Annotated in this window: 57 protein-coding genes, 1 tRNA gene, 3 pseudogenes and 1 riboswitch (2 of these 62 only partly in view); of the genes and pseudogenes, 48 read left to right on the top strand and 13 right to left on the bottom strand. The window is 37.5% G+C overall.

Annotated features, from left to right (window positions below; genetic code table 11):
- Positions 1–34: the 3' portion of a dihydrofolate reductase gene (locus PYW34_RS07695; RefSeq protein WP_002288392.1), read on the top strand. 494 nt of this gene lie to the left of the window's left edge; the window shows 34 of its 528 coding nt (coding positions 495–528); its start codon lies beyond the left edge, outside the window; the stop codon is at positions 32–34.
- A 62-nt stretch (positions 35–96) separates the two neighbouring features.
- On the opposite strand, the gene trhA is transcribed toward PYW34_RS07695, so the two are convergent.
- Complete coding sequence (trhA, locus tag PYW34_RS07690) at positions 97–750, bottom strand: PAQR family membrane homeostasis protein TrhA (protein ID WP_002288393.1); 654 nt, start codon at positions 748–750, stop codon at positions 97–99.
- Positions 751–881: 131 nt separating this feature from the next.
- Between trhA and PYW34_RS07685 the strand changes: the two genes are divergently transcribed.
- The 6 genes from PYW34_RS07685 (at position 882) to lepB (ending at position 4,959) form a co-directional block, all read left to right on the top strand.
- Entirely contained in the window at positions 882–1,724 is an 843-nt protein-coding gene (locus tag PYW34_RS07685; RefSeq protein WP_002288394.1) for a DegV family protein, read from the top strand.
- Between the two features lie 157 nt (positions 1,725–1,881).
- A complete protein-coding gene (locus PYW34_RS07680) occupies positions 1,882–2,778 on the top strand; it encodes an SGNH/GDSL hydrolase family protein (RefSeq protein WP_002288395.1) in 897 nt (298 codons plus the stop codon).
- 2 nt (positions 2,779–2,780) lie between these two features.
- Positions 2,781–3,494, top strand: a complete 714-nt coding sequence (locus PYW34_RS07675; protein WP_002288396.1) for a YpmS family protein — start codon at positions 2,781–2,783, stop codon at positions 3,492–3,494.
- Positions 3,495–3,513: 19 nt separating this feature from the next.
- Positions 3,514–4,032, top strand: a complete 519-nt coding sequence (gene msrA / locus PYW34_RS07670) for a peptide-methionine (S)-S-oxide reductase MsrA (protein WP_002288397.1) — start codon at positions 3,514–3,516, stop codon at positions 4,030–4,032.
- A complete protein-coding gene (locus tag PYW34_RS07665) occupies positions 4,029–4,256 on the top strand; it encodes a YozE family protein (RefSeq protein WP_002288398.1) in 228 nt (75 codons plus the stop codon). The genes msrA and PYW34_RS07665 overlap by 4 nt, the downstream gene beginning before the upstream one ends.
- A 151-nt stretch (positions 4,257–4,407) precedes the next feature.
- Entirely contained in the window at positions 4,408–4,959 is a 552-nt protein-coding gene (gene lepB, locus PYW34_RS07660) for a signal peptidase I (protein ID WP_002294418.1), read from the top strand.
- Between the two features lie 82 nt (positions 4,960–5,041).
- Here the strand turns inward: lepB and PYW34_RS07655 are convergent.
- Positions 5,042–5,272 (bottom strand): annotated as a pseudogene (locus PYW34_RS07655) (folate family ECF transporter S component); the annotation flags it as partial.
- 98 nt (positions 5,273–5,370) lie between these two features.
- Here PYW34_RS07655 and PYW34_RS07650 point away from each other — a divergent pair.
- The gene (locus PYW34_RS07650; protein WP_000222572.1) at positions 5,371–6,324 is read left to right on the top strand and encodes an IS30 family transposase; all 954 of its coding nucleotides are present in this window, start codon (positions 5,371–5,373) and stop codon (positions 6,322–6,324) included.
- Positions 6,325–6,339: 15 nt separating this feature from the next.
- On the opposite strand, the pseudogene PYW34_RS07645 reads toward PYW34_RS07650, so the two are convergent.
- Positions 6,340–6,651 (bottom strand): annotated as a pseudogene (locus PYW34_RS07645) (ECF transporter S component); the annotation flags it as partial.
- A 236-nt stretch (positions 6,652–6,887) separates the two neighbouring features.
- On the bottom strand, positions 6,888–7,286 hold the full coding sequence (locus PYW34_RS07640; protein ID WP_002298119.1) for a VOC family protein: 399 nt from the start codon (positions 7,284–7,286) through the stop codon (positions 6,888–6,890).
- 259 nt (positions 7,287–7,545) lie between these two features.
- Between PYW34_RS07640 and ylqF the strand changes: the two genes are divergently transcribed.
- The 10 genes from ylqF to PYW34_RS07590 all read left to right on the top strand — a co-directional run bounded on the left by ylqF (position 7,546) and on the right by PYW34_RS07590 (position 18,492).
- Positions 7,546–8,406 carry a ribosome biogenesis GTPase YlqF gene (gene ylqF, locus PYW34_RS07635; RefSeq protein ID WP_002296988.1) on the top strand — a complete coding sequence of 287 codons (861 nt, stop codon included), beginning with the start codon at positions 7,546–7,548 and terminating at the stop codon, positions 8,404–8,406.
- Positions 8,399–9,166, top strand: coding sequence for a ribonuclease HII (locus tag PYW34_RS07630; protein WP_002296990.1), 768 nt, complete (start codon positions 8,399–8,401; stop codon positions 9,164–9,166). The genes ylqF and PYW34_RS07630 overlap by 8 nt, the downstream gene beginning before the upstream one ends.
- A gap of 55 nt (positions 9,167–9,221) precedes the next feature.
- On the top strand, positions 9,222–10,079 hold the full coding sequence (gene dprA, locus PYW34_RS07625; protein ID WP_002333253.1) for a DNA-processing protein DprA: 858 nt from the start codon (positions 9,222–9,224) through the stop codon (positions 10,077–10,079).
- 121 nt (positions 10,080–10,200) lie between these two features.
- Positions 10,201–12,279: a type I DNA topoisomerase gene (gene topA / locus PYW34_RS07620; protein WP_002288411.1), complete on the top strand. Its 2,079-nt coding sequence runs from the start codon at positions 10,201–10,203 to the stop codon at positions 12,277–12,279.
- The gene (gene trmFO / locus PYW34_RS07615; protein WP_002320953.1) at positions 12,248–13,624 is read left to right on the top strand and encodes an FADH(2)-oxidizing methylenetetrahydrofolate--tRNA-(uracil(54)-C(5))-methyltransferase TrmFO; all 1,377 of its coding nucleotides are present in this window, start codon (positions 12,248–12,250) and stop codon (positions 13,622–13,624) included. The genes topA and trmFO overlap by 32 nt, the downstream gene beginning before the upstream one ends.
- A gap of 197 nt (positions 13,625–13,821) precedes the next feature.
- Entirely contained in the window at positions 13,822–14,727 is a 906-nt protein-coding gene (gene xerC / locus PYW34_RS07610; protein WP_002288415.1) for a tyrosine recombinase XerC, read from the top strand.
- Positions 14,728–14,763: 36 nt separating this feature from the next.
- On the top strand, positions 14,764–15,312 hold the full coding sequence (gene hslV / locus PYW34_RS07605; protein WP_002288419.1) for an HslVU peptidase proteolytic subunit: 549 nt from the start codon (positions 14,764–14,766) through the stop codon (positions 15,310–15,312).
- A 13-nt stretch (positions 15,313–15,325) separates the two neighbouring features.
- Complete coding sequence (hslU, locus tag PYW34_RS07600) at positions 15,326–16,726, top strand: ATP-dependent protease ATPase subunit HslU (RefSeq protein ID WP_002288421.1); 1,401 nt, start codon at positions 15,326–15,328, stop codon at positions 16,724–16,726.
- A gap of 17 nt (positions 16,727–16,743) precedes the next feature.
- Entirely contained in the window at positions 16,744–17,535 is a 792-nt protein-coding gene (gene codY / locus PYW34_RS07595) for a GTP-sensing pleiotropic transcriptional regulator CodY (protein ID WP_002290223.1), read from the top strand.
- An 81-nt stretch (positions 17,536–17,616) separates the two neighbouring features.
- A complete protein-coding gene (locus PYW34_RS07590; protein ID WP_002296994.1) occupies positions 17,617–18,492 on the top strand; it encodes an aldose 1-epimerase family protein in 876 nt (291 codons plus the stop codon).
- 131 nt (positions 18,493–18,623) lie between these two features.
- On the opposite strand, the gene plsY is transcribed toward PYW34_RS07590, so the two are convergent.
- The gene (gene plsY / locus PYW34_RS07585; protein WP_002296995.1) at positions 18,624–19,262 is read right to left on the bottom strand and encodes a glycerol-3-phosphate 1-O-acyltransferase PlsY; all 639 of its coding nucleotides are present in this window, start codon (positions 19,260–19,262) and stop codon (positions 18,624–18,626) included.
- A gap of 126 nt (positions 19,263–19,388) precedes the next feature.
- Here plsY and PYW34_RS07580 point away from each other — a divergent pair, with 126 nt between their 5' ends.
- The 8 genes from PYW34_RS07580 to PYW34_RS07545 all read left to right on the top strand — a co-directional run bounded on the left by PYW34_RS07580 (position 19,389) and on the right by PYW34_RS07545 (position 30,354).
- Positions 19,389–19,823 carry a CoA-binding protein gene (locus tag PYW34_RS07580; RefSeq protein WP_002330223.1) on the top strand — a complete coding sequence of 145 codons (435 nt, stop codon included), beginning with the start codon at positions 19,389–19,391 and terminating at the stop codon, positions 19,821–19,823.
- Between the two features lie 165 nt (positions 19,824–19,988).
- Positions 19,989–22,034, top strand: coding sequence for a DNA topoisomerase IV subunit B (gene parE / locus PYW34_RS07575; protein ID WP_002306915.1), 2,046 nt, complete (start codon positions 19,989–19,991; stop codon positions 22,032–22,034).
- 11 nt (positions 22,035–22,045) lie between these two features.
- Positions 22,046–24,496, top strand: coding sequence for a DNA topoisomerase IV subunit A (parC, locus tag PYW34_RS07570; RefSeq protein WP_002296998.1), 2,451 nt, complete (start codon positions 22,046–22,048; stop codon positions 24,494–24,496).
- A gap of 276 nt (positions 24,497–24,772) precedes the next feature.
- Positions 24,773–27,004 carry a formate C-acetyltransferase gene (gene pflB / locus PYW34_RS07565; RefSeq protein WP_002289265.1) on the top strand — a complete coding sequence of 744 codons (2,232 nt, stop codon included), beginning with the start codon at positions 24,773–24,775 and terminating at the stop codon, positions 27,002–27,004.
- Between the two features lie 243 nt (positions 27,005–27,247).
- Positions 27,248–28,009, top strand: a complete 762-nt coding sequence (gene pflA / locus PYW34_RS07560; RefSeq protein WP_002289264.1) for a pyruvate formate-lyase-activating protein — start codon at positions 27,248–27,250, stop codon at positions 28,007–28,009.
- An 84-nt stretch (positions 28,010–28,093) separates the two neighbouring features.
- Positions 28,094–29,020, top strand: coding sequence for a manganese-dependent inorganic pyrophosphatase (locus tag PYW34_RS07555; RefSeq protein WP_002289263.1), 927 nt, complete (start codon positions 28,094–28,096; stop codon positions 29,018–29,020).
- 181 nt (positions 29,021–29,201) lie between these two features.
- Positions 29,202–30,095, top strand: coding sequence for a DUF1803 domain-containing protein (locus tag PYW34_RS07550; protein ID WP_002289262.1), 894 nt, complete (start codon positions 29,202–29,204; stop codon positions 30,093–30,095).
- Positions 30,096–30,228: 133 nt separating this feature from the next.
- Positions 30,229–30,354, top strand: coding sequence for a GNAT family protein (locus PYW34_RS07545; protein ID WP_002296999.1), 126 nt, complete (start codon positions 30,229–30,231; stop codon positions 30,352–30,354).
- Between the two features lie 133 nt (positions 30,355–30,487).
- On the opposite strand, the gene PYW34_RS07540 is transcribed toward PYW34_RS07545, so the two are convergent.
- Both PYW34_RS07540 and PYW34_RS07535 read right to left on the bottom strand, forming a co-directional pair.
- Entirely contained in the window at positions 30,488–31,120 is a 633-nt protein-coding gene (locus tag PYW34_RS07540) for a hypothetical protein (protein ID WP_002333254.1), read from the bottom strand.
- Between the two features lie 147 nt (positions 31,121–31,267).
- Positions 31,268–31,810: a DUF2179 domain-containing protein gene (locus tag PYW34_RS07535; protein WP_002289260.1), complete on the bottom strand. Its 543-nt coding sequence runs from the start codon at positions 31,808–31,810 to the stop codon at positions 31,268–31,270.
- A 134-nt stretch (positions 31,811–31,944) separates the two neighbouring features.
- On the opposite strand from PYW34_RS07535, the gene PYW34_RS07530 reads away from it, so the two are divergent.
- The 4 genes from PYW34_RS07530 to PYW34_RS07515 all read left to right on the top strand — a co-directional run bounded on the left by PYW34_RS07530 (position 31,945) and on the right by PYW34_RS07515 (position 35,048).
- Positions 31,945–32,334: a hypothetical protein gene (locus PYW34_RS07530; protein ID WP_002297001.1), complete on the top strand. Its 390-nt coding sequence runs from the start codon at positions 31,945–31,947 to the stop codon at positions 32,332–32,334.
- A gap of 3 nt (positions 32,335–32,337) precedes the next feature.
- Positions 32,338–33,102, top strand: a complete 765-nt coding sequence (locus PYW34_RS07525; protein ID WP_002289259.1) for an alpha/beta fold hydrolase — start codon at positions 32,338–32,340, stop codon at positions 33,100–33,102.
- Positions 33,103–33,230: 128 nt separating this feature from the next.
- Positions 33,231–34,178: a LacI family DNA-binding transcriptional regulator gene (locus tag PYW34_RS07520; RefSeq protein ID WP_002289258.1), complete on the top strand. Its 948-nt coding sequence runs from the start codon at positions 33,231–33,233 to the stop codon at positions 34,176–34,178.
- Between the two features lie 129 nt (positions 34,179–34,307).
- Positions 34,308–35,048, top strand: coding sequence for a hypothetical protein (locus PYW34_RS07515; protein WP_002289257.1), 741 nt, complete (start codon positions 34,308–34,310; stop codon positions 35,046–35,048).
- Positions 35,049–35,338: 290 nt separating this feature from the next.
- Here the strand turns inward: PYW34_RS07515 and PYW34_RS07510 are convergent, their stop codons facing one another.
- On the bottom strand, positions 35,339–36,007 hold the full coding sequence (locus PYW34_RS07510; protein ID WP_002297002.1) for a YitT family protein: 669 nt from the start codon (positions 36,005–36,007) through the stop codon (positions 35,339–35,341).
- 133 nt (positions 36,008–36,140) lie between these two features.
- On the opposite strand from PYW34_RS07510, the gene PYW34_RS07505 reads away from it, so the two are divergent.
- The 8 genes from PYW34_RS07505 (at position 36,141) to PYW34_RS07470 (ending at position 44,105) form a co-directional block, all read left to right on the top strand.
- Positions 36,141–36,428 carry a hypothetical protein gene (locus PYW34_RS07505; protein WP_002289767.1) on the top strand — a complete coding sequence of 96 codons (288 nt, stop codon included), beginning with the start codon at positions 36,141–36,143 and terminating at the stop codon, positions 36,426–36,428.
- A 415-nt stretch (positions 36,429–36,843) separates the two neighbouring features.
- Entirely contained in the window at positions 36,844–38,382 is a 1,539-nt protein-coding gene (locus PYW34_RS07500) for an ABC transporter permease/substrate-binding protein (RefSeq protein WP_002289765.1), read from the top strand.
- Positions 38,379–39,344: an ABC transporter ATP-binding protein gene (locus PYW34_RS07495; protein ID WP_002289763.1), complete on the top strand. Its 966-nt coding sequence runs from the start codon at positions 38,379–38,381 to the stop codon at positions 39,342–39,344. The genes PYW34_RS07500 and PYW34_RS07495 overlap by 4 nt, the downstream gene beginning before the upstream one ends.
- The gene (locus PYW34_RS07490; RefSeq protein ID WP_002330220.1) at positions 39,331–40,653 is read left to right on the top strand and encodes a dihydrolipoyl dehydrogenase family protein; all 1,323 of its coding nucleotides are present in this window, start codon (positions 39,331–39,333) and stop codon (positions 40,651–40,653) included. The genes PYW34_RS07495 and PYW34_RS07490 overlap by 14 nt, the downstream gene beginning before the upstream one ends.
- A gap of 62 nt (positions 40,654–40,715) precedes the next feature.
- A riboswitch (TPP riboswitch) is annotated at positions 40,716–40,820 on the top strand.
- A 73-nt stretch (positions 40,821–40,893) separates the two neighbouring features.
- Positions 40,894–41,637 carry an ABC transporter permease gene (locus PYW34_RS07485; RefSeq protein ID WP_002297003.1) on the top strand — a complete coding sequence of 248 codons (744 nt, stop codon included), beginning with the start codon at positions 40,894–40,896 and terminating at the stop codon, positions 41,635–41,637.
- A 14-nt stretch (positions 41,638–41,651) separates the two neighbouring features.
- Entirely contained in the window at positions 41,652–42,644 is a 993-nt protein-coding gene (locus PYW34_RS07480) for an ABC transporter substrate-binding protein (protein ID WP_002330219.1), read from the top strand.
- Positions 42,645–42,655: 11 nt separating this feature from the next.
- Entirely contained in the window at positions 42,656–43,393 is a 738-nt protein-coding gene (locus PYW34_RS07475) for an ABC transporter ATP-binding protein (protein ID WP_002297010.1), read from the top strand.
- Entirely contained in the window at positions 43,383–44,105 is a 723-nt protein-coding gene (locus tag PYW34_RS07470) for a TatD family hydrolase (protein ID WP_002297012.1), read from the top strand. The genes PYW34_RS07475 and PYW34_RS07470 overlap by 11 nt, the downstream gene beginning before the upstream one ends.
- Before the next feature lie 83 nt (positions 44,106–44,188).
- On the opposite strand, the gene PYW34_RS07465 is transcribed toward PYW34_RS07470, so the two are convergent.
- Complete coding sequence (locus PYW34_RS07465; RefSeq protein ID WP_002326685.1) at positions 44,189–44,812, bottom strand: LysM peptidoglycan-binding domain-containing protein; 624 nt, start codon at positions 44,810–44,812, stop codon at positions 44,189–44,191.
- A 394-nt stretch (positions 44,813–45,206) separates the two neighbouring features.
- On the opposite strand from PYW34_RS07465, the gene PYW34_RS07460 reads away from it, so the two are divergent.
- Positions 45,207–45,899 (top strand): hypothetical protein, encoded by a 693-nt coding sequence (locus tag PYW34_RS07460; RefSeq protein WP_002296429.1) that lies wholly within the window; start codon positions 45,207–45,209, stop codon positions 45,897–45,899.
- Between the two features lie 207 nt (positions 45,900–46,106).
- On the top strand, positions 46,107–46,397 hold the full coding sequence (locus tag PYW34_RS07455; protein ID WP_002295437.1) for a hypothetical protein: 291 nt from the start codon (positions 46,107–46,109) through the stop codon (positions 46,395–46,397).
- 271 nt (positions 46,398–46,668) lie between these two features.
- Here the strand turns inward: PYW34_RS07455 and PYW34_RS07450 are convergent.
- Positions 46,669–47,018: pseudogene (locus PYW34_RS07450) on the bottom strand (VOC family protein).
- Positions 47,019–47,110: 92 nt separating this feature from the next.
- Between PYW34_RS07450 and PYW34_RS07445 the strand changes: the two are divergent.
- Positions 47,111–48,481: a DUF6056 family protein gene (locus PYW34_RS07445; protein WP_002295438.1), complete on the top strand. Its 1,371-nt coding sequence runs from the start codon at positions 47,111–47,113 to the stop codon at positions 48,479–48,481.
- Positions 48,482–48,720: 239 nt separating this feature from the next.
- Here PYW34_RS07445 and PYW34_RS07440 read toward each other — a convergent pair.
- Positions 48,721–48,804: transfer RNA gene (locus tag PYW34_RS07440), tRNA-Leu, on the bottom strand.
- Positions 48,805–48,858: 54 nt separating this feature from the next.
- On the opposite strand from PYW34_RS07440, the gene PYW34_RS07435 reads away from it, so the two are divergent.
- The 6 genes from PYW34_RS07435 to PYW34_RS07410 all read left to right on the top strand — a co-directional run bounded on the left by PYW34_RS07435 (position 48,859) and on the right by PYW34_RS07410 (position 54,966).
- Positions 48,859–49,038, top strand: coding sequence for a hypothetical protein (locus PYW34_RS07435; RefSeq protein ID WP_002303756.1), 180 nt, complete (start codon positions 48,859–48,861; stop codon positions 49,036–49,038).
- 148 nt (positions 49,039–49,186) lie between these two features.
- Positions 49,187–50,404 (top strand): pyridoxal phosphate-dependent aminotransferase, encoded by a 1,218-nt coding sequence (locus PYW34_RS07430; protein WP_002303757.1) that lies wholly within the window; start codon positions 49,187–49,189, stop codon positions 50,402–50,404.
- A 183-nt stretch (positions 50,405–50,587) separates the two neighbouring features.
- A complete protein-coding gene (locus tag PYW34_RS07425; protein ID WP_002295442.1) occupies positions 50,588–51,424 on the top strand; it encodes a helix-turn-helix domain-containing protein in 837 nt (278 codons plus the stop codon).
- Between the two features lie 75 nt (positions 51,425–51,499).
- On the top strand, positions 51,500–52,648 hold the full coding sequence (nagA, locus tag PYW34_RS07420; RefSeq protein ID WP_002289803.1) for an N-acetylglucosamine-6-phosphate deacetylase: 1,149 nt from the start codon (positions 51,500–51,502) through the stop codon (positions 52,646–52,648).
- A 278-nt stretch (positions 52,649–52,926) separates the two neighbouring features.
- On the top strand, positions 52,927–53,928 hold the full coding sequence (locus PYW34_RS07415) for an AEC family transporter (protein ID WP_079291926.1): 1,002 nt from the start codon (positions 52,927–52,929) through the stop codon (positions 53,926–53,928).
- Between the two features lie 18 nt (positions 53,929–53,946).
- Positions 53,947–54,966: a 2-hydroxyacid dehydrogenase gene (locus tag PYW34_RS07410; protein WP_002289800.1), complete on the top strand. Its 1,020-nt coding sequence runs from the start codon at positions 53,947–53,949 to the stop codon at positions 54,964–54,966.
- Between the two features lie 101 nt (positions 54,967–55,067).
- On the opposite strand, the gene PYW34_RS07405 is transcribed toward PYW34_RS07410, so the two are convergent.
- Together PYW34_RS07405 and PYW34_RS07400 are read right to left on the bottom strand one after the other, a co-directional pair.
- Entirely contained in the window at positions 55,068–55,784 is a 717-nt protein-coding gene (locus tag PYW34_RS07405; RefSeq protein ID WP_002321172.1) for a response regulator, read from the bottom strand.
- Positions 55,753–57,333 carry an ATP-binding protein gene (locus PYW34_RS07400; RefSeq protein WP_002333255.1) on the bottom strand — a complete coding sequence of 527 codons (1,581 nt, stop codon included), beginning with the start codon at positions 57,331–57,333 and terminating at the stop codon, positions 55,753–55,755. The genes PYW34_RS07405 and PYW34_RS07400 overlap by 32 nt, the downstream gene beginning before the upstream one ends.
- A gap of 174 nt (positions 57,334–57,507) precedes the next feature.
- Here PYW34_RS07400 and PYW34_RS07395 point away from each other — a divergent pair, with 174 nt between their 5' ends.
- Positions 57,508–57,671, top strand: partial view of an NfeD family protein gene (locus PYW34_RS07395; protein WP_002295447.1) — the 5' end (the start) only. Its footprint extends 361 nt past the window's final position; only the first 164 of its 525 coding nucleotides appear in the window; its start codon is at positions 57,508–57,510; its stop codon lies beyond the right edge, outside the window.

Raw genomic sequence — 57,671 nt, 5'->3', positions numbered from 1 at the left:
TGTAAAAAGCGGGACAGGCGAATTGACGATATAAAAAAGCTATGGATAGACTAGCTGTTATTTAGAGCTGTCCCATCCATAGCTTTATTTTTTTTATTAAGTAAAGAATAAAACAGAGAAGTACATAAAACCTGCACCTAACATAACAAACAAATGCCAAACAACATGCATATAGCGGATAGAATTCAAGCTATAAAAGAATGCGCCTATCGTGTAAGAAAGCCCGCCTGCTACCATCAAAATAACACCAGTCATTCCAAGAGAGTGATAAAGAGGAACAGCAGCCACGACACAGAGCCACCCCATAAAAATATAGATGATCGTAGATACTTTTGATACTCTCTCCCGTTTATGCAACGTCAACGCTTTATATATAATGCCAAGAATCGCAAACAACCAGATTAATACAAATAAAGTCCAACCTAGCCATCCTCGGATACTCAGCAAACAAAAAGGAGTATAACTTCCTGCAATCAAAAGAAAAATCGAACTATGATCGAATACTTGGAACACCTTTTTTGCTTTTGTAAAAATCAATGAATGAAACAAAGTAGACGTTAAAAATAAAAGAATCATCATCGATCCATAGATAGCATAAGAGACAATATGGAGGGAGGAATGCAAGTGGGCACCTTTTACTAAAAGAACCACTAGTCCCGCGATACTCAATCCAGTCCCAATTCCATGGGTGACTGCATTAAACACTTCATTTAATATTTCATACGTTCGATTAAATTTCGTTTTTTCCATGAAAACGGCTCCTTTACTAGGTGTAATTAATGAAAAATCATTATTTGTCTGTTATACTAAAAATAGAAATTGTCTTACATGTAGTTTAACATGAATAAGGCATCTTGTTAAAGAAAGAGAGAGAGAAAATAATGACAAATGTAAAAATCGTAACAGATTCTTCATGTACGATGGAAAAAAATGTACGCGATGCTTTAGGCATTCGTGTCATGCCGCTATCCATCATGATCGACGGAACAGTATATCCCGATGATGACCAACTAGACGGCGAAAGATTTATGGAAATGATGGCGAAAGCAAAAAATCTGCCCAAAACAAGCCAACCACCAATTGGAGAATTCATCTCGATGTATGATGAGCTAGGAGAAGACGGCAGTGAAGTGATTTCGATCCATATGACAAAAGGCTTGAGTGGAACAGTAGAAGCAGCAAGACAAGCCAGTAATCTAACAAAAACGAAAGTAACGGTTATCGACAGTGATACCACTGACCAAGGATTATCTTTTCAGGTAATTCGAGCAGCTGAATTAGCAAAAGAAGGTAAAACAGTAGAGAAAATCCTTGAAGAAGTCAAAAAAGTACAAGACAATACAAAATTATACATCGGAATATCCACACTAGATAACTTGGTAAAAGGTGGAAGAATCAGCCGAACAACTGGTTTGCTGTCTAGTGTTTTGAACATACGCGTGGTGATGAATTTCGCCCATTCTGAATTAATCCCTGTAACTAAGGGGCGAGGAAAGAAAACGTTCGATAAATGGTTTAATAATTTGAAAAATGAACTGAAAGAATTGCCAAATGTGCGACAAATCGGTATTTCACATGCGGATGCAAAAGAATTGGCGCAAGAATTCAAAGAGGGTTTGCAAGAATTATTCCCGGACATGCATATCCCTGTACTGCATACGAATCCGGTTATCGCTACGCATACTGGTAAAGACGCGTTTGCAATCATGTATTATGTAGATTAGTCGAAAAGAGGATAAGCCCTCAGCCTGAAAGGCTTGCAGCTTATTCTCTTTTTCTTTATAAAATTAGGAAAATAATTGTTTTCTTTTTTCATAAAGACTACCTTTTTGATAAAATTTTTGATAACATTAGAACCAATCGAATACAAGAGGTGAAAAAATGAAATTAACGAAACGACATTTGATCCTCGTTTTGTTCCCATTATTAATTGCGATCATCATCTATGCAGGTTTAGCTGCTTCTATACCGAAAGCTGGCCCACTAATGAAACCAGTAACTACTGTGAGAGAAGATCCAAATAAAAAAGAAAAACTTCACTACATAGCTATCGGAGATTCGCTGACTGAAGGAGTAGGAGATCAAACCAAGCAAGGAGGATTCGTTCCCCTTGTCGCAAATGATCTAAAAGACCGTTATAATTTGACCGCGGTTGAAACAGAAAACTATGGTGTAAATGGTGAACGAAGTGACCAGATCTTAAAGCGAGTAAAAACAAAAGAAGAAATTCGAAACAATATCAAAACAGCTGATTTTATCACACTGACTGTTGGCGGTAATGATTTGATGAAAGTTATCCAAAATAATTTATTCGGGTTAACGGTCAATTCCTTTAAAAAGCCACTGAAAAACTATCAGGAAAATGTCACAGAACTATTGGAAGAATTTCGATCCCTCAATAAAACCGCACCTATTTACATTTTAGGCATCTACAATCCATTTTATTTGAACTTTCCTGAGATCACTGACATGCAGACAATTGTTAACAATTGGAACAAAGGAACAGAAACGGTGACAAAAAAAATGCCGAACTGCTACTTTATCCCAATCAATGATTTGCTTTATCAAGGATTGAATCAGGAAGTAGGTGTCACAGAAGAAGGAACAGATCAAACAACTAGCACGACAGAAAATCTAAATGGCATCAAAAATAATGTGCTCTATGAAGAAGATCATTTCCATCCAAATAATTTAGGTTATCAATTGATGGCAAATGCAGTGAGAGATCAGCTGATCGAGACACAAAACCAATGGTTAGAGAAGGAGGATGATCAATAAACATGAAAACAAGATCTGACGTATCTTCAAACAAAACAAAGAAAACAAATTACTGGAAATTCGCCTTCCTTATCCTTCTTGGGGTAGTACTTGGTTCGACCGTATTTTTAGGCAGCCGTATTTTTGCTAATCGGGAACCAGAACTCCCAGAAATACCAGCTCTTACGGAAAGACAAGGAGATCCTGTCTTAACGATCAATTCAAATAAAGAAAAAGTCAATCAAATCATCAGCTTTTTCCTTAGTGAGTATCAAAAAGATAGTGATATTGAATATAAATTTTATTTGGAAAATGAAGCACTACTCAATGGTACTTTCGAAGTACTAGGTTTTCCTATCGATTTCTATTTATATTTTGATCCGTATGTGATGGAAAACGGAAATGTCCAACTAAAAGCTAGAAGTCTTTCTATCGGAACATTGAGTTTGCCAATCAAAGATGTGATGAATATGATCAAGAGAAACTATAAATTACCAGATTGGATCGAAGTCAATACAGATGATCTGACTATCATGCTTAGGTTGGATCAATTCCGAATGCAAAACGGGATGTATATTAAAGCAGATAAAATCGACTTAGTAAATGATGACATTCGGTTTAGTCTATATTTGCCAAAAGATACCTCTGATGCTTCAAACAACTCAAATACCAACAAAACTAGCACCAGCAGTACTGAAAGCAAGACAAAAGAAAATAAAAAATCATCGGATGAGTAGTATTAGAGGGGGAATCATAATGGAACGAGCAATATTTGCAGGAGGCTGCTTCTGGTGTATGATCCAGCCTTTCGACACGCTTCCTGGTATCCATACAGTGATGTCAGGATATACTGGAGGGCATGTACCAGATCCGACTTATGAACAAGTAAAAAGCCAAACGACTGGACATACAGAAGCAGTGGAGATTATCTATGATCCAACATTGATTTCATATGAACAATTAGTAGAACTTTACTGGCAGCAAACTGATCCAACTGACGCTTTCGGACAATTCGAGGATCGCGGTGACAATTATCGCCCGGTGATCTTTTATTTGACAGAAGAACAGCGGATCATTGCTGAAAAAAGTAAGAAACAGTTAGCTGAAAGTGGACGTTTCGAACAGCCAATCGTTACAAAAATCGAACCAGCCCAACCATTTTATCTAGCAGAAGAAGACCATCAAGAGTATTATAAAAAGCATCCTGAAAATTTTAAAAGAAACCATGCACGCCGGGCTGCCTTTATCGAAGAAAATTGGAGGAACGAAGGGTGAATCGAAGCTTTTTTCATTATTTAATGACACTGCGAGGCGGTGGCACACATGATGCTTTATCTGTTTTCGCTACAGAAGCCGGTAAAGACATCCAATTTCCTAAGCACAGCTCTAGCTACGAAGAAATTTCTAATTATCTGGAACTGAATGTCGACTATTTGCCGTCCATGGATATCTTTGACGAAGCATGGGAAAAATATTTAGAAAATAATCATGACATATAAGAGATAGTTTTGTACTTTATGATCAAAAAAGTTTTTTGTCCAATAGCCTAATTGAAAGAATTATTTTTATTTCAGCTATCTAGTCGCATTTTTTTGATATTTTTCTTATAATAAAGAAAGAATGAAAAAAAGAGGGATGGATTGATAGAGATTGACAAAAAAACAACGCTATATTAATCGCTTCTGGCTTGTATTCAAATACTTACTTGTTTCTGTATTCCTTGCGTTCATGTTGCGGGGATTTTTATTCATCCCGGTACCAGTGGAAGGCAATTCAATGGAAAACGTGTTGAAGCAAGGTGATATGGTTGTGATGGAAAAATTTTCGGAGATCAGACGATTTGATATTGTTGTTTTTCAATTAGCAGATGGCACGATTTATATCAAACGAGTAATCGGTCTTCCAGGAGAAAATGTCAGCTACCAAAATGATCAATTGAAGATCAATGGGAAAGTAGTTAAGGAACCTTATCTAACTAAAAACCTGAAATCAGATCATGCAAATGCATCCTATACGACGGACTTTACACTACAAGAGCTAACGGGACAATCCAAGCTTCCGGAAGATAATTATTTTGTACTTGGAGATAATCGAAGAGTTTCAAAAGATAGTCGTTCGTTTGGCACGATCAATAAAACTGATATTCTAGGTAAAGCAAGATTTGTCTATTATCCACTTGATGAAATAAAATGGATCCAGTGAGAAACAATAAAGCGTGCAGTCTGTTGAGACTGCACGCTTTATTGTTTAATCCAAAATCAGTTTACTACCTTAGTACGTAAAATCAAACAGCTCGTTTAAACACTTTTCTAGCCTCTAAAGTTTTGATAAATGAATAAACAACCATTATTTGAATAGGGATTTGGATCATATTCCTGATGAATCTACCTAGAAAAATTACTTTGAAATCTGCACCAAACAAAACAGACATCAGCCAAGAATTGATAAAAAGGCTGACTGGGATCATAATCAATAATTGGGCAGCGATGACGGAAGGCAGGTTTATCTTTTTATGATCGCCGTTTGTATAATTAAGCGAGACAAATAAAAAAGCCATTTATGTTACACTCAAATTGTAATACCCGCTAAAGCATACAAGGAGAGTGAACATAAATGACTTATACCCATCTTACACCAAACGAGCTTGTAATGATAGAAGCATATTTTCATCAAGAAACTCCGGTTGCTATCGTTGCGAAGCAGCTTAAACGTGGACGCCAAACAATTTACAATGTCTATAACTTTCTCAAATGTGGTGGAACAGCACTTGAATACTTTGAACAATACAAAGAAAATAAGCGACGTTGTGGGAGAACCGAAATCATTTTTCCTGCTGAGGAAAAAGAATACATTGAAAAAAGATCAACTGAAGGTTGGACCCCAGACGTCATTATTGGCCGTGCAGAGCGAACCTTCTCTTGTTCAGTAAGTACCCTCTATCGCCGGTTTAAGACGGGAGAATTCAATGTTTTACATTTACCGATGCAAGGAAAACGAAAACCAAATGGTTATAAGGAAAAACGTGGAAAACAGGCATTCAAAAGAAATATTTCTGAACGTAAAAAAGATTATGTCGTTTTCGAAGAAGAATTTGGACATTTAGAGGGTGATACGATTGTCGGCATCCACCATAAAAGTGCCGTCATCACACTCGTTGAGCGACTTTCAAAAGCCATTATCGCCTTGAAACCAGAAGGCCGTAAGGCAGTTGATATTGAAAATTCGATTAATGAATGGCTTCAATCCGTACCCAAAAATCTTTTCAAATCAATTACCTTTGATTGTGGAAAAGAATTCTCTAATTGGAAAAGTATTAGTAATACGAATGATATTGATATTTATTTCGCAGACCCAGGAACGCCTTCCCAACGGGGATTAAATGAACATTCAAACGGACTCCTCCGAAAAGATGGACTACCAAAAGAAATGGAATTCAACCAAGTCAATCAAGGATTCATCTCATCCGTTGCGTCCAAAAGAAACCATATCCCTAGAAAATCACTAAATTACCAAACACCATTAGAAGTTTTTTTGAGTTACGTAAATGGAAAGTTTTGTCTCGCTTAATTTGACAAATAATAGATATAAAAATAAGCCATTAATAAATCCACCAAGGAAAGCCGTGATAAGAAAAGCAGCTTGAAACGTTCCTGAACCAAATATCGTGAAATTTAAAGTGTTCGACAACATTTCAAGCAAACCAGCCCAGATCGGTCCATATAGATAACCCATAAGCGCCATACTTAAAAATCCGAATGTGATTTGAAAATAAGCAGGACCAATCGCTATCTTGTATAAGATGACATCAAGGGCTAATAAAAGAGCAGAGGTTGACAACAATCTTGCATTCATTTCGGGCAATCTAAAAACGTCTTTTGCAATCAAAGTGTTCAAAATATTCTCTCCTTTGTCAGTTAATAATAAAAGGATACCATAAAATCACCAATGTGTCATGACACATTGGTGATTTACATACACTGGCATCTAACAATTAAAAAAAGGGTGAGAAGACTGCTTTTATAAACTGTAAAAAAGAGATTGTACGAATAAAAAAAATAGAGGCGGAGAATACTTATCGTATCATCCGCCTTTGTTTTTTTGTTATAAAAAACGTCAGATTAGTTATCTGCTTACATCTTCATCCATACGGGTTCTAATGTATTTCCGTCTAGATCTTGGACTTCTAATGAAAACATTTCTTCTTCAGGCATTCCCATATCTACTTCGTGGAAAGTACCACCATTTTCTTTTGCAATTTGAGCAAATTTTTTTACTTCATCCGCGTTTTCAACACTAAACGAAATCAAAGCACCACTTGTTTTTTTATTATCAGCTATTTCTTTATCTTTTATAAATTTTTTATAAAAATCATGAGAGAGAAGCATTACCCAAAAAGTGTCATCCCATACCATTGAACCAGCTTCTTCAGTAGAAAATTCTTCATTTTTTTTAAAACCCAGCTTTTCATAAAAAGCAACGGAACGATTGACATCAGCAACAGGAAAATTAACAAAAACCATACTATTCATTTGTTTCGTCTCCTTTCTGTTTTGTTCGTCTATCATCTCTTATTTAGGAAACGCTGTCAAAAATTTAGATTCATATATAGAAACCAAAATAAAAATTTGCATCATCAAAAAAGTGAAGATGTGATAGAATGAGGACTGGTTCACTTTCACTTAACTAATAGATGGAATTTCTTTATAATAAAAAAGTGAATTTATATTGAAAAAGAAAAAAACAAGTAAAGCCGGGGAATATTCCGGTATGAAAGGAATGGAGAGAACAATGACCATCCAATGGTTTCCGGGACATATGGCAAAAGCCCGACGAGAAGTTTCTGAAAAAATGAAATATGTGGACATCGTATTTGAATTGGTAGACGCACGATTACCTTTATCTTCTCGTAATCCAATGCTAGATCAGATCATTCAGCAAAAACCTCGCCTTGTTTTATTGAATAAAGCGGATCTGGCAGATCCACAACAGACAAAGCTGTGGCAAGAATATTTTCGTAAACAAGGCCATCTTGCATTAGCTATCACGGCACAAGAAAGTAAAGGAATTAAAGGTCTAGTACCTGCGGCTAAAGAAGCATTGAAAGAAAAACGGGCAAGAGATGCTGCTCGGGGGATCAAGCCTCGCGCTATTCGGGCAATGGTCTTAGGTATTCCAAATGTTGGGAAATCTACGTTGATGAATCGACTAGTAGGCAAGAAAATTGCACAGACAGGAAATAAGCCTGGCGTAACAAAAGGTCAGCAGTGGCTTCGTTTAGGTAATGAGTTGGAATTGTTAGACACACCAGGGATTTTATGGCCCAAATTTGAAGATGAAGAAATCGGCAAAAAACTAGCGCTGACAGGCGCGATCAAAGACCAGCTTGTCCATTTAGATGATTTAGCGATTTACGGATTAGACTTTTTTGCCCGATATTATTCAGGAAGAATCAGCGATCGTTATGGTTTATCAATCGAGCAAGAAGAAAAATTGGCACCGGAATTACTGATGGATATTACAGCAAAACGTGGGTATAAAGAAGACTATGATCGTGGCAGCGAATTAGTCGTGCATGATATTCGTCAAGGAAAACTTGGACGATACACACTGGATCGTTGCGAAGAAATGGAGCAAAAAAGTGATGACTGAATCCATCCAAAGTATCAAAGAACGATTGAAAAGCATACAGAGAATAGATGATCCTACACTAGAATCATTAAGAAATGATCCACGCAAAGGCGTGCAGCAAGCACTGGCTTCTTTTGAACGACGATTGAAAAAGGAAGCATTAATTAAGGAAAAATATGAAGAAATGTTTTGCTTTGAAAAGCAAGGGTACGCACAAGGTCACCAATGGATTGCCGGCATTGATGAAGTAGGAAGAGGACCATTAGCTGGACCTGTCGTGGCAGCTGCAGTTATCTTGCCGAAAAATGAGATCATATTAGGGCTGAATGACTCCAAACAATTATCAGAGAAAAAGCGAGAACTTCTTTATCAACAAGTTCAAGAAAAAGCCCTGGCAATCGGGATCGGGATCGTTGATCAACAGACAATCGATGATGTGAATATTTATGAAGCAAGTAAATTAGCGATGATCCAAGCAGTAGAAAAATTGTCCATTGTACCAAGCTATTTGTTGATCGATGCGATGACCTTGGATTTGCCTATTCAGCAGGAAAAAATAATCAAAGGGGATGCACGATCTGTGTCGATTGCTGCTGCAAGTATCATTGCTAAAGTATATCGAGACCAATTGATGAAAGAATATGACGTGCTTTATCCTGGATATGGTTTCTCGCATAATGCAGGTTATGGAACAAAGGAACACTTAGAAGGACTTGAACGACAAGGAATTACGCCAATCCATCGTAAAAGTTTTGCACCTGTAAAAAAATATTTACAATAAAAAACAGCCGCTTTTACGTATCTTATTAGAAAGAGAGACGAAAGGCGGTTTTATGATGTATCAAATAGAAGAAAATTTATTGAAACTTGCTTATACAAAAGGAATCAGTAGTCAAGGAAAATGGGCACTTGCTAACTGGATGATGCAGTATCCTTATAAAGAAATCGGATTTGAAGACATCATTAAGATAGGTAAAATAACCAAACATCGGGAGCTGTTTCGCAAAAGTTGGCAGGAAATTCACGCTAACTGGGGCAAAATCCAATCGAAACAGTCGTTTATCACTTGCTTTGATCCCAAATATCCCCCTCAGCTGCTTCACTTGACCTATCCGCCAATTGTACTGTTTTATAATGGTGATCTATCTTTACTTTCTTGTAACATGTTAAGCGTTGTTGGTGGAAGACACACTTCTGCTTTAGCCAAAAAAACAGTTTATTATTTACTAAAACCAGTGATAGAAGCTGGATATGTGATCGTCAGTGGCTGCGCGAAAGGGATAGATACATACGGTCACCAAGCAGCAATCTCTCATGGTGGACGGACAATCGCAGTCATTGGAACAGGGATAGAGCAAGTCTATCCTGCTGAAAATCGTGACTTGCAAGAGGTGATTGCAAATGATCATCTTCTTTTGAGTGAATATCCTCCTCAATCCGGCCCGAAAAAGCATTGTTTTCCAATGAGAAATCGGATTATCGCAGCTTTGTCTAAAGTAACATGTGTCTTTGAAGCCAAGAAAAAAAGCGGCTCTCTGATAACAGCACAGCAAGCATTGGATCTTGGAAGAACAGTTTTTTCTGTTCCAGGAAATATTTTAACAGAACATTCTACCGGATGTCATCATTTGATCCAAGACGGTGCAGTTTGCACGGTTTCGGGTGAAGATATCTTGGCAGAATTTAAAGAATAACACCATACTTTTCATTTGCTTTTCTTGACAAACGTTTTCTGAATGGATATGATTAGCTACGATTTGTATGAATCCTCTTTTAATAGTAGGAACACGACAATGGAAAGGAGTCCATTCAGTAATGGCGTATAAATATTTAGTGATTGTAGAATCACCTGCAAAAGCCAAGACAATTGAGAAATATCTTGGACGAAACTATAAAGTAATGGCCAGTGTTGGCCATATAAGAGATTTACCGAAAAGTAAAATGGGTATCGATTTTGAAAACAATTATGAACCCCATTATATTTCTATACGCGGAAAAGGCGATGTCATCAAAAGCCTGAAAGCCGCAGCAAAAAAAGCTCAAAAAGTTTACTTGGCAAGTGACCCGGATAGAGAAGGAGAAGCGATTGCTTGGCATTTAGCGTACCTACTTGGGTTGGATCTGAAAGAAAAAAATCGGGTGGTCTTCAATGAAATCACAAAAGACGCAGTCAAAGCAGCTTTTAAGGAACCAAGAACGATCGATGTAGATTTAGTAGATGCACAGCAAGCTCGTCGTACCTTAGACAGAATCGTTGGTTATTCGATCAGTCCTATTCTCTGGCGTAAGGTCAAGAAAGGGTTAAGTGCAGGACGTGTCCAATCTGTCGCTTTAAAAATTATTATTGACCGTGAAAAAGAGATCCGAGAATTTGTTCCAGAAGAATATTGGAGCATCGACGGTAATTTTAAAAAAGCTCGCAAGAAATTCAAAGCAAATTTCTGGGGAATCGACGGTAAGAAAAAGAAATTACCAGATGCACAAAGTGTAAAAGAAGTCACTGCTAGAATTGATGGAACAGACTTCGAAGTTAAAAAAGTAGAAAAGAAAGAGCGCAAAAGAAACCCTGCGAATCCTTTCACTACAAGTAGCCTGCAACAAGAAGCTGCCCGTAAGTTAAACTTTCGAACAAGAAAAACCATGATGGTAGCACAGCAATTATATGAAGGAATCACTTTGGGTAAACAAGGAACAGTCGGCTTGATTACATACATGCGTACTGATTCTACCCGGATTGCCGATACAGCAAAAGCAGAGGCCGCAGCATTTATTGAAGATACGTATGGAAAAGAATTTTCTAGACATGATCACCGAAAGATCAAAAATGCTCAAGGCGCACAAGATGCCCATGAAGCTGTGCGTCCAACGAGTGTGCTTCGTACACCAGATGAACTCAAACAATATTTAGATAAAGATCAATTGAAACTTTATACATTGATCTGGTCACGTTTTGTGGCTAGTCAGATGACACCAGCTATTTTAGATACAATGAAAGTGACATTAGAACAAAATGGTGTCATCTTCATTGCGAACGGTTCAAAAATCAAATTCAAAGGATTCATGCAAGTGTATGTGGAAGGTAGAGATGACGGCAAAGAAGAGAAAGAAAATATTCTTCCAGAACTTGAAGAAGGCGATGTAGTCCAATCTGTTGATATTGAACCAAAACAACATTTTACTCAACCACCAGCACGTTTTAGTGAGGCTACGTTGATTCGTGCACTAGAAGAAAACGGGGTAGGGCGACCTTCCACTTATGCACCAACACTTGATACGATCCAAAGACGCTACTATGTAAAATTGACACAAAAAAGATTTGAGCCGACTGAACTAGGAGAAATTGTCAATTCATTAATCTGTGAATTCTTCCCTCAAATCGTCGATATCCATTTCACAGCAGAAATGGAAGGAGATTTGGATAAAATTGAAGAAGGCACGGAAGCGTGGGTCAAAGTGGTTGATCGTTTCTATAAACCGTTTGAAAAAGAACTGACGAATGCGGAAGAAAAAATCGAAAAAATTCAAATCAAAGATGAACCAGCAGGATTCGATTGTGATGTCTGTGGACATCCGATGGTGATAAAATTAGGGAAATATGGGAAGTTTTATGCTTGCAGTAATTTTCCTGATTGTCGGAATACGAAACCAATCGTAAAAGAAATCGGTGTGACTTGCCCAGTATGTCATGAAGGACAAGTCATTGAACGAAAATCTAAGAAAAACAGACTATTCTATGGTTGTTCCCGTTTCCCAGAATGTGAATTCACTTCTTGGGATAAACCAGTGGGCAGAAATTGTCCAAAATGTGACGGATATCTGGTCGAGAAGAAAGTCAAAGGCGGTAAACAAGTAGTCTGTGTAAATGGAGATTACGAAGAAGACATCCAAAAATAATAGAAAAGAGGTTCTTTCATTGAAAATGGTAAATGTTGTTGGAGCAGGGCTTGCCGGAAGTGAAGCTGCTTGGCAGATCGCACAAGCAGGAGTCCCTGTCCGTTTATATGAAATGCGTCCAGTCAAATCGACTGAGGCGCATCACACAAGTAATTTTGCTGAACTAGTATGTTCCAATTCATTAAGAGGAAACAGTTTGGCTAATGCAGTAGGGTTATTGAAAGAAGAAATGCGCCGATTGAATTCGGTAGTAATCACTTCGGCAGATGAAACAGCAGTGCCAGCTGGTGGTGCCTTAGCTGTTGACCGCGATTCTTTTTCTGAAACAATTACCCGAAAAGTCAAAGAGCATCCATTAGTAACAGTGATAAACGAAGAAATTACTGAAATACCGGAAGGAATCACCGTAGTAGCAACAGGACCTTTGACTTCTCATCCATTAGCAGAAAGCATCAAAGCATTCAATGGTTCAGATGGTTTTTATTTCTATGATGCAGCTGCACCAATCGTAGACAAAGCTACGATCGATATGGATAAAGTATATTTGAAGTCCCGCTATGACAAAGGAGAAGCAGCTTACTTGAACTGTCCGATGACAGAAGAGGAATTCAAAGCTTTCCATGAGGCACTAATCAATGCCGAAGTGGCAGAACTTAAATCTTTTGAGAAAGAAAAATATTTTGAAGGATGTATGCCAATTGAAGTAATGGCACAGCGAGGATTCAAAACGATGCTTTTCGGACCTATGAAACCAGTTGGATTGGAAGATCCTAAAACTGGCAAACGTCCTTATGCTGTTATCCAGCTGCGTCAAGACAATGCTGCAGCTTCTTTATACAACATCGTGGGCTTTCAGACTCACTTGAAATGGGGCGAGCAAAAACGTGTTTTCCGGATGATTCCTGGGTTAGAAAATGCTGAATTCGTTCGCTATGGTGTGATGCACCGAAACAGCTTTATGAATTCGCCAGAATTGCTGAAACCGACTTACCAATCAACGAAACGCGAAGATCTGTTCTTTGCAGGTCAGATGACTGGTGTAGAAGGCTATGTTGAAAGTGCAGCGAGCGGACTACTTGCTGGAATCAACGCCGCACGCTTAGCAAAAGAAATGGAACCAGTCGAGTTTCCACAAGAAACAGCTATTGGAAGTATGGCTTACTACATTACTCATGCGGAAGGAAAACATTTCCAACCGATGAATGCCAACTATGGTCTGTTTCCTGAACTGCCAGAGCGCATTCGAGACAAAAAAGCAAGATATGAAGCAATTGCACAACGAGCTTTAAAAGCTAATGAGGCAATAAAAACAGAATTAGAAAAAACTGCAATCCCAAATGAGTAAGGAAACTCCATGAAGAGGGTGAGACGGATAGTCTCGCTCTTTTTCTTGCGTTTTTCTTAAGAATTTCTCAAACAAAATGTGAGGAATTGCGCCAATTGTGAACAAACTTAGAAATATTGGTTAAATTCTGACAATTTATTTGTCTTTTTATAAACGCTGTGCTAAATTATTCTCTGGGACAAAAGGAAGGTGAGAAAATGACAGAAGCCACGTGGGAACAAAAATTTTTGCGTTATTTGATTGTCGAAAGAGGATATTCAGAAAAAACGAAAGAAGCATATGAAGAAGACATTCTCCATTTCAAACATTTTTTGGAGGAATCTGGAGACGCTGATCTGCTGAAGGCGGAATATTTTACGGTTCGTGTCTATTTGAGTGCATTAGCTGATCATCGTCCTAGCTATAGCAGAAATTCTATCAGTCGCAAGATAGCCAGCCTACGTTCGTTTTATCAGTATCTTCTCAAAGAAGAAGTGATAAAAGAAAATCCATTTTCTTACGTTCATCTCAAAAAGAAAAATTTGAGACTGCCACGTTTTTTTTATGAAAATGAAATGCAAGCACTTTTTGACAGCGTAGCAGGAGATAGTCCTTTGGATTTGAGGAACCGCGCTTTACTGGAAGTCCTTTACGGGTCAGGCATCCGTTTAAGTGAGTGTAGCAGTTTGTCGGTATCAGACATTGATTTTGATTCAGAGGTCATGTTGATCCATGGTAAAGGGAACAAAGAGAGATATGCTCCTCTAGGTTCTTTTGCTCAAGATGCTCTGCAAGAATATTTCAGGGAAGGCCGCCAGGTATTGATGACAAAATATCACGAAGAGCATGATATCGTTTTTGTGAATCATCATGGAAAACCAATCACGCCTACTGGAATTGAATATGTCTTGAATCAAATGATCAAAAAAAGCAGTTTGGATAGTGATATCCATCCTCACATGCTGCGCCATACATTTGCTACTCATTTATTAAATAATGGGGCAGATTTGCGGACAGTCCAAGAATTGCTAGGACATGCCAATTTATCGACTACCCAGATCTATGCCCATGTAACAAAAGAAAGTTTACAAAAAAACTATCGTTCTTTCCATCCAAGAGCGTAAAAATAAGGAAAAGAACAAATTTAGGAGGAAACAAACATGGTCGAATCACCATTTCATTCAACCACTATCTGTGCCGTCGAAAAAGACGGGAAATTTGCTATGGCTGGAGATGGCCAAGTAACAATGGGTGAATCTGTTGTCATGAAAGGCACTGCAAAGAAAGTACGACGTATCTACAATGGAGAAGTTGTTGTAGGTTTCGCCGGAAGTGTTGCAGATGCGTTTACTTTAGAAGAAAAATTTGAAGGCAAACTAAACGAATATAACGGGAATCTACAACGCGCAGCTGTCGAATTAGCTCAAGAATGGCGGACACAGCAATCTATGCAAAAACTTGAAGCGATGCTGATCGTAATGAATGATAAAGAAATGCTTCTTGTTTCAGGTACAGGAGAAGTTATCACACCAGATGATGGTATCTTAGCTATCGGATCAGGAGGGAATTTTGCGTTGGCTGCAGCCCGAGCAATGAAAAACTATGCTCAAAACGACATGAGTGCGAAAGAAATTGCAGAAAATGCGTTAAATATTGCCGCAGATATCTGTATCTTTACTAATCATAATATTATCGTAGAAGAACTGTAAGAGGTGAGTAGATATGTATGAATTAAAACAAACACCAAGACAAATCGTAAGTGAATTAGATGAATATATCGTAGGACAGCACGCAGCAAAAAAATCTGTTGCCGTTGCTTTGCGTAACCGCTATCGCCGTTTGCAGTTAGATGAAAAAATGCAACAAGATATTACACCAAAAAATATGCTGATGATCGGACCTACAGGGGTCGGTAAAACAGAAATCGCACGACGTTTGGCAAAAATCGTCAATGCACCATTTGTCAAAGTCGAAGCAACAAAATTTACTGAAGTCGGTTATGTCGGAAGAGATGTAGAATCAATGGTTCGGGATTTAGTAGAAAATGCGATCCAAATCGTAGAAAAAGAGCAGTACAGCCGTGTATACACAAGTGCTAAAAAAAATGCAGAAAAACGTTTGGTAAAAATCTTGGTACCTGGTATCAAAAAAGAACAGAAACAATCCACTAATCAATTTGAACAAATGATGAATCTTTTTAATGCTAGCCAGCAAAATACCGCTGAACCGCAAGAAGAAGTGACAGAAGATATTCGAATCAATCGCCGTACAGTCTTGGAACAACTACAAAAGGGTTTACTGGATAGTCGTGAAGTAACCATTGAAGTTGAAGACCAAAAGAAACCTGCACCAATGATGAACAATGGATTGGAGCAAATGGGGATCGACCTAAATGAAACTCTAGGTGCTTTGACACCGAAGAAAAAAGTGGAACGGACGGTAACAGTCAAAGAAGCTTTAGAGTTATTGATCAAGGAAGAATCAGCAAAATTAGTCAAGGATGCTGATATCCATAGTGAGGCAATCAAATTAGCGGAAGAAAGTGGAATTATTTTTATCGATGAAATCGATAAGATCACTTCTAAATCACAGCAATCTGGAGAAGTATCCAGAGAAGGCGTCCAAAGAGACATATTGCCAATTGTCGAAGGTTCACAAGTAAACACAAAATACGGGATCATCCAAACAGATCACGTCCTATTCATTGCTTCAGGAGCTTTCCATTTGTCTAAACCAAGTGATCTAATTCCAGAACTTCAAGGACGCTTCCCGATACGGGTAGAATTAGATGATTTGACAGCTGAAGATTTTGTGAAGATTCTGACCGAACCAAATAATGCTTTAGTAAAACAATACGTCGCGTTGATCGGTACAGAAAATGTGTCAGTTACGTTTACAAAAGAAGCAATTGAACGGATCGCTCAAATCGCTTTCGATGTCAACCGTGACACAGATAATATCGGCGCACGCAGACTGCATACCATTTTGGAAAAACTACTAGAAGATCTATTATTTGAAGCACCAGATATGCAAATGGGAGAAATAACGATCACAGAAGCATATGTGGATGACAAACTTGGCTCAATTGCGGCAAATGAAGATTTAAGTCGCTATATTTTATAAAAAATCGGAGGACGACAATGACAGACTTGCTAACGAAAACCCGCAAGATAAACACACTTTTGCAGCAAAAGAATACTTTTGACATGCAAGCAGATTTGCCTTACGATAAAATGGCTGTCACACTAGGTGGTATTCTTGACAGCAACACCTATATCATAGGAAGTGACGGAGTATTACTAGGTTATAATGAACGTCACGATGTGAACAATGAACGAATCAAAACAATGTTTGTTGAGAAACAATTTCCTGAATCTTATACTGATACAGTGGCACAGTTGATGAAAACTGAAGCTAATATCCCAATTACTAGTGATATTACTGCATTTCCGGTAGAGTCAAGAGAGAAATATCCATTTGGTCTGACGACTGTCGTTCCGATCTTTGGAGCTGGCGAACGTTTGGGTACGATTATCTTATCTCGTATGGAACAATCGTTTGCAGATGACGATCTAGTCTTAGCAGAATATGGAGCTACGGTTGTCGGTATGCAGATCCTTTATCAGAAGTCTCGAAGCATCGAAGCAGATGTACGGAGTGCAACGGCTGTCCAAATGGCAATCAACACATTATCTTATAGCGAATTGAAGGCTGTACAAGCTATCTTTGAAGCATTGGATGGAGATGAAGGTCGTCTGACTGCTTCTAATATTGCCGATAGTATCGGCATCACTCGTTCTGTGATCGTCAATGCTTTACGAAAATTGGAATCAGCTGGAATCATTGAATCTCGTTCGTTAGGCATGAAGGGAACTTATTTAAAAGTATTGAATTCCCGTTTTAAAGACGAGTTAGCAAAACACAGTTATTAGAAGTAAGGGGACTGGGGCAGATAGAAATGTTTGTTCCAGCCTTCCCATTTTAAAAAGTAAGTCGAAGTTGGAGGAATGGCAATGACTGTTATTATTCAAAATGACCAGCTGATCGCCGAAATCGCTGAACACGGTGCGGAATTGATCAGTCTGAAATCAAAAGAACATGGTTTAGAGTATATCTGGCAAGGTGATCCAGCGTATTGGGGCAGACATGCACCGGTTTTATTCCCTTTTGTTGGACGTTTAAAAGATGATCAGTATGTTTATCAAGGGAAAACATATCAAATGGGGCAACACGGATTTGCTCGGGATATGGATTTTGAAGTCATTGAACATGGACAAGAAATGGCTAGTTTCATCTTAAGGAGTACGCCGGAGACATTAGAAAAGTATCCATTTGATTTTGAATTAGTGATCAGCTATGAATTAGGAGGAGACGGCATCACGGTTCATTATCAAGTGGCAAATACCGGTGAAAAAGAAATGTTCTTTTCTATCGGTGGACATCCTGCTTTCAATGTACCTCTTGAAGAAGGATTGTCATTTGAAGATTTCTATCTGGCATTTTCTCCATTGAAATCAAGATTACGCCTACCATTGAAAGGCCCATTCATCGATATGGATCAAAAGACGTTAGGTCAGACAAATACGAATCTGGCTTTGAATCGTGAACTTTTTGAGCAAGATGCCTTGGTTTTTGAAACAAGGGGTCTAAATGCGTACGCCATTCGAAGTGAAAAATCTTCCCATAGCGTAACTTTAAGCTATAAAGATATGCCTTATGTAGGGATCTGGTCTCCTTATCCAAAAGAAGCGCCTTTCGTTTGTATCGAACCGTGGTGCGGAATCGCTGACACGGTGAACAGTAGTGGAAACTTGATGGAAAAAGTAGGGATCAATCAACTAGGTGCCCATGAAATCTTCAAGACAAAATATTCCATCACAGTGAAGTAAGAGGTTGTGACCGAGAAGTTAGCAGGGAACACCGTTTACCAAGGTGTGTAAAAAAGCTATCCTGTAAGTAATAAGGGAGTGTGACATCGATTTGTCACACTCCCGTTTTATCTCTTTGGAATGAAAAAGTATCAGGATTTTTTCTTGCTGCTATTCAAACCAAACGGGATTCGACTTTCAGTATGGTTTCTGATACGCTTGATATTGTCTTTATGCCGATAAAAGATAAAGGAAGAAACTAAAAAGGCAATGATCGTCAGTAACCAATTGGGCTTAGCCAAAATCACAGGAGCTACATAAGGAAGGACGATCGTAGATAAAGTGATCAATACTGCACTGATCATACTGCTCAAACTCACCATACTTGTACAAAATAAACTAACGATAAAGATGATACAAGAATAAACAAAAAATACAGGATTAAATCCTAAAAGCATTCCTGCACTTGTCGCAACAGCTTTTCCTCCTTTGAACCCAGCAAAAATCGGAAATGTATGGCCAAGAATGGCGCATACCCCAAACCAAAGAGGGTTAATCCCAGAAAGGTGGAAGATCATCGGCAAACAAGTAGCCAATGTACCTTTTAAAATATCCATAAGCAGGACAACAATCCCGGCTGTTTTGCCTAATACACGAAATGTATTGGTCGTTCCAGTATTACCGCTCCCGTGTTGTCGGATATCTTTTTTGAAAAACAATTTGCCAATCCAGACACCGGAAGGAATAGAACCTAAAAGATATGCTAAAATAAGTAATAAGATCAATTTCATTTTTTACCCTCTTTCAAGTTGAAAACTATCCTTTATTTTAGCATGAATAGGTAACAGGAACAATTGAAAAAATGAAAGATACAAGTATAATAGATGGAATAAAAAGAAAAGCAAGGGGTGGCAGAAATGTCTGTAAAAAATCCAACACAAGAAACGATTTTCAACTATTTGGAAGAAGCAAAAAATATTGCCGTCGTAGGCTTGAGCAATAAACCAGAACGAACAAGTTACATGGTTGCACAGGTATTGCAAGACAATGGATATAAAATCATACCAGTAAATCCATTATTGGCTGGTGAAGAAATTCTAGGCGAGAAAGTCTATGCGAATTTGACAGAAATCGATGATCCAATCGATATCGTAGATGTATTTAGACGGAGTGAATTTTTACCTGAAATAGCAGATGATTTTTTGAAAACTGATGCTAAAGTGTTCTGGGCACAATTAGGGATTGAAAACAAAGAAGCAGCTGAGATGCTAAGAAAAGCAGGACGTACAGATATCGTAATGGATCGTTGTATTAAGATTGAACTTGGTAAGTTGAAAGAAAACCAAAAATAAAAATGACCACAAAGAAGAGATGATCGATAGAGGGGAATGTCGAAAAAGCGGTTAGGAGATAATTAAAATTGATTTCTCGTCTACCCTCTTTTTTTTCACGACCTTTTCTAGTATGATAATCGTGGTGCGGTTTTGCCGCAAAGTATTATTGAAGGAGCGTTTGCCTTGGCAAAAAAAGTAAACAACGAATACAATGACTCGTCCATCCAAGTATTGGAAGGATTAGAGGCAGTTAGAAAAAGACCAGGGATGTACATTGGATCCACTGACAGCCGAGGCTTGCATCATTTAGTCTATGAAATCGTCGATAATGCAGTTGACGAAGCATTATCAGGTTATGGCAGTGAGATTGATGTGACCATCCATGAAGACAATAGTATAACTGTTGCAGATAGCGGACGTGGGATGCCTGTAGGAATGCATGCTTCCGGAATACCAACAGTTGAAGTGATTTTTACTGTGCTGCATGCTGGCGGAAAGTTTGGTCAAGGAGGGTACAAAACTTCTGGTGGACTGCACGGTGTAGGAGCCAGTGTGGTAAATGCCTTATCGAAATGGCTAACTGTAACGATCGTTAGAGATGGCGTAGAGTATCAGCAGAAATTTAAAAACGGCGGTAAACCTGACGGTACGTTGAAAAAGATAGGAAAAACAAAAAAAGCAAACGGGACGACTGTCCATTTTTTACCAGATGATACAATATTCAGTACAACGAAATTTTCATATGAAATTTTAGCCGAACGGTTAAGAGAATCTGCCTTTCTTCTAAAAGGCGTTAAAATCTCTCTTTCTGATCTTCGTGGAGAAGAACCAGTCAAGGAAATTTTTCATTACGAAGAAGGAATCAAAGAATTTGTTGATTATCTGAATGAAGAAAAAGATACATTGACACCAGTTGTTTATTTTTCAGGAGAAAAAGAAGGTATCGAAGTAGAGGTCGCTTATCAATACAATGACGGTTATTCAGAAAATGTTTTATCTTTTGTCAATAACGTTCGGACAAAAGATGGGGGAACCCATGAAGCTGGTATGAAAGCGGCGATGACGAAATCTTATAATGAATATGCGAGAAAAGTTGGTTTGCTGAAAGAACGGGACAAGAATCTGGAAGGTAGTGATTTCAGAGAAGGGTTAGCTGCTGTACTTTCTATCCGTGTACCTGAAAATCTTCTGCAATTTGAAGGGCAAACAAAAGAAAAACTTGGTACGCCAGTTGCTCGTACCGTAGTAGATAACGTCATCAGTGAACAAATGGGCTTTTATTTGCAGGAAAATAGCGAAATGAGCCAGATGTTGGTCCGTAAAGCAATCAAAGCCAGAGAAGCGAGAGAAGCAGCACGTAAAGCCAGAGAAGAAAGCCGAAATGGGAAGAAGCGTAAAAAAGGCGAATCTCTTCTTTCAGGAAAATTGACACCCGCACAATCCCGAAACCCTAAGAAAAATGAATTGTATTTAGTCGAAGGGGATTCTGCTGGCGGATCTGCTAAACAAGGAAGAGACAGAAAGTTCCAAGCAATTCTACCTTTACGAGGAAAAGTCATCAATACCGAAAAAGCTAAAATGCAAGATATCTTGAAAAATGAAGAAATCAATACGATGATCTATACGATTGGTGCAGGAGTCGGTCCTGAGTTTTCTATCGAAGACTGTAATTACGACAAAGTAATCATCATGACCGATGCGGATACAGACGGCGCCCATATTCAAGTATTACTGCTTACTTTCTTTTATCGTTATATGAAACCGCTGATTGAAGCTGGGAAAGTATATATCGCGTTACCGCCTTTATATAAAGTATCCAAAGGACAAGGAAAGAAGCAAGTCATTGAATATGCGTGGACAGATGACGAATTGGCAGCAATGATTAAAAAAGTCGGCAAAGGATATATGCTGCAGCGATATAAAGGACTTGGAGAGATGAATGCGGAACAATTGTGGGAAACAACGATGGATCCGACTTCCCGTACGTTGATCCGCGTCCGTATCGATGATGCTGCGCAAGCTGAACGTCGAGTAACCACACTGATGGGTGACAAAGTAGAACCTCGAAGAAAATGGATCGAAAATCACGTGCAATTTACGCTCGAAGAAGATGGCAGTATCTTAGATAAAAAAGAGGATACTGAAATCTCTCCTTCAGTTTCTAATGATTTATTAGATGAAGAACGAGCAGATAAAAATGAAAACAATCAGTTATTTGAAGTAGAATAGGAGGTCACCTGATGGAAAATCGACAAGAAGTACAAGAATTAACTTTAGAAGAAGTGATGGGTGACCGCTTCGGACGTTATTCCAAATATATTATCCAAGAACGTGCACTGCCTGATATCCGTGATGGATTGAAGCCAGTGCAACGCCGGATATTATTTGCCATGAACAAAGATGGCAATACGTATGACAAAGGATTCCGTAAATCAGCAAAATCTGTCGGAAATATCATGGGGAATTATCATCCTCATGGTGACAGCAGTATTTATGAAGCGATGGTCCGCATGAGCCAAGACTGGAAGTTGCGGGAAGTACTGATCGAAATGCACGGGAATAACGGGAGTATGGACGGTGATCCACCTGCTGCGATGCGTTATACTGAAGCCAGATTATCCAAGTTAAGTGGAGAGATGCTAGCAGATATCGAAAAAGAAACAGTCGATCTCGTGTGGAATTTTGATGATACAGAAAAAGAACCAACAGTCCTTCCAGCTCGATACCCAAACCTTCTCGTCAATGGATCGACAGGTATATCTGCTGGATATGCAACAGAAATCCCGACTCATAACTTAGCTGAAGTGATCGATGGCACAATCTATATGATCGATCATCCACAAGCGAGCCTTGAAAAATTGATGGAATATATTCCTGGACCTGACTTTCCAACAGGAGGGATCTTGCAAGGAAAAGATGAAATCAAAAAAGCTTATGAAACAGGGCGAGGAAAAGTTATTCTTCGTTCGAAAACAAAGATAGAGGCAATGAAGGGTAATAAACAGCAAATCGTGATCACAGAAATCCCATATGAAGTAAATAAAGCGACCTTGGTGAAAAAAATGGATGAGATCCGTTTGAATAAGAAAATCGATGGAATAGCTGAAGTACGAGATGAAAGTGATAGAACAGGTCTGCAAATTGTCGTCGAATTGAAAAAAGACGCCAATGCTCAAGGAATTTTGAATTATTTGTTCAAAAACACTGAGCTACAGATCAATTACAATTTCAATATGGTCGCTATCGACCATATGACTCCGCATCAAGTTGGACTGAAAGACATTTTAAGAAGTTATATCGAGCATCGAAAGCAAGTCATAACAAAACGTAGTCAATTCGATTTAGCCAAAGCTCAAAAAAGACAGCATATCGTAGAAGGATTGATGAAAGCTTTATCGATTCTGGATGAAGTAATCGCAACGATTCGTGAAAGTAAAGACAAAAAAGACGCCAAAAAGAATTTAGTCGACGTCTTTCAATTTACAGAAGAACAAGCAGAAGCAATTGTCACATTGCAATTATACCGTTTGACGAACACGGATATCACAGAGCTTCAAAAGGAATCCGAAAGCTTGATTGCGCAAATCACAGAGTTGAATAAAATCCTTTCAAATGACAAAGAGCTTTTCTCTGTTATGAAAAAAGAATTGCGAGAAGTGAAAAAAAATTATTCTTCCGCTCGTCTAACGACAATCGAAGACGAAATCGAAGAAATCAAAATTGATACGCAAGTCTTAGTGGCACAAGAAGACGTAATTGTCAGTGTGACGCGAGAAGGCTATGTGAAGCGAACAAGCCTTCGTTCTTATAGTGCTTCCAAACCAGAAGAAATCGGGATGCGAGAAGGCGACTACTTGCTATACTCAGGTGAATTGAGTACATTGGACCATGTTCTTCTGATCACAAATAAAGCAAATGTGATCTACCGCCCTGTCCATGAACTACCCGATTTGAAATGGAAAGATGCTGGTGAGCACATTTCTCAAACAATCTCCAATCTGTCTGTAGACGAATCGATTTTAGCTGTTTTCCCATATCAAAAAATTCAAGCAGAGAAAACATTTGTATTCATCAGCAAGAATGGATTGATCAAGCAAACACGAATGACAGAGTTCGAACCATGGCGCACCTATAAGAGCCGTCCGCTCAGCTGTATGAAGCTAAAGGCGGAAGAAGATGAACTGATTGCTGTGTATCTGAAAGAAGATCAGCCAGGCTTAGATGTTTTCTTAGTAACGCATCAAGGAATGGGTTTGCGCTATCCTTTAACAGATGTTCCCGTTGTTGGAGCAAAGGCAGCTGGAGTGAAGTCTATGAATTTGAAAGATGGAGATAGGATTATCAACGGGCTGCTTGTGTTAGCAGAAGGTGATACGCCGATCGTAATCGTTACTCAGCGAGGAGCTGTTAAACGCATGCTTGCTCAAGAAATCAGCCAAACTTCACGTGCGAAGCGGGGAGTGACGGTCATGCGTGAGCTGAAAAAAAATCCGCACCGTATTATCTATATGTCGGAAGGAAGATCAAAAGAAATAACCTTGATGAATCAAAAAGGGCAGCAGTTAACGATTGACCCAACTGATTTCCCTATAGGTGATCGAACATCGAATGGATCATTTGCGATGGATGAGAAAAAAGGTGGAGAAGTCATCGAAGTTATCGATGCTCCTGAGATTTTCATCGAGTCGTAACTGTTGTAGTATTTTAATGAAGAGACGCCATCTGTATTAATACAGGTGGCGTCTCTTTTTCATTCATTTTTAATAAATCCTTATACGTTTGCAAAAAAAGATGAAAGTGTTCACAATGCTTAAATGTTGGTATGTCAACGTTGATTTAAATATATGTAAATAAAACATAAAAATTGTTAAATAAAAAACAAGAAAACCCTTGCAAAGATAGGGTGCTGTGTTATACTAATCACGTAAAAACTGTTACATAAAACAGAAATTTAGGAGGTCCATACAATGGAGCAATGGAATGGATTTAAAGGTACCAAATGGAAAGAAGGCGTAGACACTAGAGACTTTATTCAAAATAACTACACTGAATATCGCGGTGATGACAGCTTTTTGGAAGGCCCAACAGAAGCAACAGAAAAATTATGGGATGAATTGCAAAAGTTAAATGATATCCAATTCGAGCGTAACGGTGTCTATGATATGGACACAGAAATCGTATCAACTATTACTTCACACGATGCAGGCTATTTGGATAAAGATTTGGAAAAAATCGTCGGTCTACAGACAGACAAACCTTTGAAACAAGCATTCATGCCGTTCGGCGGAATCAATATGGCTAACAATGCGCTAAAAAGCAATGGCTATACACCAAACGATGAATTGACACATATTTTCACTGACTGGCGCAAAACACATAATCAAGGTGTATTTGACGCTTATACTGCTGAAATGCGTGCTGCTCGTAAAAACAAAATCATTACAGGGCTTCCAGACGCTTACGGTCGCGGACGTATCATCGGTGACTATCGTCGTGTGGCATTGTATGGAATCGACTATTTGATGGAACAAAAGAAAAAAGATCATGATATGACTGGTTATCATACAATGAGTGAAGAAGTGATTCGTTTACGTGAAGAAATCACTGAACAATATCGTGCATTAGCGCAAATGAAAGAAATGGCTGCGAAATATGGCTATGATATTTCTAAACCAGCTGCAAATGCAAAAGAAGCTGTCCAATGGCTATACTTCGGATATTTAGCAGCAATCAAATCACAAAATGGTGCTGCGATGTCAATCGGACGTATCTCAGCATTCCTTGATATCTATATCCAACGTGATTTGGATAATGGAGTAATCACAGAAAAAGAAGCACAAGAATTGATCGACCACTTAGTAATGAAATTACGTATGGTCAAATTCGCGCGTACACCTGAATATAACCAATTATTCTCAGGATTCCCTATCTGGGCTACTTTATCCATTGCAGGTATGGGATTAGATGGTCGTTCATTAGTTACAAAGAATGATTTCCGTCTGCTTCATACATTAACAAATATGGGACCTTCACCAGAACCAAACTTGACTGTTTTGTATTCTGAACACCTTCCAGAAGGATTCAGAACATATGCTAGCAGAATCGCTATCGAAAGTTCTTCGATTCAATTCGAAAATGATAATCAGCTTCGTGAACAATGGGGTTCTGATGATTGTGCGATTGCTTGCTGTGTATCAGGAACAGTTGTCGGAAAAGACATGCAATTCTTTGGCGCTCGTGCTAACTTGGCTAAAACACTATTATATGCCATCAATGGCGGAGTCGATGAAGTGACTGGCGCCCAAGTTGGACCAGAATATCGTCCAATCACATCAGAAATACTAGACTTTGAAGAAGTGAAACATAACTTCATGAATATGATGGATTGGTTAGCAGAACTATATGTCAATACGTTGAACATCATTCATTATATGCATGATAAATATTCTTATGAAGCAGCTCAGCTGGCTTTGATGGATTCTGACTTGCAACGCACATTTGCTACAGGTATTGCTGGGATCTCTCATGCGGCAGACAGCTTGTCAGCGATCAAATATGCAAAAGTAAAAGCAATCCGTAATGAAAAAGGAATAGCAGTTGATTTTGAAGTGGATGGCGACTTCCCTAAATACGGAAATGATGATGACCGTGCAGATGAATTAGTTTCATGGATCTTGGAATACTTCATGGGACAAATCAAACGTCATAAAACTTACCGCAACTCAAAACCAACAACTTCATTATTGACGATTACTTCAAATGTTGTTTACGGTAAAAATACAGGAAATACTCCTGATGGCCGTGAAGCTGGAAAACCACTTGCGCCAGGAGCAAATCCAAGTTACAATGCGGAACAAAGTGGGTTATTAGCTAGCCTGAACTCAACAGCTAAAATGAATTACGGCTGTGCATTGGATGGAATTTCAAATACCCAAACAATCAATCCTTCAGGTCTTGGAAAAGAACAAGATACAAGAATCGAAAACTTGCGTAATGTCTTAGATGGATACTTCTCAAAAGGAGCTTATCATTTGAATGTCAATGTATTCAGTAATGATTTATTGCGTGATGCAATGGAAAATCCAATGAAATATCCGAACTTGACGATCCGGGTATCTGGTTATGCAGTTAAATTCCGTGACTTGACAAGAGAACAACAATTAGATGTCTTGATGAGAACTTCACACGACAGAATGTAAAAAGTTCGTGAAAAAAGTTTTTCGACTTAGCGTCGAAAGGACGTTGAATAGCCATCGCATCAAAATCGAATAATCAGTATGCTTATTTGAAAGAAACGATTTACAGGGGCAGGACTTGTATGTTCCGTCCCTGTAAATTTTACACATAACGAAGCGGCAATTGCGAAAAATTTTGTTCAGAAAGCTTCGCTTCGACAGCTAACTTGTACTTAAAATGAAATCAAAGAAAAGATGTGAACTTAAATGGAAGAAAAAACAATCGGCTATGTTCATTCTATCGAAACTTTCGGTTCAGTAGACGGACCTGGACTGCGCTTTGTCGTGTTTATGCAAGGATGCCGCATGCGTTGCCAATTTTGTCACAATCCAGATACTTGGAATATTGGCGGAGGGAAAGAATACACAGCAGATGAACTTTTAGATAAAGCAGAACGCTTCAGACCTTACTGGGGAGATAAAGGTGGTATTACTGTTAGTGGTGGAGAACCTCTATTGCAGATCGATTTTTTGATCGAACTATTTAAAAAAGCAAAAGAGCGGAAGATGCATACTACATTGGATACATGCGGAAAACCTTTTACGTATGAAGAACCTTTCTTTTCACGTTTTCAAGAATTGATGAAGTATACAGATTTACTGTTATTTGACATCAAACACATCGATAATGAAGAGCATAAAAAACTAACGCATTGGGACAATGAAAATATTTTAGAAATGGCTCAATATTTGTCAAAAATCAACAAACCGGTTTGGATTCGCCATGTACTAGTTCCTGAGCGAAGTGATTATGATGAATATTTGATCCGACTAGACAACTTTATTCAAACCTTGTCAAATGTAGACAGAGTAGAGATTCTTCCTTATCATACGATGGGAAAATACAAGTGGGAAACACTTGGTTTGAAATATCCATTAGAAGGGATCGAACCACCTACAAAAGAACGTGTCGAAAATGCTAAACGATTGCTTCATACAGAAGAGTATACAAAATATTTAACGCGATAGGTCGCATCGGAAAGAAGATAAGTATTGCTTCTTTCCGTTTTTTTGCTATTATTAAATAGGAGAAATCACAAAGGAGCGAATGACATGTCAAAAATTTTAGTTTTTGGTCACCAAAATCCAGATACAGATGCAATCGGGGCAGCCATTGCGTTTTCACACTTGCAAAATGAATTAGGTAAAGAAACAGAAGCAGTTGCTCTAGGTACACCTAATGAAGAAACACAATACGCATTAGACCACTTTCAGCTATCTGCACCACGAGTAGTAGAGTCAGCTAAAGCAGAAAATGCAGATGTCATGCTTGTGGATCATAATGAATTCCAACAAAGTATTTCAGATATCAGCGAAGTAAATATTTTAGCTGTAGTAGACCACCATCGTATTGCAAACTTTGAAACAGCTAATCCATTGTACTATCGTGCAGAACCAGTTGGATGTACAAGTACGATTATTTTAAAACTATATAAAGAAAACCAAGTAACAATTCCTAAAGAAATCGCAGGAATCATGCTCTCAGCTATCATTTCAGATACATTGTTGTTCAAATCACCAACATGTACGCCTGAAGATGAAGCAGCTGCAAAAGAACTTGCAGCAATCGCTGAAGTCGATCTAAACACTTATGGACTTGAAATGTTGAAAGCAGGAACAAATCTAAGTGATAAATCAGCTGCGGTTCTTCTTGATTTGGATGCAAAAAGTTTCCCAATGGGCAGTTCCAACGTTCGTATCGCTCAAGTCAATACAGTGGACCTTAATGAAGTGATGGATCGACAAGCAGAGCTAGAAGCAGCAATGGAAGATGAAATGAAAGCAAATGGCTACGATCTGTTCGTATTAGTTGTCACAAACATCTTAGACAGTGATTCAGAATTACTTGTTGCTGGTAAAGGAAAAGAAAAAGTAGAAGAAGCTTTCCAAACAACTTTGACCAACAACCGTGCTTTGCTTAAAGGTGTCGTTTCACGTAAAAAACAAGTCGTACCTCAATTGACGGCTGTATTTAGCTAATCAAATGGTAGTATGAAGCATTCAAAATGAATGGATAAGCGATTGATATAAAAAGAAACATAGAACATACTAAAGGCCGAAGAAATGGAGGAGAATAACAGTCAATTATGACTCTTGTTCTTCCTCCTTTTTACGTAAAAGCCTTTTAAGTAAAATAAAACGGATAGAAAAGAGAACATATATGAACTATTATTCAAAAAATAAGGAAAACTTTTATCAAAAACTGACCGATGATCCGCTTTTTTCTTCATTGACCGATTATCTATATGAACATCGAGAACAAGAAACGATTCTAAGAGAATTGAAAAAAGAATTTTCGCAAAATAAATTTTCCCATTTTCTTGATTTATTGATCGATGCAGGATTAATCAAGAGGGAAGAACGAAGATATCATTTGAACTTTCCAATATTTGATCCTAAAGATTACTTGCAACAAGCCACTTCGGCTGCTGAAACCATAGCTGAACAATTGAAGAGACTCTCTGTTGATGAACAAAAATTAGCGATGGGAGAAGTTATTTGGGCGTATTGTTTCGAAGATGAACGGAAAGAAGCGTATTTTTATGGAGTAAGAAACAGCCGAGAGACAGAATTGCTGAGGACAACTGCAGGAAATGAGAAGTACCGTTTTATCACACTTTCCTCTATAGAACACTTCCCGCTTACTTTGGCTAATTACTTTTTTGTACAGAAGAATCAGCTTCCTGTAACGAAGGCATTCAAAGAATTAGCCGAACTTATTGGAGACGTAAATGAATCGTACTTTTTTGATCAAATAGAAGTTATCGTTGACAGGATACGTAAGAATAAATATAAAAATCGCCGGCCTAGTATTTTCCATCAGTCTCTACTTGTGACGAATACTATAAAGGAAGAAGAATCATTCACATTAGAATTACCTATTGTCGAAAAAAACAATTTTGAGATTGAATTACCAACATTGGATCCTTCATTGACAATGGAGGAAATGGCCTTTCTTAAACGACAAATCTTTTCTGAGCTGAGCAAGAAATTTATACCGCATGCATTTTCTTATATCAAAGAATATGGAACAGTTTTAGTGAGTAAAACCTAAGAGAGCAGTAAGCAAAAATTATACTGACTCTTGCAGGAGGAGCCTTTCTCTTCCTTTATGGTTAAAAGAATTATTTGAGTATTTTGCCTATCTACCACCTATTAGATTCACTACATGGTCTGGAAACAAAGGAATGCAAAAAAATGGTGAGAAATGTGGAATGACAAAGGAAGTAGTGATAAGAAAAGTTAGATTTTTAAATAATCAATATTATGATTCAGTCAAGTATGGCATTTTATGGGAAGAACTAGCTGATTAGATTAGGAAGTCCATTTGATAATCCAGAATCACTAAGAAACGAATGGCGAGTCATTAATAATTTATCCAATCTTGGGTTATTCTTTTAGATTGAAGTGTTTAAAACTAAAAAAGCATTTATGAAGTCGTAATAGTCAGGCTTCAAAATGCTTTTTATTTTGTTTGTTTTTTCTTTGCCACATAAATACACCTAGACTGACGATGAAGAGCATATCCAACAGATTTCCTGCGACTTGGATCGTCGAAGGGTTGGTCAGTGGCATTAAAGCAAGGACAAAAAAGGAAAACAAGCTGTAAATAAAACAGGTGACAGGAACTAATCGAAAGAAGAGCGGACATTTCAATTGGCTAAAAATGAGTGAAAAAATAAAATAAGTAAAAATGGATAAAATCACGACTAAACCATTCATGATAAAGAAGAAAAGCGTATTGTGATTAAACGAATAAAAAAGAATTGCTAAAAAAGAAAACGTTTTAAATGCAATCAATACGCTTGAAGCTTCGTTTAACGTACCAGGATGTCGATGAAAAAAATAGGCACCGAAATAAACAGAAAACAGTAAGCCGCAAAGAGAAGAAAAAATCAAAAAAAACGGATTTTCTTCGGCTTCTGTGATATCAGAATGATCCAAAAGCAACCAGCCTAATGCACTAGAAGGCGCATGTGAGGTCTTAAGGTATGAATAACATAGAAAAAATAAGATCGTCAAAGTTGCAAAAAAAGAGCCTAAATGTAAAAAATTAGTGGTTCTACGTTGAATTTCCATAATATCTCCAAATTAAATTGATAAGTATATAAAGTATAATAACAAATTGATGAGTATATGTCGATGTTTTTTAATCAAAATAATAAATAAAAACTGTCTAACATTTAAAATTTAATTTAGATATTAGACAGTTTTTAAGTTTGTGAGTTATTTTCCTTGTCGTTTTCTCACTTTTTTAGTCCAGAAACCACCTGAAATATATTTTGGCTCATAAGAAATGATAAAAGCACGCTCTTCGATTTCTTTGATCAGGCGATACAGTTCACGTTCGCTTTTTCTAGGAGAAAGTATTTCGAGAACTAGCCGCTCACCTTCCAGCCCCATTGCAGAAGTCTGTGTCACACCATAACCGTGTTCTCTCAGTATACCCGGCAAACTTTTATCTTCTGCGCTATTTGCTGGCAAAATCGTTGTGACCATGATGTATCCTAATGCCAATTTGTCTTCAATCAAAATTCCGACACTGATACCTACTGCGTAACCTAACGCATAGACAAATAAATTCAGTGGATTATCTAAACGATCTAAAACAAGGGATAAGCCGACGATATAAATCGTGATCTCGACCATACTGACAAGTGGAGCAATCAGTCGATAGCCTTTCATTGTCAACATGAAACGTAACGTGTTCAGAGTGATATAAGCAAAATTAATGAGGAAGATCATCCCCAACATTTTTGGATCAATCATTTGTAAAACTCCTTTCATTTATATAACAACAATATCAAAAAAAATCGTAAGTGAAGAAAAATTGAAACTTTATACATACAAAAAAATGATAAAATGATTATAATAGAATTATAAAGATAGGTTAGGTGATTAAAATGAAAACGGTCAATCGTGTGTTTTGTGCCAGCCACGTGCTAAGTCTCCTTCTCAGTATATACTTAGGTGTCTATTCGATTCAACAGCCAATTGAGGTAGAGAACATTGTTTTTCAGATGTCGCTGACAGATGGTTTAATTTTAAGCGTTTTTTTCTTTTTGATACTGTTTATTGGTAATATTTTCGGTAGCGTTGCCAGTTTTTTGAATTTTTCTATTTATCCACTCCTTTCGCTAGCATTAGGAGTGGTGGGACTTTGTTCTCTGTGCTTATTTCCCGAGCCATTCAGTCCTGCATTTATATTATTTGGTACACTGAACCTGTTCCAGACAACTGTTGGAGCATGGTTGCTATGGCGATCAGGAAATTTAATGAAAATAGGTGAGTAACAATTGAATCCAATTATATTGAAACGTTCTGTCCATCATATTCCAGTGTTAGAAGTTGTTCTGAAAGAATTAAGAGAGGAACGTATTCCCGTTGTCATCTATTATCACGGATGGCAGACAAGTAAGGAGTTAGTTTTGACGCAAGGAAGAAAAATTGCGCAGCAGGGCATTCGTGTGATCCTGCCAGATGCGATGAATCATGGGGAGCGCAAACAGCCGGTTTCTTCTATTCCATCCTATACATTTTGGGATAGTATCTACGGAAATCTGTTTGAATTTGACACACTTATCAAGCATTTAGAAAAAAGAGGTCTTCTACATGATCAGCTTGCAGTTGGCGGGGTTTCGATGGGGGGAATGACAACATGCGCCTTGTTGGCTAAACATCCTCATATAGTAGCGGGCGTGTGTTTGATGGGTTCCCCTGCACCTTTGGAATATGGAAAAGAAATCGTAAGGCGCGCATCGGAATATAATTATGTCGTACCAAAAGACTATTTTGATTTGATTTCATGGGTTAAGAGCTATGATTTGTCATTGCAGCCGGAAAAGTTAGCTGGACGTCCTCTGTTCTTTTGGCATGGACAAGCTGACGAAAAAATCCCTTATATACAAACGGAACGATTTGTAGAAAAAAATCGGCATAAGTCTTACGGAAAAGAAATTGTTTTTCGTTCCTCAAAAACACAGCGACATATGGTACAAATACCACTAATGGAAGAAGCTTCCACTTTTTTAGCAAAAAATTTGATAAAAAAGTATAAATAATTGAAACGGAAAATCACTCATGACGATAGAGGATTTTCCGTTTTTTATTTTGGGCTATAATAAACTCTGTTAGGAAAATTTGGTATAATTGATAGTAAGAATGACAACATGTTAGAAAGGAAGAGAGCATGCCCACTTTAGCAGATGTTGCAAAACGTGCCAATGTTTCAAAAATGACGGTCTCTCGAGTCATCAATCATCCGGAACAGGTGACTGACGAATTGAAAGAGTTAGTTTTCTCAGCAATGGCTGAACTGGATTACCGTCCAAATATTGCTGCAAAAGCACTTGTCACGAATCGGTCGCAGATCATCAAATTATTTATACTGGAAGAAATCGACACAACTGAGCCCTATTACATGAATTTGCTGATGGGAATCGCTAAACGGATCGGTAAAGCGCATTATTCTCTCCAATTAGTTACAAATGATGCCTTCGACGTCGGTTCTTGTGATGGATACATCATCACAGGTGTCAGAAAAAAAGACTTCGATTGGATCGACCGTTTGGAAAAACCAGTTGTCTTGTTTGGGGAAAATTCTGAAGGATATGATTATGTAGACAGCGATAATGAATATGGTACAGCAAAAGCAACGCAATATGCCTTAGAAAGAGATTATCAAACGATTATTTATATCGGTATCGAAGTGGACGAGCCTTTTGAAATTTCAAGGGAAACTGGTTATTTATCTGTGATGAAGGAAGTTGATCTTCCTAGTAAAATCTTGCGGTTTCCAAATCATTCGACAGAAGTAGAAAGATATATGACAGAAAACTGGGCAGATTTTACAGATAAAACTTGTTTTGTATGTAGTTCAGATCGGCTAGCACTAGGAGCAGTAAGAGGGATTATAAATGCTGGAGGACACTTGCCCGAAGAATTTGGTGTGATTGGATTTGATGGGGTATTTTTAGACCAAATCAGTTCACCTAAATTGACAACGATCAAGCAAGATATTATACGTATGGGTGAAGTATGTGGAGAAATGTTGTTAAAAAAAATAGAAGAAAAAGGGGCGAGTCAAGGTTATCGTCGTTTTTTTCCTGAACTAGTTATCAGAGAGACAACGAATTAAGTCTTATTACTATATATATATTTATGAAATTCATCGCTATTTTCTTAAAATAATCAGCGCATTGCTACTGAAAACAATGAATCTGTGCTATTATTGAGAAAAGTTCCATTTTTGAGAAGGATGGTTTGAATGAAAGAAATCAGACGAAAACATTTCCGTTTTCCTGCGTACGATGATGAGTTAGGCGTAAAATTAACCAACGACAAGAAGCGAGTATTATTTGACGGACAAGAAGATCTTTTGACTGAACAGAATCAGTCCCCGTTTGAACAGATGAAAGAATTTCATTTCACGAACACGAACACCGAGAAAATCCGTCGCAAGCGTCGTGCAACAAATGGATTGAAGTCAGCTCCGCGTAAGGAAAATTTGGAAAAGCATAAAGGAAAATTACCGGATTATACCGGCCATTACCAATCAGAAATCACATCGACAGGACGAAAAAAACTTTTTGGTGATTCCTCTCGTTCTGTCAGACAAAGTGAAACAAGGACAGAGTCCAAGCATACTACACGAAACGCATCTGTTGACACGAAGGTGCGGGAGCGTTCTTATTTTGTTCCTAAATATGTACCCGCATCGATTATCCCAGACCCTAGAGAAAGCAAAATTTCTGAGGATCATTTAATCGAATCGATGAAAAAAACGGATGACTCTTATCTGTTGTTCGATACAGAACCGACGCCGTATCAAGAAAAAAGAAATGGTGAGCCGTCTGTACGAACATTCAATCGAACAAAAACGTTAGAGGAAACAAAGCAGTCAGAAGAAAAAAAATCGAAAAAAAGCCATGGTATCTTAGAACGCTCATTACAAGGATTGATCGATGATCAAGGAAACTCTTTGGGAGAAAATAGCTATTTTAAATAAGTGATATACAAATTTATATTCGGCTACAGTTGGAAAGGAAACGCTGCGGCGTTTCCTTATTTTATACTCTATCCGAAAGTTTATATCGTATCCTCAAATTTTTTTGAGTTTAAGCGAATTTTTTCTCCCAATAAGTAAGAAAATAATGGCAAAATAAAAAAACAAACTATTTTCGCAGATCGTTTGCAAAAATAGTTTATTTTTTTATAAAGAAGATTTTACTGAATAATATCATTTTAGTTTACATAATGATATTTCTGTAAATTAAATAAAGTAGTGAAAAATAAGAATCAGTGCTCTAACTGTTCAAGAGGATCAAGTGGTTCAAATGTTTCTGTAGTCTGTTTTGCTTCCAATTGGGGCAAAACAGATCCAATTTCCAGATACTTCACTTTATTCAATGTATAAGATAGAATAGAACAGCTAAGTAATGTATACAGAAAATGTGTGAGATCCAAATAAAGCAAGGAGACAACTAAAATACCAAAAGTAATCAAGAAAAGACTTTTGCCAATCTTAATATGAAAATATTTTTCAATGGCTTGATAAATGATATCTGTTCCGCCTGTGCTTCCGCCGAATCGAAAGACGAGACCGCAACCAATGCCAGAAAGAATACCTGTCATCAAACTATTGATCAGTAGACTATCTACAGCAAAATGTATATGAAGGCTCTCCCATAAATGTAAAAAGAAAACTAGCGCAAATGTTCCGACGATCGTCCGGAGAAAAGCGTGTTTTCCAAAAAGAAACAATGAGATAAGCAATAAAGGTAAATTAAAAAGCAGTGAAGTGACAGAAGGAGCGAATCCAAAAAGATTATGCAAAAGCAAAGCAATACCAGTAACCCCACCATCTGCCAGCTTAGATGGAATATTGATTCCTGTCACAGCTAATCCGTAGATTCCTGCGCCTAAAATGATTCCGCACAATTCTGTAAATAAATTTAATTTTTTCATTTCTAGCCTCTTTTCTTTTGAAAATTTTCAGCAACTTCTTTATTATACTGACTTATACTCTTACTTCAAGAGGAAAATGAAAAAAAATTATTTTTGGCTGTTTCTTTTTATTTATCAAATAAGGAGTGGAAAAATGCGAGCAGCAGACTTATTGACAATTCTTACAAAATCACCCAAAAAAACAGAGTATCAAGGAGTTTTTTTGGCTCAAGAACAAAAACTGGTGCCTGTGACAATGGTCCAGATAAATAAAGCAAATCAATTTATCTTTTTATTTGAACACGGCAAAGCACCACTTGCTATGAAAGACATCTTTCTTTTTTTGATGAAGAACCGTGAGAAAGCTGTTTATTATCAGTCAAAAGAAGAACTCATTCCGCTTTATGGAGTGAAAGAGATAGAAAATAAAGTGGTGATATAAGTAAAAATAAGAAAACAAGACGTTTATGATGTCAAAACAACCGTTTTTTACATTTTTGGCAAAAAAGTGTCATGATACAGTATAATATTCGTTGAACAGGCCAATAAAGGTGTTCTCCCCCACGAGATTTCTACTTTATTGGCTGTTTCTTTTTATTAAAATAAAAGTTGTGTGTGTAAAAAAGATATAGCTGATTCCAAGTGACAATTTCGTATAGATTTTTATGGTATTCGTAGTGAAAAAACGAGAACCAAAAAGTTGATCCGACTTTGTTGCTTGGATTCTTTTTTTGTCAGCATGTTTAGAGGTATTTTTTTCTTTTTTTTGTTCGTGCTGTAAGGTTAAGGCAAGACAAGTTAGTTGGGAAAAAGGAAAGAAATGTTTATACTTAAAGAATAACAGAAAGGAAGGTCGCATGAATAATTTTATACAAACATTAAGTGAAAGAAAAGGCGAGTTGCTGGAAGCTGCATTTCAACATCTGTCCATTTCTCTCATTTCTTTGCTGATTGCAGCACTGATTGCTATTCCTTTAGCGATTTGGGCAGCCAATCATAAAAAAATGGCAGAAGTCTTATTGCAGATCACGGGTGTGCTCCAAACGATTCCTTCACTTGCCTTATTAGGTTTACTTATCCCATTTGTAGGGATCGGAACTGTTCCAGCATTGATTGCACTTGTTATTTACGCTTTGCTTCCGATTTTCCAAAACACGTATATTGGTCTAGCTGAAATTGACCCGTCTATTGAAGAAGCAGCGGTAGCATTTGGTATGTCCAGAATGAGACGCTTGCTGAAAGTAGAGCTTCCCATCGCATTACCTGTCATTATCTCAGGTATCCGAACTGCCTTAGTTTTAATCATCGGTACGGCTACTTTGGCAGCATTGATCGGAGCAGGTGGATTAGGGACATTTATTTTGTTAGGTATTGACCGAAATACACCTGTTTTGACATTGATTGGTGCGATCAGTTCTGCCTTGCTTGCAATTATATTCAGCGGACTGATTCGCTGGTTGCAGCATAAGAAACCTCGATATTCCATCATTACTTTAGCAGCAGTGGTGTGTTTATTTGGCGGCGTTTCTTTATATCAGTCTGCCTTGTTTAAAAATGAAACCATCACGATTGCTGGAAAATTAGGAGCGGAACCTGAAATCCTGATCCAAATGTATAAAGAATTGATTGAAGACAACACAAAAACAGAAGTTGAATTAAAACCGAATTTTGGCAAGACGAGTTTTTTGTTCAATGCACTGGATCAAGGTCAAATCGATATCTATCCTGAGTTCACAGGTACTGTCCTAGAAAGCTTGGTGAAGGTACCTGAAGCAATGAAAAGTGCTGATTTGACAAAAGAAAAAACATATGACGAAGCAGAAGAATTATTGAATAAGCAATTCGATATGACATTATTAAAACCAATGGCTTACCAAAATACGTATGCCTTGGCAGTCAAGAGATCTTTTGCGAACGAACATCAACTTAAAAAGATTTCCGATTTGGCAGCTATCTCTGATCAGATCAAAGCGGGATTCACACTGGAATTTATTGATCGTTCAGATGGATATAAAGGAATCCAAGAAGCATATGGCTTGAATTTTTCAAGTGTACAAAGCATGGAGCCAAGTTTGCGTTACCAAGCAATCAATAATGGAGATGTCAATATTGTGGATGCCTATTCCACAGATAGCCAGCTCAAGGAGTACGATCTAGTGACTCTAGAAGATGATCGAGGGTTATTCCCAGCTTATCAAGGCGCACCGCTGATGAAAAAAGATTTTGCTAAAGAACATCCTGAAATCGTTAAAGCACTGAATAAATTAAGCGGAAAAATAACAGAGGATCAAATGATTGATATGAATTACCAAGTCAATGTCGAAAAGAAAAAGCCGACAGAAGTAGCACGAATCTTCCTGAAAAATGAAGGATTAGTAAAGGAGGAAGATCAGTGACTAAATTAATCGAGTTCAAACATGTGCAAAAAAAGTATGATGGAAAGTATGTCATCGATGACCTAAATCTGGCAATCAAAAAAGGAGAAATCTTTGTTTTGGTTGGTCCTTCCGGTAGTGGAAAAACAACTACTTTGAAAATGATCAATGGATTATCTAAACCATCAGCAGGAGACATCTACTTCAAAGGAAAATCGTTAAATGAATATAATCTGCAGAAAATGCGGTGGAATATGGGATATGTGCTGCAGCAAATCGCTTTGTTCCCGACCATGACAGTCAAGCAAAATATTGAAGTCATCCCTGAAATGTTAGGTTGGGAAAAGCAGAAAAGAGCAGACCGTGTAGATGAACTTCTTCAAAAAGTTGGCTTATCTCCTGATATTTATCGAGATCGTATGCCTAGAGAGTTGTCTGGAGGAGAACAGCAACGGATCGGGATCATCCGAGCTATTGCTGCAAGCCCAGATGTGATTTTGATGGACGAGCCATTTAGCGCATTAGATCCGATTTCAAGAAACTCATTACAAGAATTGGTTTTGTCCTTACACGAAGAATTGGGCACGACCATCGTTTTCGTTACGCACAATATGGAAGAAGCAATCAAGCTAGGTGATCGTATTGCATTTATGAAGGATGGAGAAATTATCCAATGTGACACACCAGAGCAGTTATTGATGAATCCTAAAAACGACTACGTTCGGCATTTCTTTGATGAACCGAAACAGACGAAAGAGTGGCGAGTAGAAGATTTAGTCGTCAATGGATATTTCTTAAATGAAATACCAGAAAATGCTCGTCAACAAGTTTGCTTTGATACGCCTATGAAAGAAGTATATTCGCTTCTTTCGGTGTATCCAAGCATTGTGATAGTAGAAAAGCAAAGAAGTATTGGGTCGCTGACAAGTAAAGAAATCTTTGCTTTTTTAAGTCGAGAGGAGGAAGGAAATGAAAACATATGATGCAATCATCATCGGTTCAGGTGTGAGCGGCTTAAGTGCTGCTTATGGATTGAAAGAAGCAGGTAAAACAGTACTAGTGGTCGAAGAAGATCTATGGGGCGGGACTTGTCCTAACCGTGGATGTGATCCTAAAAAAGTCTTGTTAAGTGCAGTAGAGGCACGTAATCGGGTAAAACAATTGAGTGGAAAAGGTTTTAACGAGATCCCAACTGCCAACTGGGAAGAACTTCAAAAATTCAAACGAACATTTACGGATCCAGTCCCAGAAAGCCGAAAAAAACAATTAGCAGAAGCTGAAATCGATCATCTTTCAGGAACCGCTCGTTTTTTGGATGATTCATCTATTGAAGTCAACGAAGAAGTCTTCCATGCGGATTACTTTGTTTTGGCAACCGGGCAAAGACCTACGATCTTACCAGTGGAGGGAAAGGAATACTTGAAAACTAGTGCAGACTTTTTATCATTGCCTGTACTGCCTAAAGAAATCATTTTTATCGGTGGTGGTTATATTGCTTTTGAGCTAGCTACGATTGCCAATGCTGCAGGGAGCAAAGTAACCATTGTCCATCATAATCAACGGCCATTAAAAGAATTTGAGGCGTCTTTGGTAGAGGAAGCCGTCCATCAAATGGAAGCATCTGGCATTCAGTTTGCTTTTGGTGTTGAAACCCAAAAGATCATTTCAGAAGGTACTCGCTATCGTTTAGTCGGAAAAGAGACGGAATTAGTAGCAGATATGATTTTTTGTGCGACTGGGAGACAGCCGAATACAGAATCTTTAGCACTTGAGCAAGCGAATATCGTCTTTGATAAACACGGAATTGCAGTCAATGATTATCTGCAAACGAGCAATCCAAAAATTTTTGCGTGTGGAGATATTGTTTCAAGGAAAACCCCAAAATTGACACCAGTCGCCACTTTTGAAGGAAATTATGTAGCTAAGCGGATAACGGATGCAACAAGCGAACCTATCAAATATCCGATTATACCTACGATCGTCTACGCCAGTCCTAAACTTGCTGAAGTAGGAGTTACAAAAAGTCACGCCTCTTCGTCAGATCAAGTGGTAGAGATGGATCTTACCAGTTGGTTCACCTATCATCGTGTCAATGAACCAGTTGCTAAGGCTGAATTGACCTTTGACCAGCAAAATTATTTGATTGGTGCTGCAGTGATTAGCGAGCAAGCAGACGAATTGATCGATGATTTGACACTAGTCATCAATCAAAAATTGACTAAAAAAGAGTTGGATAGCTATATCATGGGGTATCCGACATTGGCAAGTGATCTCTCCTATTTATTGAAATAATCAGCATGATAACTAAAGCGCTTGTTGCTTTTTCGTTCTTGTGCTACACTTTAAAAAATGAATACCTGTTTCTGGGGATGTCGTAGACGACATGAGAGTAAGTTGTGAACTTAGACCCATTGAACCTGTCAGTTAATACTGGTGAAGGGAGAAACATAGCAGACGCTTGAAGCGGGTTACTATGTCGTGCCCATTTCAAGCGTTTTTTGTTATTCATATTAGAAGAAAGGAGGTAACAAAATGAAGAAAAATCTTTATCCAGCAGTCAGTATGGCATTCATTTTAATTATTTGGCAGATTGTTGTCATAGTTTGGAAAATACCTGCCTTTATTTTACCCGGACCTGCTGCTGTATTTTCTGCATTAGCGGCAGATGCACAAGTATTACTTTCCCATTCTGTCACGACATTAAATGAAGCAGTGCTTGGTTTGGTAATAGCTAGCGTTCTTTCTTTTATTACTGCCTTGGCAATGGATTATTGGAAGTTTTTAGAAATGTCTTTTTATCCGTTACTAGTGATTTCACAAATGTTGCCAATCATGGTGTTAGGGCCATTACTTACCCTATGGTTTGGTTTCGGTATGCTTCCAAAAGTGATCCTTGTTGTCTTGATAAGCTATTTTCCGATCGTAGTTTCTTTTTCGGATACATTGAGGAAAGTATCAAAAGAGCAAATCATCTTTTTGAAAACGATGGGGGCAGATACAGGGAAGATTTATCGAATATATAAAATACCAGCGGGTTTATCCGGCTTCTTTTCCGGTTTAAAAGTGGCTGCTACTTATTGTGTCAGCGGAGCAGTCGTTGGAGAATGGCTAAGCGCTCAAGCAGGCTTAGGGTATTACATGATACGCGTAAAAAACAGCTACCAGATCGATAAAGTTTTTGCTGCGATCATTTGTGTCATTCTATTGAGTTTATTGCTGAATGGCGCTTGTTCATTATTGAAAAAAGGGTATTATCGTATGCTTTATATTTTTTAAGAGAAGGGGATCAAATGAAAAAATTATGGCTTTTATTACCGCTACTGTTGCTTTTATCCGCTTGTGGCACTGCAAAAGAAACAAGTAGCAAACAAGAAATAAAGGATTTGAAAAAAGTGACACTTGTTTTGGATTATGTACCGAATACTAATCATACTGGCATCTACCTAGCAAAAGAAAAAGGCTATTATAAAGAGGCTGGTTTAAATGTCCAAATCATCGAACCAGGAGATAATTCGACAAGTATTGGTCTAGTAGGTGCGGACAAAGCACAATTTGGTGTAAGTTATCAAGAAGATGTCACTTATGCTCACGCAGATGGACAGAATATACCAGTCAAAGCAATTGCTACAGTGATCAAACATAATACTTCTGGATTCGCCACCCTATCAGACAGTAACATCCATTCACCAAAAGATTTTGAAGGAAAAACATATGCAGGTTGGCAAAGTCCAAGTGAAGAAGCTGTCTTAAAAGCTGTGATGGAAAAAGACGGCGGGGACTTTTCAAAACTGACAATGGTAGGAAGCAATGGAGAAGGGCCAGAAAGCTTAGGAAAATCCTCAGATATCCAATGGTACTTTGAAGGTTGGGATATGATCAAAGCAAAAGAAGCGGGTATTGAACTAAACTATATCCCATTGAAAGAATTAGATGAACGGTTAGATTACTATACTCCGGTAATTATTACGAATGATCAACTGATCAAAAGTGATCTAGAATTGGTACAGTCTTTTATGGATGCCACGAAAAAAGGCTATCAGGAAGCTATTAAGGATCCAAATGACAGTGCTAAACTGTTGCAAAAATATGCAAAAGAAAATGATCGGACGTTTTTAGAAGAATCACAAGCATTCTTGTCAAAAAATTATACGGATGATCCTGAGAATTGGGGATTGATGGAAGAAAAAGTTTGGCGCAATTATACAGCTTTTATGCAGGAAAACGGATTGATCAAGCAAGATGTACCTTCGCAAGAACTATTCACTAATCAGTTTATAAAATAGGAGTGATAGATATGTCAATCCAAATCAGCCACTTGAATGTAGTCATTGAAAACCTGAAAATATTAGAAGACATCCATTTCACTATCCCTAAAGATACCTTTACATCGATTGTCGCGCCAAGCGGAGCCGGTAAGTCAACATTGCTGAAAACTTTAACAGGAGTCCAGCCTATGACTTCTGGAACGATCAAAGTAGACGATCAAAAAGTAACTGGTCTCCATACAGCATTTAGTTATATGCCGCAAGAAGATATGTTACTTCCTTGGCTGAGCGTCTATCAAAACGTTACGTTATATCAAAAAATCAATCATCTAACAATCAATGAAGAACAAGTAAGGGATTATCTGGATATCTTTGGGTTAAACGGCTATGAACATTTTTTGCCGGAACAATTATCTGGCGGGATGAAGCAGCGAACGGCCTTGTTACGAACAATCATGAATCCTTCTTCTTACTTGCTTCTTGATGAACCATTTGGAGCGTTAGATGCTATGACCAGAGGGCAGATGCAAGACTGGATGTTGAAGCTGCCTAAAAAAGCAAAGCGGACTACTTTACTTGTGACGCATGATATCGAAGAAGCAATTTATTTATCAGACAGGATTCTTGTGCTTTCCGCCCGTCCGGCACATGTGATTGCTGAGATTCAAGTGCCTGAAAAACGACGGTCACGTGAATGGCTACTGCAGCAATCAGAGTTGAAGCAAACGATTTATCAGTTATTGGCAGGTGAATTAGATGTTAAGTGATGCTCATTGTCATTTAGATGGGAGTCAGAGTTTAGCACTCCTTCAGCAGGAACACACGATTTTGACGATCATCAATTGTGATTCGCCAGAAGAATGGAAGGAAAACAGACAGCTTGCAGCAAGTAAGACTCAAGCCTTAAGTTACGGTATCCATCCTTGGAAAGCAGATAGCTATACGTTTGAACAAGTTGAGCCTTTTTTGAAAAAAGCAAGGATCATCGGTGAAATAGGGTTAGATAATATTTGGACGAATGTACCGATGACTACACAAAAAAAAGTATTTGAGCGACAGCTTGCTTTTGCAGCCATAAATGAGAAACCTGTTGTACTGCACACAAAAGGATGCGAAAAAGAGATCTTAAATTATATCCAAGCTTACCCTAATCACTATTTGATCCATTGGTATTCTTCTTTGGACTATCAACAAGACTATATTGATTTAGGCTGTTATTTCAGCATTGGTCTTGATTTGAAAAAGAATCCAGCAGTCTGGCAACTAGCTAAAGCAGTCCCAATCGACCACTTACTTATTGAAACGGATGGACTACATGCAGCAGAGTGGGCTTTAGGGGGGATTTTTTCAGAAAAAGATTATGTCTCACTGCTTGAAGAACAGTTAAAGACAATCGCTGAGATCAAAGAGCTATCAGTTGAAGAAGTTAAAAAAAATACTTATCAAAACTTGGAACGTTTCATTAGATTAGGTAAATAAAAAAGAGATGTGACACAACTAGTGTCGCACCTCTTTTTGGCTTTCTTTGTATAAAAGTAAACTGTTTGATTAATAAATGAATCTTAGTACCAACCGTTTGCTTCCCAGAATGCTTTCGCCGCTTCCCAAGAACCATAACGTGAAGTAACATATTGTTCTGCTACTCTTTCTTGGTTTGCAGCAGAGTAGTCACCATTTAAGTAAGAAGAATCTAATTGGTAACGTCCGATGTAACGTCCGTTCGTTGCTGTGTAAGAACCGCTTGATTCTTTTTGTGCGATCCATTCTTTTGCAGAGCTTGTGCTTGCTGGAGTAGCAGCAGTTTCTGTTACAGCAGGAGCAGGTTGTGTTTCAGCAACAGGCGCTGCTTGTTTTTCCGTTTGAACCGTTTCTTGTACAACAGGTTGTTCAGCTTGGACTGGTGCTTCTTGAACGGCTGCTTGAGGTTCAGCAGCTGCTTGTGCAGAGCCTTCTGTTGGGATTGTTAATTGTTGTCCTGAGTAAATCAGGTTAATATCAGAAATTGAATTTGATTCTGCAATGGCATTGATCAAGGAGTTATCACCAACGTATTTTTGAGAAATCGTTGATAGAGTATCACCTGATTGAACGGTATAAGCTTCGTCCGCATGAGCAGTCGTTCCCATGAAGAATGCAGCGCCGGCAGCCAAAGTTGTTCCAAAAAGTAAAGTTTTAAGTGATGTCATGAAAAATCTCCTTTATTCGTTAAAAAGTTTTATTTGTTGTGTTCAACGAGGAATACTTTAACACGTGAAAATATTTCATAGGTAAAAGAAGCATGACAATTTATGACAAATCCGCGTTTTTTGTAATAAATACAGTAATCTATGAAATGAAAAGGGTTGCGTTTAATAAAACTTGCTTTTTTGTTTTTGTTCACCATAAATATTTATTTAAGAAAGTATTAACCTGCATTTTTCTCTATAAAAAAGATTTTTTAAATAGATAAAAAAGGAGGATTAAATGAGTATTTGATAGTATTTATATTAAAATTACATATGTAATTTAAAAACGCTTGACATTGTGTTTGAGATCACTTACTTTTAGTATGTAAAAGTATTGGATTAAGGAGCTATGCAAATGAAAAAGAAATTTATTACTGGTGGGATTGTCGTTGCATTTCTATGTCTAATTGGCTACACAGGCACGCGGTACGCAAATGAAATTATTTTGTGGGGTGGAGAGACAGATATTGATACAATCAATGAGAATCTGACACAGCTTGATCATACATTGACAGATAAAGAGCAAGCGATTACAGATCTTACCGCTCGACTAGCACAAAAAGAACAGACATTGCAAGATTCAAAGGCAGATGTCCAAGAATACCAAACAAAAGTAAATGAATTAGAAAACCAAAAAAATCAATCGGCAGCAGAAAAACAAAACTTAGAAAGTCAATTAGTCAGCAAGGATGCACAACTACAAAGCAAACAAAATGAAATCAATGTCAAACTAGATGAGATCAACCAAAAAAATGATGAAATCAATCATCTGAATGCAGATTGGACAGCAAGACTACAAGAAGCACAAGCAAAACTTTCAGAATTACAAAATACTGTAAATGGTTTGAATCAACAAATCGCAACACTGACACAAGAAAAAACAAATGTAGAAACTCAGTTAACAGATACACAAAAGAAATTAGACGAAGCAACTGCTGAAAACTCAAGCTTGAAACAATATATTCAAAAGTTAGAAAAAGCAAAAGATGAAGTGGAAGATACAGCTGATAAATCTCAGCAAATTGTTGAAGAACATTTGCGTAAATAATCTTTCTTAACAAGTAAACCTAAATTAGTAAAGAAGCAACAGTAATCTATACTGCTGCCTCTTTTTTTTAGTACATGTCCTTCATCTTCGCAGGAAGTGCCAATATGATTTTAAGAAAGGTAATAGACAAAAAGTCAAAAAGATAAAACAGAGTTTCTTCTTTACAAAGGGAATGTATGTTCGTATAATGGTATTGAGGTGAAGGTTATGGAGAAAAAATATGGAACAGTAGATAAGATCCGTACTTTGCAAGTTAGTGCCAGACCGTTGATCCGTTTCAGTTTAAATGGGGTCAATTGTTTGATTGCTTCCCATAGTTTGAACTTCCTAGCTGAAGTAGACGAAGGGATGAAGTTAGTCGTTACAGGTTATTATAATAATAGAAAGCAATTTGTTGTGAGATCCTATCATGTGTTAGGGAAACCCAAAATTGTGGTAGAATATGAGAAAAGTCTATACCCAAGAAAAAAGGTCCGACAAGATGAAAGAATAAACTAGAAAACAAGCGGCTGAGACAAAAATGTCCTAGCCGCTTGTTTTGGAAAGATGGATGCAGACGATGGGATTTGAACCCACACGAGCATACGCTCACAAGAACCTCAATCTATATATAACTACATGTATTTAAGTATTTGTGATGAATCACTAAACTTTCCAAACTCATTTGAGGGATATTGCTTAAAGATTGAACAGATCAATTCGAAGCCCTATTAGTATTCGCTCAATGGGGGGATCAGAGGCCATAAAAAGAGACTAGTCATTACTAGTCTCAGGTAGTGGAATTGTAGGATTTTAAACGTTCCTGGAGAGTACCGGTATGTAACTCGAAGAGGTGATTATCATAGTCGTAAAAGTAAATTGAAGAAGCCTCGCCTTTCACACGAGAACGTCCTGGTTCGACAGTTAAACCTAACATTTGGATTTTTGAGACAAACGAATCTATATCTTGTTCGTCAATTTTAAAAGCAATATGATTGTATGTCTTTGGCAGTTTATTCGACGAATTCTGCATTACTGCAATCCATAGGTCCTTAACTAAGAAAAATTTTTCTGGATATAATGAAAATTTTTTTGTTGACTATCGTAGATTTCTTTTGCATCAAATAAGGTATTTAACAATTAAGTATTTAAAAGATAACTTTTAAGTTATCTTTAAGTAATGCTTAAAGCTATGTTATACTCTATTAGGAAATATAAGAAGGAGTATAAAAATGAACAAACATAATAGAAAAATAACGAATAACAAAGAACTGATCTTGTTACTAATAGGGATTTGGGGTATCTTTTTACTCTTTAATATGTATATGCCGACTATGAGAGCGGATGACGTAGTTTATGCAAGTAGATTAGATGAACTTGGCTATTTGGGTGCTTCGATAGAACATTATAAGACATGGAGTTCAAGAATTATTATAGAACTATTCTTAATGTTCTTTTCTAAACACTTTATGCTATGGAAATTATTAAATTCTACGATTATGTTAGGAATTGTAGTATTACTTTGCAAGTATGTTTTTGAGAAAATAAATGTTAAAAATTTATTATTGGTTTGCTCTATATACTGTTTAATACCATTGACAGTAATGGGGGAAACCGGTTGGAGAGCAACCACCTTGAACTATCAGTGGCCAGTAGCATTTAGTTTACTAACTTTTTATCCGTTTTTTCAACTCTTAAGAGGAGAAGAAATAAATAGAAAAATATATTGGGTAAGTATTCCTTTATTGATATTTTTAACTAATCAAGAACAAGTCAACGCCTGTTTTTTTGTTCTAACAAGTATAGTTAGTTTATATTTGATTGTCAATGGACGATATAATTATAAGTTATCAGTATTTTCAATAATAAGCTTAGCAGAATTAATTTTCTCTTTGACAACTCCAGGGAATGCATTACGTGCTGCACATGAAATTAATAAATGGTTTCCTGAATATAAAAATTTCAACTTTCTTAATAAGTTAGATTTAGGTATTTCATCATTTGGAAAGCCGTTTTTTTTAGACATGAATATCTTATTTTTATTGCTATTTTTCTTAATTTTCCTTCTAACATATAGGAAATGTCAAAACTATTATGTGCGTATATTGACTGCATTACCGTTTTTCTTAAACCTGATTATTTATTTTGGTAATACAATGGGTCAAAGCTTTACTTACGTCAATGGAAATAAAAGGGCAATGATTTGGAGTAGTAGTAACCTGAATAATCTCTTTACAGAGTTAGGAACGAAACTGTCACTTTTTTATCCAGGTACTTGGATAGCTACTTTAGTAGTCTTGGCATTATTACTATGTTTAATTGTTGGAATTTATTTAAGTTTTGACAATAAGAAAACTTCTATTTTTTTAGTTATTTTGATGATAATGGGATTTTGTTCAAGGTTAATTATGGGATTTTCTCCCACAGTATGGGCTTCCGGAATGCGGACGTACTATATACTTTATGTTGTTATCGCCATCTTAGTACTAATGGCAGTTAAAGAGCTAATGAAAAGCATGAGTGTACAAAAAAATGAATTTATGCAATTTGGATTAACCGTGCTTGGTATTTGTACCTTTATAATAACGGTGATAAACAGATAATATACAAAAAATCCCTCGCTTTAGTATTAGGTGAGGGATTTTACTCGTTTTTCGATTAATTGTTTTAACACTTGCAAGTTTCTACGAGTAGCTTGTTTCCGACCTTCATATACTCACCTCAGGCTGTTTACATGATTGTACGTTCTTTTTGTAAAGGATACAGTGATATGTATATAATGGCATAAAGAAACGTTCAAACAAAAAAACTCGTGAAGCAAAATTAACTTCACGAGTTGTAGTGCAGATGATGGGACTCGAACCCACACGAGCTAACGCTCACATGACCCTCAATCATGCTTGTCTGCCAATTCCAACACATCTGCGTAATAATAACACACTAATGATAGCGAGGTTTTACATAGTTGTCAAGCTCAAAAATGGGAGGACTTATTAAGATGGAGAAATATGACGGAGAATTTTCAGGACTGGGAATGATCTTAGGTGTATTGATTGGACTTGCATTCGGACGTTTTTTGCTTGGTTTTATGCTAGGAATCATTTGTGGAATTGCAATGGATTGGGCAGCGAATCTATGGAATGACTATCATGACAATTAAGTTCTCAACGCTTGTTTGTGTTTTTTTAATACTTACGTTTTTCCTAAATAAGTGGCAAAATTTTCTAGGATGGAGTATGATATTGAAATAGTAAATAACAAAAAATTTGGAAAGTTCTAACTTTTTGAAATGAGGGATTGGCTAAGTGATGAGAGAATTTGAAAAATCCAACAAATTAGAAGGTGTCAGTTACGATGTTCGCGGTCCCGTTCTAGAAGAAGCGGAGCGGATGCAAGAAGAGGGCATTAGTATTTTAAAATTGAACACGGGAAATCCCGCACCTTTTGGATTTGAAGCACCAAACGAAGTCATTCGTGATTTGATCATGAATGCCCGTGACTCAGAAGGCTACTCAGATTCCAAGGGGATCTTTTCTGCTAGAAAAGCAATTGAGCAATATTGCCAACTGAAACATTTTCCGAATGTGACGATCAATGATATCTACACCGGCAACGGAGTGAGCGAATTGATCACGATGTGTATGCAGGGGTTGCTGGACAATGGAGATGAAGTACTGGTTCCAATGCCGGACTATCCGTTGTGGACGGCTTCTATTGCATTAGCTGGAGGCACACCTGTTCATTATATTTGCGATGAAGAGGCAGAATGGTATCCTGATATTGATGATATCAAATCAAAAATAACGAGTCGGACAAAAGCTATTGTTATCATTAATCCTAATAATCCTACTGGGGCACTTTATCCAAAAGAATTATTAGAAGAAATCGTTGAAGTAGCTCGACAAAATAACCTGATTATTTATTCCGACGAAATCTATGATCGCTTAGTGATGGATGGTCTAGAACATATTCCGATTGCTACATTAGCGCCTGATTTGTTCGTTGTTACGCTGAACGGTCTATCCAAATCTCATCGTGTAGCAGGATTTCGAGTAGGCTGGATGGTCCTAAGTGGAGATAAGTCACACGTCAAAGGCTATATAGAAGGGCTGAATATGTTGTCCTCCATGCGTTTGTGTTCCAATGTATTGTCTCAGCAAATTATCCAAACCGCGCTAGGCGGTTATCAAAGTGTCGATGAGCTGCTCCTGCCAGGCGGAAGGATCTATGAACAAAGAGAATATATCTATAATGCAATCAATGATATTCCTGGTCTTTCAGCCGTAAAACCAAAAGCTGCTTTTTATATATTCCCAAAAATTGATACAAAGCGATTCAATATTTTGGATGATGAAAAATTCGTTTTGGACTTTTTACATGAACATCATATTCTACTTGTACATGGTGGTGGATTTAATTGGAACCAGCCAGATCATTTTCGAATCGTTTATCTTCCTAAAATGGATGATTTGAAACAAACAGCTAAGAAAATGAGAGAATTCCTAGCAACCTATCGCCAAAAATGATTTTAAAAACCAAATTTTTCAGTAGGAGGGCCACAGACAAACACACTGAGGCTCTCTTTCTAGTGGAGTTTTCTTAAATAACTAAAGTATATTATTTAGTTGCAAGTCTTTTCTTGAAGTTTGCGACTTCCTAAAGTAAAATACGAATAGAATGCGAATACGCATATTTTGGGGAGGATACTTATGGAAACGTTAATCGAGTCCTTTGGAACGATCATTAAAGAGATTCGAAAAGAACAAAAAATGACGCAAAAAATGCTTTCGCAAGATATTTGTTCACAAAGTGTATTAAGTCGGATCGAAAATAATGAGGAACTGCCGAATGTATTGGTGATGATGCAGATTTGTCAACGGCTAGGGGTAACGATTGATCATGTGATGAATCTCTCTCGAAAAACTACTCGGACAAACGATAAATTATTTGAACTGTTGGATAGTTGTTTCCAAAAACGTGATTATCGGAAGTTAGAACAAGTACTAAAATCTTCTGATATTTCTGAAAATCTGTATCAAGCAACTGACTTTCAACGCTATTATTATTATTTCGGTGTTTGCGAATTCACGTTGCGTCAAAATATCTCTCAGTCCCTTTATTATTTGAAAGAAGCATTAAGCTACTCTAGCCAAAAAGAAAGAATCCATGTTTCTGACACAGAAATACAACTGATTAGTTGTATCGGAAAAATATATGGTGTGGCAGGAAAAACGGCTGAAGCACGCTACTATTTGAGTCGAAGCATCCAACTGCTGCATCAATCAGCTGATGAACGATCAAAAAGTGAATTTTCGCAAATTTTTTATAATTATGGAAATTTCTTATTCCATCAAAATGAAATCGACGAAGCGTTAGAACAGGTGAATCAAGGAATCTATTGGGCTCAAGAGAAGAATAGCTACTATTACCTCAATGATTTATTTGTGCTTAAAAGCTTAATATACAAGCGTAAAGAAGAACCAGAAAGAGCAGCATTCTATGAAGGCTTAGCACAAGCTGTGAAACAAATTTCAAAAAATTTGTAAATGGTGTAGACCATTCTTGACTTCTTCTCTAAATAAGAGTACTTTAGAGGTAGAAAAACAAAGGGAGAGAATAGAATGAGAACTTTTATCTATGCTGACAAATTCTTTTTAGCGTCAGGTGTCAAACATGCAGGCTATCTTGAAATTACCGATGGACTTTTTGGTGAATACACCAAAGAACTACCTGAGGGAGAAGTCAACATCATTGACCAAAGCGGCAAATGGATTGCTCCTGGTTTGGTAGATACACATATTCACGGCTATATGAATCATGATGTAATGGATAATGATGCAGAAGGCATCAAAGTGATGTCTGAAGGTCTGTTATCTTGTGGAGTGACTTCATTTTTACCAACAACATTGACGTCAAGCAAAGAACGTTTAAAAGATGTAGCTGAGACAATCGGCAAAATGTATCAGGAAGCACCAGGAGCTAAAATCAAAGGAATCTATTTTGAAGGTCCTTTCTTCACAGAAGAACACAAAGGGGCACAAAACCCAAGTTATTTCGGGGATCCTGATTTGGATACTTTCCATGAATGGCAAGAAGCTTCAGGTGGTTTAATCAAAAAAATTGCTTTAGCACCGGAACGTCAAGGTGTAGAAGAGTTTGTCAAACAAGTGACTGAAGAAGGAGTAGTTGTTTCTCTAGGACACAGTAATGCTACACTAGAAGAAGCGCAAAAAGCTGTTGAAGCAGGCGCAAGTGTATTTGTCCATGCTTTCAATGGTATGCGTGGATTGAATCATCGCGAACCAGGTATGGTGGGTGCGTTATTATCTTTAGAACATGTCTTTTCTGAATTGATTTGTGATGGCCATCATGTACATCCAAATGCTGCGGGAATCCTAATGGAAAAAGCAGGACATGATCATGTCGCATTAATTACAGACTGTATGATGGCCGGTGGGATGCCTGATGGAAATTACAATTTAGGCGAATTTCCAGTAGTAGTAAAAGAAGGAACAGCACGTCTAGAATCTGGCAACTTAGCTGGAAGTATATTGAAATTGAAAGAAGCAATTAAAAATGTTGTAGACTGGGGATTAGCAACACCAGAACAAGCAGTCATGATGGCTAGTCTGATTCCAGCAATCAGCTGTAAAATCGATGATACATGTGGAAAAATCGCTCAAGGACGCGATGCAGACTTTATCGTATTGAACCCTGATATGACATTGGAAGCAACTTATCTAGATGGCGTGGAACGTTTCCACGCATAATATAATTTAAGTTAACCTTAAAACTAAACTTCTTAAGTTTGGTTTTAAGGTTTTTTTTGTGTTCTAGTAAAAATCACTTTACATAAGTTTCAAAAGTTTCTTTAATTTCCTATTGTTCAATAAGTAACAATGTAAAGATAAAATTAAAAATGTTAATACGTATTAGCAAAATAAAAGCGTTTTTTTATTGTGAATAAATGAACATAATTAGGAGGAGAAAGATGAACTTATTTGACATTTTTCGATCGACTTTGACAGATATGTCGATTGTCAGTGCAATCACTTCAACAGTTTTTATTATATTATTAGGGTTTGTTTGTAGAAAAAAGGGGATTTTTTCTGAATCTGTTGGAAAAATTCTATCGAAAGTCGTCTTAACAGTGGCTTTGCCAGCACTGGCATTTCGAGCTTTCATGCAAGATATCAATACAGAATTACTGATGCAAGGAATCAATGTCTTGATTTGGGGATTAGTTATTTATATTATTCTTATTCTAGTTTCAAAACCTTTTTTCTTAAGCTATAAAGGGGATAAGCAAACAACGTTGCGTGTCCTGACGATCTTTGGTTCTACGACCTTTTTCGGAACGCCTATCGTCAGTGCGATTTATGGTCCTGTCGGCGTGATGTATTCCTCAATTTTCAATATTGGCTACCGAATCTTTTTGTATTCTTATGGATACATAAAAATGAGTGGCTTGAAGATGGAAGCTAAAAATATCAAAGCGATGTTCGTCAATCCAATCATTATCGCTACTTTTGCCGGCCTTTTCATTTGGCTGTTCCAAGGGTATCTGCCACAAGTGTCAGTTACAGGTGCAGAAGGAGAGATAAGCCAAGTAGCGTTTTTGCGAATTGACCAGACTGCACCGTGGCTATTTCAGCCGATGGATTATTTAGCTGGTTTAAGTTCACCATTGGCGTGGCTAGCAATCGGCGCAACATTAGGTGAAGTAAGCTTCAAAAAAGCTGCATCTGAAAAAACTTCATGGTATTACAGTCTAGTCAAAGTGGTATTTGTACCTGCATTGAATATCGTGATTCTAGCAGTTTTGACGGCAACGAATATTCTACCAGTCAATTTTGAAGCACTGGCAACAATCGTTATCATGATGGCTACACCAGCTGCAACAGTGGCAGCAGCCTATGCTATCAGTTTTGATAGGGAGGCACTTTTAGCCTCCAATGCATCCTTACTGTCAACTATTTTTGCTGTGGTACTGACACCTGTATGGATCGTTGTATTACAAATGATTCATGGCATAGGTTTATTTTCATAAGAAATGGAGGAAGAAAGTATGAGAATCGCATGTTACGGTGTTCGTCCGAACGAGATAGATTTTTTTGAAAAATTGAATATTTACCATTATGATCTCAGTCTTTATGAAGAACTGTTGACACATGACAATATCGTGTCAGCAAAGGACCATGATGCTGTATTGTTGAGGGGAAATTGTATAGCAGATGAGACCAATCTTGCAAAAATGCAGGAATATGGGATTCGTTATGTTTTTACACGGACTGTGGGAGTCAATCATATCGATCTACAAGCGGCAGCTGATTTTGGTATGACAGTAGCCCGTGTACCATCGTATTCGCCAAATGCGATAGCAGAGTTATCTTTGACTTTTGCCATGATGCTTTTGAGAAATACTGCGTATACGACGATCCGAACATCTTTCAAAGATTTTCGAGTGGATGAGCAAATGTTTAGTCGTGAAATCAGAAATTGCACAGTAGGGATCATAGGAACAGGCAGGATAGGGTTGACGGAAGCTGTTTTGTTTAAGGGACTAGGAGCCAAAGTGATCGGCTACGATATTCATCAGACAGAAGCTGCTAAAAAAGTATTGACGTTCCACTCGCTTGAAGAGTTATTAGCCAAAAGCGATATTGTCAGTATTCATGTACCTCATATCCCAGGTGAAAACGATCAAATGATCAATGAAGGATTTTTAGCTCAAATGAAAAAAGGCAGCATCTTGATTAATACAGCCCGTGGAGAGCTTCAAGATAATGAAGCTATTTTAAGAGCTTTGAAAAGCAATCATTTAGCTGGTTTTGCAACCGATGTTTTTGCAAATGAAACAGAGGTTTTTTTCCGATCCTTCAAGCCATGGGAGACGATTCCAGACCCTGCTATCCAGCAATTAGTAGAAATGTACCCTAGAGTTCTTGTAACCCCGCATGTAGGTTCAAATACAGATGAGGCATTATCAAATATGATTTCGACAAGTTTCGAGAACTTTCGTGAAATAATAGAAACTGGAAAAACGAAAAATGAGGTATCTCTTCCTAAAGCCCGTCAATTAAGATAAGAAAACATGGATATTCGTCAATAAAATGTTTAAAAATAGTCCAAGTAAACAGTTGTTACTTCTGTATACTTGGACTATTTTGTATGGGATAATTCGATGACTCAACAGTAATCTGTGAGCTTTTTCCGCCCATTCTTTGTCAATTCATAACAGGTTAGCGGCCGGCCGATTTCCAAATATTTGATTCTTTCGTTCAATATATCTTGTTCTACTAAAAAATTCAAATATTTCTTGACGGATATACGTGACAGTGAGCTTTTTTGAGCCAGTTCTTTTGTTGAAAAAATAGTATCTTCTTTTAGAATAAATGCACTTATTTTTTTTAAAGTCAGTTTTGACAGACCTTTAGGCAAATCGATGAATGATGGTATTTCGTGAATGGGAGTGGTGTGGTTGAATACTTGATCGATCAATTTCTGATCGGCTTTTTCAGTCGTTTGGATTGTCTGAGAGAAAGCAAGATACTTTTCGATCGCCAGCTGAAAACGTTGCAAAGTGAACGGTTTGATCAAATAATCTAAGGCACCGTAGCGGATCACATTCTTTATGGTTTCGATATCATCTGCAGCAGTGATCAAAATCACTGGGATATCATTTCCTTGCTGTCTAAGCCAAGATAAAAAATGGATACCACTTTCGCCAGGCATGTATACATCAAGCAGCAGCAGATCTGCGTTTTTTTGTCTGAAATATTTTTTTCCTTCTTCTACATTTCTGAAACTTTCGATTACGTTCATATTAGGGATGCTTTCCACAAAAGTACGATTCAATTCTGCAACCATTGGATCATCTTCGATTATCAGGACATTTGTCATCATTTTGATCTTCCTTTTTTGGTAATTCTAGATAGACGATTGTACCGCCATTTGTTTGTTTGGAAAATTCTAAAAATCCACCGTGGCGTTTGACGATTGAATGGATGAGATTCAATCCAAACCCACGATTGATTCCCTTCGTCGAAAAACCTAGCGTAAATATTTTTTCTGAGATTTCTTCTGATATCCCGACACCGTCATCGCAGACGGTCACGATGAATACTTCAGCTTCTGTGTCATAGTTTAAATGAATCCGGACCTGTCCGTTTCTTTCATGTTTTTGTAGCACGGCTTCTTTTGCATTATCAAGTAAGTTCCCTAACACTTGCAAAAGTGAATGGATGGAGTCATCCATCTCCATTTTAGGGATAAAAGAATCGCTTTCTAACAGCATTTCAACAGATTGTTCTTTGGCTTCGTTTATTTTGCCTAATAAAAAACCGGCAATTGCAGGTACTTTGATCAGACTTGAGACTTGGCCAATCTCTTTTTTATAATTTTGATTTAGCTGCTGGATAAAATGGGTGACTTCTTCATACTTCTTCAAATCAATCAAACCAGAAATGACATGAAGTTTATTCATGAATTCATGGGTTTGAGCTCTCATGGAGTTTATATATTGTTTCGTCCCCCCAAGCTCCTCCATTAATTTCATTACTTCTGATCGATTTCGTAAAGTTGCGACTGCTCCTAAAAAACGGTCATTGCTAAAAAGAGGTGTAACGCTAGAAATAGTTTCTATCCCATTTAAATACATGGATTGAGTCCGAACGGTCGTTTGATGCTCAATCGTCTCTTTAAACAAAACGTCATATAGATTATCACTGATTTTTTTTCCTACTTCGAAATCCAATAGCTGCTCTGTTTGGTAGAAAATGTTTTTTGCAGGTGTATTGATCAAGAGGATAGTTTTATCAGAAGAGATGGCTAAGATTCCTTCATCTACTTCATTTTCGATAATCGTTTTTTCACTTAACTGTTCTGCTATTTCTTGTGGTTCAAGTCCAAGCAGTACTTTTTTCATTTTTTGTCCATCTTTGACTTGATTGTCAATCGTGTTGTTTGTTAAGCCAACACAAACTGCACCAATAATCTCTTGATCATAATAAATAGGGACGAAATAGCGGAAGCCGAACCCTAACATTCCTTCTTTTTCAGAGAAAAATTCTTGTCCTCCAATCACTTTTTTCACATCTTCATGACTTGAGAAAGGAAGACCGATGTAACTTGGGTCTGCGTGAGAATATCGAATGCCTTCAGGGTCCATGACAACGATAAAATCTAAATTCGATGCAATCATGATTTCATTTGTTATTCCTTGAATCGCATGTGTCGGGTCACCAGTCTGCAGCTTTTTTTGGATGAGTTTATCATTGGCAACGATTTTAGCAATGCTAGAGATTTTATCTGACACACTAGATCGGTTCATCGAAAGAATAAAATTCCTGATCAATATGGCAGAAACAATCAAAGAAACGAATGTGGAGAAACAAACGACAAGGATGATCGTGTTCTGGAGCTTTAATGGTTTTTTCTTAAAAAAAGGAAACATAGGCTACCTCGAAAGAATTTATTGTGAAAATTTTAACATGAAAACAAAAATTTAACAAATTGTCAACGATAAACACAACCTTCCTATAAAAAACACCACTGAGTCGGTAAAAGAAGCTATACAGAATTTTCAAACATTGGTATGATAGACGTAGAAATGGAAGGAGGCGTGTATATGATAGGGGGAATCGCACTTGAGACGATTTATTGGTATACATTGCTGATTTGTGCAGGATTGGCAGTCCTATTGATTATTTTTGGAGATGTATTCGATTTTGATGGCCCGCTTGATCCGATGCTTATTATCCCTTGGTTAACTTTCACAAGCTTATTTGGTTT

The sequence above is a fragment of the Enterococcus faecium genome (genome assembly GCF_029023785.1).
Taxonomy (GTDB): Bacteria; Bacillota; Bacilli; order Lactobacillales; family Enterococcaceae; genus Enterococcus_B; species Enterococcus_B faecium.
This window is presented reverse-complemented; position numbering and strand designations above follow the sequence as displayed.

Excerpts from the sequence above, each read along its gene's own strand:
- trhA (WP_002288393.1), bottom strand. The coding sequence starts at position 750 with ATGGAAAAAACGAAATTTAATCGAACGTATGAAATATTAAATGAAGTG.
- PYW34_RS07685 (WP_002288394.1), top strand. The coding sequence starts at position 882 with ATGACAAATGTAAAAATCGTAACAGATTCTTCATGTACGATGGAAAAA.
- PYW34_RS07680 (WP_002288395.1), top strand. The coding sequence starts at position 1,882 with ATGAAATTAACGAAACGACATTTGATCCTCGTTTTGTTCCCATTATTA.
- PYW34_RS07675 (WP_002288396.1), top strand. The coding sequence starts at position 2,781 with ATGAAAACAAGATCTGACGTATCTTCAAACAAAACAAAGAAAACAAAT.
- msrA (WP_002288397.1), top strand. The coding sequence starts at position 3,514 with ATGGAACGAGCAATATTTGCAGGAGGCTGCTTCTGGTGTATGATCCAG.
- PYW34_RS07650 (WP_000222572.1), top strand. The coding sequence starts at position 5,371 with ATGACTTATACCCATCTTACACCAAACGAGCTTGTAATGATAGAAGCA.
- PYW34_RS07640 (WP_002298119.1), bottom strand. The coding sequence starts at position 7,286 with ATGAATAGTATGGTTTTTGTTAATTTTCCTGTTGCTGATGTCAATCGT.
- ylqF (WP_002296988.1), top strand. The coding sequence starts at position 7,546 with ATGACCATCCAATGGTTTCCGGGACATATGGCAAAAGCCCGACGAGAA.
- PYW34_RS07630 (WP_002296990.1), top strand. The coding sequence starts at position 8,399 with ATGACTGAATCCATCCAAAGTATCAAAGAACGATTGAAAAGCATACAG.
- dprA (WP_002333253.1), top strand. The coding sequence starts at position 9,222 with ATGTATCAAATAGAAGAAAATTTATTGAAACTTGCTTATACAAAAGGA.
- topA (WP_002288411.1), top strand. The coding sequence starts at position 10,201 with ATGGCGTATAAATATTTAGTGATTGTAGAATCACCTGCAAAAGCCAAG.
- trmFO (WP_002320953.1), top strand. The coding sequence starts at position 12,248 with ATGGAGATTACGAAGAAGACATCCAAAAATAATAGAAAAGAGGTTCTT.
- xerC (WP_002288415.1), top strand. The coding sequence starts at position 13,822 with ATGACAGAAGCCACGTGGGAACAAAAATTTTTGCGTTATTTGATTGTC.
- hslV (WP_002288419.1), top strand. The coding sequence starts at position 14,764 with ATGGTCGAATCACCATTTCATTCAACCACTATCTGTGCCGTCGAAAAA.
- hslU (WP_002288421.1), top strand. The coding sequence starts at position 15,326 with ATGTATGAATTAAAACAAACACCAAGACAAATCGTAAGTGAATTAGAT.
- codY (WP_002290223.1), top strand. The coding sequence starts at position 16,744 with ATGACAGACTTGCTAACGAAAACCCGCAAGATAAACACACTTTTGCAG.
- PYW34_RS07590 (WP_002296994.1), top strand. The coding sequence starts at position 17,617 with ATGACTGTTATTATTCAAAATGACCAGCTGATCGCCGAAATCGCTGAA.
- plsY (WP_002296995.1), bottom strand. The coding sequence starts at position 19,262 with ATGAAATTGATCTTATTACTTATTTTAGCATATCTTTTAGGTTCTATT.
- PYW34_RS07580 (WP_002330223.1), top strand. The coding sequence starts at position 19,389 with ATGTCTGTAAAAAATCCAACACAAGAAACGATTTTCAACTATTTGGAA.
- parC (WP_002296998.1), top strand. The coding sequence starts at position 22,046 with ATGGAAAATCGACAAGAAGTACAAGAATTAACTTTAGAAGAAGTGATG.
- pflB (WP_002289265.1), top strand. The coding sequence starts at position 24,773 with ATGGAGCAATGGAATGGATTTAAAGGTACCAAATGGAAAGAAGGCGTA.
- pflA (WP_002289264.1), top strand. The coding sequence starts at position 27,248 with ATGGAAGAAAAAACAATCGGCTATGTTCATTCTATCGAAACTTTCGGT.
- PYW34_RS07555 (WP_002289263.1), top strand. The coding sequence starts at position 28,094 with ATGTCAAAAATTTTAGTTTTTGGTCACCAAAATCCAGATACAGATGCA.
- PYW34_RS07550 (WP_002289262.1), top strand. The coding sequence starts at position 29,202 with ATGAACTATTATTCAAAAAATAAGGAAAACTTTTATCAAAAACTGACC.
- PYW34_RS07545 (WP_002296999.1), top strand. The coding sequence starts at position 30,229 with ATGCAAAAAAATGGTGAGAAATGTGGAATGACAAAGGAAGTAGTGATA.
- PYW34_RS07540 (WP_002333254.1), bottom strand. The coding sequence starts at position 31,120 with ATGGAAATTCAACGTAGAACCACTAATTTTTTACATTTAGGCTCTTTT.
- PYW34_RS07535 (WP_002289260.1), bottom strand. The coding sequence starts at position 31,810 with ATGATTGATCCAAAAATGTTGGGGATGATCTTCCTCATTAATTTTGCT.
- PYW34_RS07530 (WP_002297001.1), top strand. The coding sequence starts at position 31,945 with ATGAAAACGGTCAATCGTGTGTTTTGTGCCAGCCACGTGCTAAGTCTC.
- PYW34_RS07520 (WP_002289258.1), top strand. The coding sequence starts at position 33,231 with ATGCCCACTTTAGCAGATGTTGCAAAACGTGCCAATGTTTCAAAAATG.
- PYW34_RS07515 (WP_002289257.1), top strand. The coding sequence starts at position 34,308 with ATGAAAGAAATCAGACGAAAACATTTCCGTTTTCCTGCGTACGATGAT.
- PYW34_RS07510 (WP_002297002.1), bottom strand. The coding sequence starts at position 36,007 with ATGAAAAAATTAAATTTATTTACAGAATTGTGCGGAATCATTTTAGGC.
- PYW34_RS07505 (WP_002289767.1), top strand. The coding sequence starts at position 36,141 with ATGCGAGCAGCAGACTTATTGACAATTCTTACAAAATCACCCAAAAAA.
- PYW34_RS07500 (WP_002289765.1), top strand. The coding sequence starts at position 36,844 with ATGAATAATTTTATACAAACATTAAGTGAAAGAAAAGGCGAGTTGCTG.
- PYW34_RS07490 (WP_002330220.1), top strand. The coding sequence starts at position 39,331 with ATGAAAACATATGATGCAATCATCATCGGTTCAGGTGTGAGCGGCTTA.
- PYW34_RS07485 (WP_002297003.1), top strand. The coding sequence starts at position 40,894 with ATGAAGAAAAATCTTTATCCAGCAGTCAGTATGGCATTCATTTTAATT.
- PYW34_RS07480 (WP_002330219.1), top strand. The coding sequence starts at position 41,652 with ATGAAAAAATTATGGCTTTTATTACCGCTACTGTTGCTTTTATCCGCT.
- PYW34_RS07475 (WP_002297010.1), top strand. The coding sequence starts at position 42,656 with ATGTCAATCCAAATCAGCCACTTGAATGTAGTCATTGAAAACCTGAAA.
- PYW34_RS07470 (WP_002297012.1), top strand. The coding sequence starts at position 43,383 with ATGTTAAGTGATGCTCATTGTCATTTAGATGGGAGTCAGAGTTTAGCA.
- PYW34_RS07465 (WP_002326685.1), bottom strand. The coding sequence starts at position 44,812 with ATGACATCACTTAAAACTTTACTTTTTGGAACAACTTTGGCTGCCGGC.
- PYW34_RS07460 (WP_002296429.1), top strand. The coding sequence starts at position 45,207 with ATGAAAAAGAAATTTATTACTGGTGGGATTGTCGTTGCATTTCTATGT.
- PYW34_RS07455 (WP_002295437.1), top strand. The coding sequence starts at position 46,107 with ATGGAGAAAAAATATGGAACAGTAGATAAGATCCGTACTTTGCAAGTT.
- PYW34_RS07445 (WP_002295438.1), top strand. The coding sequence starts at position 47,111 with ATGAACAAACATAATAGAAAAATAACGAATAACAAAGAACTGATCTTG.
- PYW34_RS07435 (WP_002303756.1), top strand. The coding sequence starts at position 48,859 with ATGGGAGGACTTATTAAGATGGAGAAATATGACGGAGAATTTTCAGGA.
- PYW34_RS07430 (WP_002303757.1), top strand. The coding sequence starts at position 49,187 with ATGAGAGAATTTGAAAAATCCAACAAATTAGAAGGTGTCAGTTACGAT.
- PYW34_RS07425 (WP_002295442.1), top strand. The coding sequence starts at position 50,588 with ATGGAAACGTTAATCGAGTCCTTTGGAACGATCATTAAAGAGATTCGA.
- nagA (WP_002289803.1), top strand. The coding sequence starts at position 51,500 with ATGAGAACTTTTATCTATGCTGACAAATTCTTTTTAGCGTCAGGTGTC.
- PYW34_RS07410 (WP_002289800.1), top strand. The coding sequence starts at position 53,947 with ATGAGAATCGCATGTTACGGTGTTCGTCCGAACGAGATAGATTTTTTT.
- PYW34_RS07405 (WP_002321172.1), bottom strand. The coding sequence starts at position 55,784 with ATGATGACAAATGTCCTGATAATCGAAGATGATCCAATGGTTGCAGAA.
- PYW34_RS07400 (WP_002333255.1), bottom strand. The coding sequence starts at position 57,333 with ATGTTTCCTTTTTTTAAGAAAAAACCATTAAAGCTCCAGAACACGATC.